We start from the raw sequence: 52,691 nt of genomic DNA on the forward strand, positions 1-52,691 counted from the left end.
GCCTGAAACGGAACATGGGCAACCTGTTTGTGTTTGAAGAGCATCCCGATTTGAGCATCCCAAACACCACCAATCTGCTTGATGGCGCATTTGCCGGATTAAAGCGGCATTTGGAGTGCCATCACGGCATGAGTAAGGCTAACAAGATAAAGTTTATTCAGGATTATTTCTCTGAAAAATAAATTTTCAGCAGTAAATTTGTTACTTAGTGCCCCGTTTCTCAGATTGAGCAGTAAATTTGTTACTTATGCCTGTTTTTCAGGCTGCTTTTGGTTGCCGTTGTGGCAAATCCGCCCTTTGCACCGCACACGGGCGGTGGGGTTTTTTCAGGCTGCTTGCCAACTCTTTCCTTTTGATTCAAATAACTAGAACAAAATCCTGCCGTTTTGCGTTTCAGACTGCCTGAAAACGGCGGCGACGCGGTTTTGGAAGGCGCGGATATTGTCGGTATAATTTCCTCATCCCTGCCGCCGCCCTGTTGGCGGCTCTGCGCCATCTTGCTTCCAGTAAACTTTATGACTTCATCTTCCCCTTCCGTTTTGCACGTTGCCGGTTTGCAGAAATCGTTTAAAAAACGCCGCGTGGTCAAAGATTTTTCTTTGGACATCGCCAGCGGCGAAGTGGTCGGCCTGCTCGGCCCCAACGGCGCGGGCAAAACCACCAGTTTTTACATGATTGTCGGCCTGATTGCCGCCGATGCCGGCAGCATCACGCTCGACGGCGTCGAGCTGCGCCACCGCCCGATTTACGAGCGCGCCCGCGCCGGTATCGGCTATCTGCCGCAGGAAGCGTCGATTTTCCGCAAGATGACGGTGGAGCAGAACATCCGCGCCATTTTGGAAATCAATCTGAAAGACAAGGCCGAAATCGACCGCCGTCTGGAAAAGCTGCTTGAAGACCTCAACATCGGCCGCCTGCGCGCCAGTCCGGCGCCCGCGCTCTCGGGCGGCGAGCGGCGGCGGGTGGAAATCGCCCGCGTGCTGGCGATGCAGCCGCGCTTTATCCTGCTGGACGAACCCTTTGCCGGCGTCGATCCGATTGCGGTGATCGACATCCAGAAAATCATCGCCTTTTTGAAAGAGCGCGGTATCGGCGTGCTGATTACCGACCACAACGTGCGCGAAACCCTACGCATCTGCGACCGTGCCTACATCATCAGCGAAGGCACGGTGCTCGCCTCGGGCAAACCGGAAGAACTGGTGGCCGACGAGCAGGTGCGCGCGGTGTATTTGGGCGAAAACTTCGATTACTGAAGCCGTTTGAAACCATGAGCGAAAACAACTTCCAACTCAAGCTGAAACAAAGCCAGCAGCTCAACCAGAGCATGCAGCAGTCTTTGCGCGTGCTGCAGATGTCGAGCCAGGAAATCGAGCGCGAAGTGGAAGACTGGCTGCTGGACAATCCGCTGCTGGAAAAGGTCGAGAGCGACGGCGAGAGCGAGCTGCCCTACGAGCCGCCGCTGGTATCGGCGGCGGTGTCGCAGCGCAATGTGAGTTTGGAAGACAGCGAAAGCGCCTGGGAAAATCTGGCCGACGAAGAAGACCTCTACGCCTATCTGCACAAGCAGGTGAGCGAGCATCCGCTCACGCAGCTGGAAGCGGCGCATGTGCATGTGCTGATCGATTTTCTCGACGAAAAAGGCTATCTGACCGAAAGCATCGAAGAAATCGTCGACAACACGCCTTTGGAATGGATGCTCAGCGAAGAAGATCTGGAAATCGCGCTCGAGCACCTGCGTAATTTCGACCCGCCCGGCATCGCCACCGAAAACCTGCAGCAGTCGCTGCTGCACCAGCTCTCCCGCCTGCCGATTACGCTGGCGCGCCGCTGCGCCTCGCATATCGTTATGCACCATTTGGACAAGCTCACGCCCAACCAGCCCAAAAACGTCATCCGCCTGGGCAAGCTGCTGCCCGAGTTCAGCGACAGCGTGCTCAAAGCCGCGCTCAAAATGATCACCGGCCTGAATCCTTATCCCGCCTACGGCTTTTCCAGCGGCGAACCGGTGTCCTACGTCAGCCCCGATATTTTCGTCCATAACGACGGCAAAGGCTGGCAGGCGTTCAGCAACCGCGAATCGGGCCCGCAAATCCGCATCAACCAGGAATTGTCCGACGCGCTTGCCGACAGCGACGGCATCGACAGCGCCTGGCGCGAAAAAATCATCGGTGCCAAGCAGAAAATCGACATGCTCGCCCAGCGCAAAAACACCGTGCTGCGCGTGGCCGAATACATCGTCGAGCGCCAGCAGGACTTTTTCCAGTTCGGCGAAATCGCGCTGGCGCCGATGCTGCTCAAAGAATGCGCCCAGCATCTGAATCTCGCCGAAAGCACCATTTCCCGCGCCGTCAGCAACAAATATTTGGCTTGCCCGCAGGGGCTGTTTGCGTTACGCTATTTCTTCAGCCACGCAGTCAGCGGCGACACCAAAGAAGGCCTGAGCGCCAACGCCATCAAATCCGTTATCAGCCAGCTTGTCGATAACGAAGACAAACGCAAACCCTACTCCGACTGCATGCTGCACAAGTTCCTCCACCAGCAGGGCATCGACATTGCCCGCCGCACCGTGGCCAAATACCGCGAACAATTGGGCATCCCGCCCGTGCAACACCGCCGACACAGTTGATTTCCCTCTGCCCTTTCAGGCAGCCTTCAACCCCGTATAGGAGTGAGCATCATGAATCTGAAAATCACCGGTTTGAACTTCGACGTTACCGAAGCCGTGCGAAACCGAGTTGCAGACAAATTGGAGCGTATCCAGCGCCACAGCGACGGCATCATTTCCGCCACCGTTACGCTGTCGCAGGAAAAAAACGGCCACAAAGCCGCCGCCCAGCTCCATTTGTCCGGCAAAGACCTTCATGTGGAAGCGCAGGAACCGGAAAACATGTACGCCGCCATTGACGTTTTGGCCGACAAACTCGACCGCGCCGTTCTCCAATACAAAGAGAAAAGCCGCAACGTAAGATAAACGCCCCCAAAGGCAGCCTGAAACGCTTTTCAGGCTGCCTTTTGCATTGCCATCTTTTTACCTAACACGAAAGAAAACCATGATTGCCCTTATCCAACGCGTAGCCCGTGCCAAAGTCGAAACCGGCGGCCAAACCGTCGGCGAAATCGGCCGCGGCCTGCTGGTTTTGCTCGGCGTCGAGCGCGGCGACGACGATGCGCGCTGCGACAAACTGCTCGACAAAGTGCTGAACTACCGCGTGTTCTCGGATGCAGACGGCAAAATGAACCTCAACGTCTGCCAGGCCGGCGGCAGCCTGCTGGTGGTTTCCCAGTTCACCCTCGCCGCCGACACTGCCAAAGGCCTGCGCCCGAGCTTTTCGTCCGCCGCCGAACCGCAGAGCGCCGAGCACCTCTATCAGCGCTTTCACCACCGCGCCGCCGAGCGCCTGCCCACCGCTACCGGCCGCTTCGGTGCCGAAATGCAGGTCAGCCTGCAAAACGACGGGCCGGTAACTTTCTGGCTGCAGGTCTGATTTTCAGGCTGCCTTGCCCGCAATGGCAGCCTGAAAGGCTTGGGAGCGCTTTTCAGGCTGCCTGCCGCCACGGTCTTTACGCTTCGGACAGCAGCCGCACTTTCCATTCCAACCGTCTCCGCTTTTCAAACACCCGCACGCCAAAGCAGCCTGAAAGCACCAACTGGGCTTTCAGGCTGCTTTTTGCCGCGCGCTTTTCAGGCTGCCGCATCAGTTGCCGATGCGTTCCAGCACCGACCATTCGGCCTGCGGGAAATGCCGGCGCAGGTAGTCGCGCAGATAGCGTTCGGTTTCGGCGGTGATGGCGGCATCGGTCTCGGGGTAGCGGTTGAAAATCAGGCGCTGCACCGGCAGGCCGGCGCTGCGGGCGGCGTGCAGGCTGAGCAGGGTGTGGTTGATGCTGCCGAGCCGGCCGTTGCTGACCAGCACCAGCGGGTAGCCGCGCTCGGCGGCAAAGTCGAGCAGAGTCAGGTTGCGGGTGAGCGGCACCATCAGGCCGCCGGCGCCTTCGAGCAGGATGGTGTCGTAGTCTTTCAGCATATGGGCGGTGGCGGCGTCGATGCGGACGGGGCTGATTTCGCGGCCTTCGCGTTCGGCGGCCAGATGCGGCGAGCAGGGGTAGGAAAAAACGTAGGGGCAGCTGGCGCCGCTGTGGTCGTGGCGGGTGAGCCCCTGGTTTTGCAGCAGGCGGTGGACGAGTATGTCTTCGGCGATGCCGCTGCAGCCGGTCTGCACCACTTTCTGGGTGCTGACGCGCCGCCCCTGCGCCGCCAGTTCGCGGGCGTAAATGCCGGTGGCGACGGTTTTGCCGACGCCGGTGTCGATGCCGCTGACAAAATAAACGCTTGGCTTGGGATTCATATTCGGGATTCCGTTTTCAGGCTGCTTTCGCCCTTTCAGGCTGCCTGAAAAAAAGCAGTCTGAAAAGATGGGGAAGCAATCAACAAAGGGATAGCAGGCGTTTTTCAGGCTGCTTGGTGTTGGGGCAGCCTGAAAACGCTGCGGATATTTTCAGGCTGCCGGCGTCCACTCTTCGCCGTATTCTTCGGCAACCGCCGCCAGCGTCTGGCGGACGAGAAACTGCAATTCGTCGGCGGAAATCACAAAGGGCGGCATCAGGTAAACCATATTGCCGAAGGGGCGCACCCACACGCCTTTATCGACCAGCCGCGGCTGCAGGGTGGCGGTTGGCACCGGCGCGTGCATTTCCAGCACGCCGATGGCGCCGAGCACGCGCACTTCGCGCACGCAGCGCCAGCCGGCGGCGGCGGCCAGCCCGTCGCGCATCATGCTTTCGATTTGCGCCACCCGCTCTTGCCACGGGCTTTCGCGCAGCATGGCCAGGCTTTCGGCGGCCACCGCGCAGGCTAACGGGTTGGCCATAAAGGTGGGGCCGTGCATCAGCCAGGGATGGTCGCTCTCGTCGATGGCTTGGGCGATGCGCTCGTGGCAGACGGCGGCGGCCAGCGTGAGATAGCCGCCGGTCAGCCCCTTGCCCAGGGTGATGATGTCGGGCACCACGCCGGCGTGTTCGAGCGCAAACATTTTGCCGCTACGGCCAAACCCGGTGGCGATTTCGTCGAATATCAGCGCCACGCCGTAATGGTCGCACAATTCGCGGGCGCGGCGCAGGTATTCGGGGTGGTAGAAATACATGCCGCCGGCGCCCTGCACGATGGGTTCGAGTATCAGGCCGGCGATTTCGTGGTGCTTTTGCGCCAGCAGATCGGCCAGCGGCGCGATGCTTTCAGGCTGCCATTCGCCGTGAAAGGGGCTGGCCGGCTGCGGCAGGAAATACTGCAGCGGCAATCCGGCGGCAAACAGGCTGTGGATGCCGGTTTCCGGGCCGCACACCGACATCGCGTGCCAGGTGTCGCCATGATAGCCGGCGCGCACGGCGGCGAAGCGGCAGCGGCTTTCAGGCTGCCCGACGGCTCTTTGGTACTGCAGCGCCATTTTCATCGCCACTTCCACCGCCACCGAGCCGCTGTCGGTATAAAACACGCGGTTCAGCGGCGCGGGCAGGATGTCGAGCAGCGCCTGCGTCAGCCGCACCGCCGGTTCGTGGGTCAGGCCGCCAAACATCACATGGCTCATGTTTTCCAGCTGGGCGGCGGCAGCGCGGTTGAGCCGCGGATGGTTGTAGCCGTGCAGCGCCGCCCACCACGAAGACATGCCGTCGATCAGGCGGCGGCCGTCGGCCAATTCGAGCGTGCAGCCCTGCGCCCGCGCAACCGGATACACCGGCAGGCGGTTGGGGATGGTGGCATACGGGTGCCAGATGTGACGGCGGTCGATTTCCGCCAGCGTGTTCCAATCCATAATGTTCTCCGTTTCAGGCAGCCTGAAAGCCGCGCAATCGTGCTAACGTTTGTTAACGCATTCCAACCCAAACCAGCAATTATAGAGTCTTTCCGCTATAATACACACCGCCGCCGCTTTCGCGGCACAACCGGCGCCCGAGCGCCTGCAAAACTTATGACCATCAGAATTTTCGCTCTCTTTGCCGCGCTGCTTCTGGCCGCCTGCGGCTTCCAACCCAAAGGCCGCCTGCTGGGCGGTTCGCTGCCGGTACGCGCCTGGCATGTTGCCGGCAACTCGCTGCAGCAGCCGCTGGAAGACGCGCTGCGCCATGCCGATGCGCTGCCGGTTGCCGCCGCCCACGCGCAGGCGGATTTGGAAATCGTCAATATCGACAGCAAAAAAGACATCTACACCATCACCCGCGCCGCCAAGCTCAACGAATACCTGCTGTCGCTGAAAGTGTCGGCGCAGGCCTACCGCAACGGCCAGCCGTGGGGCGCGCCGATTGAAGTCGAAGTGCGCCGCACCCTGCCCTACGCCGACAGCATGGTGTTGGGCAAGCAGGAAGAAGAGCAGACCGTGTGGAAAGAAATGCAGGCCGATGCCGCCGAGCAGATTGTTTACCGCCTGCGCTTTCTGAGTGCCGAATAGGGGCAAGCATGGCATTTTCAGGCAGCCTGAACGCCCCTTTGAAGCCGCTTTACCTGCTGCACGGCGAAGAAGACCTGCTGCGCATCGAAGCGCTCGACGCCCTGCGTGCCGCCGCCCGCGAACAAGGCTATCTCAACCGCGAGCGCTACAGCAGCGAAGATTCGCAGTTCAACTGGAAAGACATTCTCGGCGCCGCCGCCAGCAGCGGGCTGTTTGCCGATTTGAAGCTGCTGGAAATTCACGTTCCCAACGGCAAGCCCGGCAAAAACGGCGGTGACGTGCTGCTGGAGCTGGCGCAAAACCCGCCGCCGGACACCCTTACCCTTGTCGTGATGCCCAAGCTCGAACGCAGCCAGCAGCAGAGCAAATGGTTCGCCGCGTTTGCCAAAAACGGCACGGTTTACGAAGCCAAGCCCGTCGGCGCCGCCGAGCTGCCCGCCTGGATACGCCGCCGCCTGAACGCGCGCGATCTGGATATCGACGGCGAAGCGCTGTCGCTGTTTGCTTCGCGCGTGGAAGGCAATCTGCTGGCGGCAGCGCAGGAAATCGACAAACTCGCCCTGCTCTACCCCAAAGGCCATCTGCTGACGCTGGCCGAAGCGGAAAACGCAGTGGCCAACGTCGCCCGTTTCGACGTTTTCCAGCTTTCATCGGCCTGGATGCGCGGCGACATCCGCCGCAGCGCCCAACTGCTCGAAGGCCTGCAGGCCGAAGGCGAAGAGCCGGTTTTGCTGCTGTGGTCGCTCAGCGAAGACATCCGCACCCTGATCCGGCTCTCGGCCGCGCTCAAGCAGGGGCGCAGCGTGCAGAGCGTGCGCAACGAATTGCGCCTGTGGGGCGACAAACAGCACAGCGCCCCGCCTGCCGCCGCCCGCATCAGCCCCGCCCGCCTTACCGCCGCGCTGCAGGAATGCGCCCGCATCGACCGCCAGATCAAAGGCGCCGAAGACGGCGACGCTTGGGACGGAATCAAGCGGCTGATTACCCGTTTGGCAGCCTGAAAACCGTTTTCAGGCTGCCCTTACCATGATTTAACAAGGAACCCCATTATGGACAGAACCCGCATCTTTATCGTTTGGTTTGCCATGGCCGCCTTTATTGCCATGGTCGCCTACCTGCTCGGCGCCAGCTGGTATTGGGCGCTTTTAAGCGGCGTCGGCCTGGTTGCCGGCGCCGTCGGCGGCGCCACCGGCTTTATGTACTGGAAGCAGAAAAAACTGATCGACAGCGCCGCCCGTTTCAACATCGATCTCAAAGCCGGCAAAATCCACCCCGCCGACCTGCGCCGCATGTACTTCACCGGCGGCCAGGCGCGCAAAGACGCGGTTTTCATCGCCAGCAAAGCAATGAACTGCTCCGAACAGGAAGCCGAACGCCGCCTGAGCGAGCGCATCAGCAAACAGGCTGCCAATCAGGAAATGGCGCGCCAGAAAAACAAATCCAAACGCCGCAGCGGCCGCCCGCGCTAAGCACCGCAGCCCGTTGCCTTTCAGGCAGCCTGAAAAGCGTTTCAGGCTGCCTGAAGTTTTTTTGCCGACGGAAATGGAAATCCTTAAAATTAAAACCGAATCAAACCACCGCCGCCCTGTTGTTTTCAGGCTGCTTCAAACTATTTGTCCAGCTAAGAAAACCTGCCTGAAAGCTGCCGTATAAAGTATCCGAATCCCACATTTTCAGGCAGCCTGAAAACCCCCTAAACCGCAAAATACCATCTCCCCAAGCATCCCCGCTTGAAATCCGCCGCCTTCCGCCCTATTTAGGGCGAACCGCCGGCAGGGGCAAACGCTCTTTGCCGGCACCGAACAAACCCGAACATCACGAGACTCCGATGGCCTATACACCCCACACTCCGGAAACCCATTCCCTGCCCACCCTGCCGCTGCGCGACATGGTGGTTTACCCGCACATGGTGCTGCCGCTGTTTGTCGGCCGCGAAAAATCCGTGGCCGCGCTCAACGCCGCCATGGATGCCGACACGCCGGTGTTCCTGCTTGCCCAGCGCAACGGCAACGACGAAACGCCCAATCCCGATGATATGCACGCCACCGGCACCATCGCCAAAATCGTGCAGGTGCTGAAGCTGCCCGACGGCACGGTCAAAGTGCTGGTCGAAGGCATGTTCCGCGCCCGCGCCCTCAGCGTGTACGACAACGGCAGCCATTTCGAAAGCCAAATCCTGCCGGTGGCCGAAACCGAACACGCCGGCGCCGACAGCGAAGCGCTGCGCCGCACCCTGCTGGCGCAGTTCGACCAGTTCGCCAAGCTCAACAAACGCATTCCCGGCGAAGTGCTGTCGTCCATCCAGGAAATCAGCGACAACGGCCGCCTGGCCGACACCATCGCCGCCCATCTGCAGCTGAAACTCGAACAGCGCCAGCATCTTCTGGACACCGCCGACGCCACCGAGCGCATGGAATACCTACTCGGCCAGATCGAAGGCGAGCTGGACATCCTGCAAGTGGAAAAACGCATCCGCGGCAAAGTCAAACGCCAGATGGACAAATCCCAGCGCGAGTACTATCTGAACGAACAGATTAAGGCGATTCAGAAAGAGCTCGGCGAAGAAGACGAGCGCGGCGAGATGGAAGCACTGGAAAAACAGATCCGCGCCGCCGGCATGCCTAAGGAAGCGGAAGAAAAAGCGCTGTCCGAGTTTAAAAAGCTGAAAATGATGCCGGCGATGTCGGCCGAAGCCACCGTGGTGCGCAACTACATCGAAACGCTGGTCGAATTGCCGTGGAAAAAGAAAACCCGCGTCAGCAAAGACATCGCCAAGGCCGATTTGGTGCTGGATGCCGACCACTACGGGCTGGAAAAGGTCAAAGAGCGCATTTTGGAATATTTGGCCGTGCAAAAACGCACCGACAAAATCAAAGGCCCGATCCTGTGTCTGGTCGGTCCGCCCGGGGTCGGTAAGACTTCGCTGGGCGAGTCCATCGCCAAAGCCACCGGCCGCAAATACGTGCGCATGGCGCTGGGCGGCGTGCGCGACGAGAGCGAAATCCGCGGCCACCGCCGCACCTACATCGGCTCGATGCCCGGCAAAATCATGCAGAGCATGGTTAAAGCCGGCGTGAAAAACCCGCTGTTTCTGCTCGACGAGATCGACAAACTCGGCAACGATTTTCGCGGCGACCCCGCTGCGGCGCTGTTGGAAGTGCTCGATCCCGAGCAAAACAGCAAATTCGCCGATCACTTCATCGAAGTCGATTACGATCTGAGCGACGTGATGTTCATCGCCACGTCCAACAGCCTGAACATCCCGCCCGCCCTGCTCGACCGCATGGAAATCATCCGTCTTTCCGGCTACACCGAAGACGAAAAAGTCAGCATCGCCATGCAGTATCTGGTACCCAAACAGATGCAGCGCAACGGCGTGAAAGAAGGCGAGCTCAAAGTGGAAGAAAGCGCGGTGCGCGACATCGTGCGCTACTACACCCGTGAAGCCGGTGTGCGCTCGCTCGACCGCGAAATCGCCAAAATCTGCCGCAAAGCCGTGATCCAAACCGAACGCAAAGGCAGCCTGAAAACCGGCTCGCGCAGCAAAAAAGCGCAAACCATCACCGTTAGCGCCGCCAATCTGCACGATTTTCTCGGCGTGCGCCGTTTCGACTACGGCGTTTCCGCCAGCGAAAACCGCATCGGCCAAGTAACCGGCCTGGCGTGGACAGAAGTCGGCGGCGAACTCTTGACCATCGAAGCGGCCGCGCTCAAAGGCAAAGGCAACATCGTGCGCACCGGCAAACTGGGCGACGTGATGCAGGAATCGATCAGCGCCGCGTGGACGGTTGTGCGCTCCCGCGCCGAAAGTCTCGGCATCGCGCCCGACTTTTACGAGAAGCACGACATGCACGTCCATGTGCCCGAAGGCGCCACACCCAAAGACGGCCCCAGCGCCGGCATCGCCATGACGCTGGCGATGGTGTCCGCTCTGACCAACATCCCCGTGCGCGCCGACGTAGCCATGACCGGCGAAATCACCCTGCGCGGCGAAGTCCTGCCCATCGGCGGCTTGAAGGAAAAACTGCTGGCCGCCCTGCGCGGCGGCATCAAGCATGTGCTGATTCCCAAAGACAATGTGAAGGATTTGGAAGAAATCCCGCAAAACGTCAAAGAAGGGCTGGAAATCCATCCGGTGCAGTGGATAGACCAGGTCTTCGAGTGGGGTTTGGAACGCCAGCCCGAACCCTACCGCGCCGAAGGGCAGCCTGAAACGCCGGCCGCGCCTGTCACAGCCAAGAAGGCCAAGTCAAGCCCGAAAACGCGCCAGCACTGAAAAAACCGCGCCAGTGTTGCATAAAGCCTGCAGGCGGCTGGCAAAGCGGAAAAAAAGCCGCCGCCCTGCATTTATTGCTTGACACCGCAATTTGAGAATTGATATAACCCAGCGCAGTTTCAAAACGGTACCGGCAGCCCGCCAAAAAAGGGCGTCGGCACGCTTTTTCTCCATCTATCCTTACAGAAAGGGACTGATATGAACAAATCCGAATTGGTTGATGCCATCGCCCAGAAGGCTGGTTTGAGCAAAGCCGACGCCGGCAAAGCACTGGATGCCTTTACCGAAGTAGTGAAAGAAGCCCTGCACGGCGGCGACAGCATTTCGCTGGTCGGCTTCGGCGCTTTCAAAGTGGCCGAACGTGCAGCCCGCCAAGGCCTGAACCCCAAAACCAAAGAGCCGATCCAGATTCCGGCCGCCCGCGTGCCGAAATTTACCCCCGGCAAAGCGCTGAAAGACGCGCTCGCGCCCGCTGCCAAAAAAGCACCGGCCAAAAAAGGCAAAAAATAACCTGCCGCTTTCCCATCAGGCAGCCTGAAAACCTTTTCAGGCTGCCTGTGCATTTGAAACCAACCGTTTAGCGCCATGAAAAAAATCGAAGCCGTCATCAAACCCTTCAAACTCGACGATGTACGTGAAGCACTCACCGAAATCGGCATCACCGGCATGACCGTGAGCGAAGTCAAAGGTTTCGGCCGCCAGAAAGGCCACACCGAAGTCTATCGCGGTGCCGAATACGCCGTCGATTTCCTGCCCAAAGTCAAAATCGAGCTGGTGCTGGCCGACGATCTGGTCGAGCGGGCGGTGGAAACCATCATCGAAACCGCCCGTTCCGGCAAAATCGGCGACGGTAAAATCTTTATCCTGCCGGTAGAAGAAGTCATCCGCATCCGCACCGGCGAAACCGCGGAAGCCGCCGTATAAAGCCGGCTGCAGGCTCAAGCGCCGCCGTTTTTCAGGCTGCCCGGCCGCTGTTTGCGGCAGCCTGAAACGGCAAAAACCCGAAAAAGCGTTTGGGCATTTGCCGCTTTCACGATACAAGCAAATAAATGTAGTATTTGTACGGGATATAGTACAATTTTTGTTCCGCAATTATTAAGTTTTCTGCATTGGTTTTTGTTGAAAAATCAAGGGCAGAATTTTTTTTGTGGAACGCAAAACAAGGCGAAAAACAGGCTCGCAAGGTTTAGGAAAATATTGCGCGGTTTGGTTTGAAAACGAGTAATTTTTTAGAACCAAAAAACGGCCGCAAGCGCTTGCAATTCTACGGACGGTGCGGATTTTGCCCATGTATAAAAAAATGCGTTTTTATCTGCCATGCGCAGGCGGGAGGGAAGCCCGCGCGGCGTGCCTACAGCCATCCAGATCTGAAAATTTTTCTGTTGCCGCATGAGGGAGCACAAAAAAAACCGTCGGCAATTGCCGACGGCTCATATCTGACGCTACCGCCCCCCGCTTCCCCCGCCCGTTCCGGCGCCCCCCGCTTCTGCTGTCCCACTCTCGATCACATAACGGTCGAACGCAAACACTTCAAAGCCCAGCAGGTCGTTCACATCGAGAAAAGACTGCTGCAAGGGTGCCACTTCATTGGTGGCAAACACCCGCGCTGCCGTTTCCGCATCACCCAGGCCGCCGCCCGCCTTCGGCACAATTCCCATCAGCGACGGCGGCACCCGGTGCACCGCCAGCATATCTTCCGCCGACACCTGCTTAATGTTCAGGAACTCATCTTTGGCCGCCACTTCCGCAATCGGAATCAGCTTCAAGCCTTCGCCGTTGCCGTTGGGCGAGCGCAGCAGCACGTTTTTAAAATTGCCCGCTCCCTTAGCATTGCGCAACTGATTTTTCACATTCTCCCAGTCTTCTTCGTTGATATTTGCATCCGTCGCATACAGGATAAACCCTGCATGCGAGCCGTTGCGGTAGTAGCGCACGCGGAACTTCGTTGCCGCCGCATTCAATTCCACGCTGTCGATGGCCGCCAGATAATAGGGCAGACCATAGACTTCCTGCCGCAGATTCGGCTGCATGATGTGCACCATATCGTTGCCGCCAATTTTTTCCCAATCGTGCGCCCAGCCGTCGCGCAGATAAATGAAATCCCGCAGGTTGGCCGCGCGGCGCATATACAGTGCCAAACGGCTGCGCATCTCAATCGGCGCCCCCAAACGGTTGCGCACAATCTCAAGATAGCCGTTGCCCAGCACCAGATAGTTAAAGGCCAGCTTCTCAAACTCCGTGCGCGACAGCCACTTCGTCGGCCGGAACGTAACCTTTAAAATATTGATTTTGGCCTGTAGGGCGCTGGCATGATGCACCCCCTTGCCCAACAGCGACAGCACATCCGCCCACGACACCGGAGGCTCAAAATAGACCCCGTTGTTCACGCAGCCCAAAAAATCGAACAAACGGCGCTCGCCGTCCACATCTTCGAAACTAAATACATCGATATCCATAATAAACTCCAAGCAAAAGCGGCCGCCTGATTGCAGGCAGCCTAAATTAAAAAATCTCCACCGATCCGCGCGGCTGGCTGATACCGTCCAACGGTTCCTGATAAAACACCTGCATTGCCGCCCACGCCACATCCGCATGGCTGATTTCCCGCGATCGCGGGCTCTCGTAAGTAACATTGCGCCCGCTGGCCGTAACGACCGCCCGAATCGCCAAAAACGCCGCCGTAACGTCCTTAAAATCCGTATCCCACTGCACCCGCTTATCGCGCAGCAGCGACTGCATCTTGCCCACCATCAGCGCCTTTTCCGGCAGCGAATAGTTAATCCCCAGCACACGCGGAAAAAAGCCCTGCACCAATTGGAACACCGCCGCCCCCAGCCCCGTCTTATCAATCACGATTTTTTCCACCCGGTAGCGCGACAACATCCCCCGGACAAAATCCGCCTGCTCCTGAAAATCATTGCCCCGCAGCAGATGCCGCTCCAAAATACGGAACGCATCCCCGTTAAAGCGCGGCGGCAGCACCGCTACCAGCGCCGCAGAATCCCCCCCATCCGCCGGGTCGTAACCGATCCACACCGGCAAATCCCCCACCGGCCGCCGAGCCAGCGGCTTATAGAAATCCGCCCACACATCCCACGAACTCACCGTGCAGCGCATCAGCGAAGCCAAATCAAACACCCCGTCGCCCGTCTCCACAAACTCACACATAAACAGCTGGCGGAACTCCGAGGGCGAGTTCTCCCGCATCAGCTGCGCACGGTCAAACAGCGTGCAGCCCATTCTCTCCGCATCATCCAGCGTAACAATTTGCCGAAACTGCCCATCTTCACACAGCCGCCCCGGAGCCAGCGCCGCATGATCCACCGCAAACTTCACCTGCTCCGATACCGGCCGCCCTTCATTAAACTGCTCGCCCGACCAAAACGGATAAGCCGGATGCGACAGCGCCGAAGGCGTCGAAAAATAAGTAATCCGATACTGCTTTTGCGCCGCCATCGGCTTGGCCAGCCGCGTCAACTCCTTAAAGTCCGGAATCCAAAAATACTCGTCCACATACAAATCCCCGTGGCGCCCCTGCGCCGTACGGCTGTTCGTACCGAGAAAATACAGCGTCGCCCCATTGTTCAGGCGGATAGCATCCCCGCGCAGCTCCACCCCCACCATCTCGGCCAAGTCAATCATGTACTGCTTAAACTGAAATGCCTGCGCCCGAGATGCCGATAGAAAAATCTTGTTTTTCCCCGAAACCAGCGCATCCATCAGCGCTTCGCGCGCAAAGAAAAACGTCGCCCCGATTTGGCGCGATTTCAAAAGATTACGGAAACGCTCGCGGCACTCCAGCCAAAAGCGCTGATAGTCGAACATCTGCTCCCTAAAAATCTCCTGCACCCGTTTGACCTGCTCCGGAGAAAAACAGTTGTATTCCGTCTTGCGGTTAGACGGCACCCGCTCCCGCCGCTCCCTAGGCGCACGCGGCGGATGGTCGATATCCGGCACCCGATAATCCGCTGCCGCACCGTTCAGGCTGCCCTTTTCGTTTTCAGGCTGCCCCGTCTCGCGGGGAGAGCGCACACTGCCCGCCACCACATTCGACAGCTGGCGGATTTCCTTATAGTCCGCATCCGACTTTTTCGGCTGGTGCATCAGCTGGTGCAGCCGCATCTCCGCGCTTGCCTGCACCCGCTGTATCGGCGTACCGCCGTCCCAATTCTCCCGGCTTTTCCACGAATAAATCACGCCCGCCTTCATGCCCAGCGAGCGCGCAATATCCGAAATCCGCCAACCCTGCCAATACAACAACCGCGCCTGAATGCGCGGATCAAGATTACTGTTTAGCGCAGCCATCGCCGCAAACTCCAAAAAATTCACACAGCACGCAATCTAACCGCCTTTTCAGGCAGCCTGAAAGCCGCCCCGTCCTAAAAAATCCCCCCAAAATCCCCGCCGGTTTACCCAAAGCGCCCGACTTGCCAAGATTCCCGCATTTCCCGCAACCACGGACAAGGCACCCCCATCATGGGCAGCAAAACCCCTACTACCGACTGGCGCATCATCGGCGTATCCGGCGACACCATAGACGGCCGCACCATCGAAGCCGACACGCTCAAACAAATGGCCGAAAGCTACGACCCCGACGTTTACGGCGCCCGCATCAATCTCGAACACATGAATTTCCTGTTTCCCGAGTACGCAGGCGGCTACGGCGACGTAGTCGAACTCAAAGCCCAAGCATGGCACAAAGACCCCGAGAAAACCGCCCTGCTTGCCCGTTTCGCCGTCCAGCCCGCCCTGCAAAACCTGTGGCAGAGCGGCCAAAAAATCTATACCAGCATGGAAATCGCCGCCAACTTTGCCAACACCGGCAAAGCCTATCTCGTCGGCGTCGCCATTACCGACACCCCCGCCAGTCTCGGCACCACCGCCAACTACAGCCGCGCCCAAGCACTGGCCGGACAACAGGACACCACCTTTTCCCAATACCGACCCATCGAAGAAAGCACCGCCATGACCCCGACCGAAACCCCGCAGCAAACCGACGACACCCAAGCCAGGGCACAGACCGAACAAATCGCCGAAGGCATCTTCGCCCGCCTGCTTGCCCTGTTCAAAAAAAACGAACGGCCCCAGCCCGAAATCATCGTCGAAGAGCAGCCTGAAAAACCCACAGAAACGCAGACCGACTACCGCGCCGAATACCAAGCCGCCGCAGAGCTGGTTCAAAAGCTGGCCGCCAAAGTCGAAACCGTCGAAAAACAGTACAGCGAGCTGCTGCAAAAACTCGAAACCGAACCCGCCACACCCGAGCGCCAACCGCACACCGGCCACACCCCGCCCACTGTCGGCTGGTAAAGACAGCACCCCACACCAAACACACCCATCAAAGGAAAAACCATGACCCAGATGACCCGCATCGCCGCCGCAATGGCCGCCGTCTACAGCGCCGTCGCCCACGCCAACCACATCAGCGAAGCCCAAGTGCGCGAAGGTTTCGCCGTCGCCCCTGCCGCCGTCCAGCACATGTACGACGAAATCGCACTCGATTCCGAGTTCCTGCAAAAAATCAACCTGGTCGGAAAAACCGAAAAACTCGGTGAACTCATCGGCCTCTCTACCGGCCTGATCGGCAGCAACACCGATACCTCCGACGGCAGAAAAACCCGCAAGCCCAAATCCATCCACAGCCTGACCGGCCGCCGCTACACCTTGGAAAAAACCAACTTCGACGTATTCCTGCGCTACGACGAAATCGACCAATGGGCACACATCGCCGCCGACTTCCCCGCCCGCATCAACAAAAAAGTCGCCCAGTCCATCGCCATCAGCCTGATCACCATCGGCATGAACGGCAAAACCCGCGCCGCAGACAGCGACGCCCAAGCCAACCCCCTGCTGCAAGACGTTGCCAAAGGCTGGCTGCAAAAAATGCGCGAAGAAAACCCCACCCGCGTCTTAGGCTGGCAGACCGGACAAGTCGGCACCGCCAAAAAAGAAGTCGAATACGGTGCAGGTGCCGCCGACTACAAAAATCTCGACGCCGTAGTAACCGACGCCCTGAACGAACTGATGGACGAGCGCCACGCCGACCGCAACGACTTTGTCGTCATCGCCAACCGCCAAACCGTCGGCGACAAATACCTGCGCATCATCAACGCAGGCGGCGAAAAAGCCACCGAACTCGAAGCAGGCGGCCGCCTGAGCGAAAAACGCACACTCGGTGGCCTGCCCGTGCTGCACGTCCCCAACATGCCCAAAGACACCCTGCTGATCACCCCGCTCAAAAACCTGTCGATCTACTACCAAACCGGCGGCGAGCGGCGGCTCATCCGCGATGAACCCGAAGCCGACCGCATCGTCAGCTTCCAAAGCAAAAACATTGATTTCATCGTCGAAGAGTACGGCGCCGCCGCCCTGATCGAAAACTTGAAACACACCGCATAACGCAAAAAGGCAGCCTGAAAACCCTTCAGGCTGCCTTGTAAAGAAAGGACGAAGCCATGACCAGCCCCGCCCGCGCCCACCGCGAAGCACAAGCCGCCATCCAGTCACAGGATGCCGACCTGAGCGAAATGACCGAATACCGGCGCCTGCTCCAATCGCTGCAGGCCGATAAAGCCATCATCAAAGGCTTAAACGGCGTATCCGACAAAATCGCCGCCAAAACCGAAATGCTGCCGCGCTATGCCGAATGGCTCTCCGGCGTCATCGAAAGCGGCCAAGTGCAAAGCGACGACCGCATCACCCCCACCTGCCTGATTTGGCTGATCGATACCGGCCGCATCGACGAAGCCATGCCGCTGGCCGAAACTGCCATCCGCGCAGGAGTAGAGAGCAGCGACGAATACCAGCGAAGCCTGCCCGAAATCATCATCGAAGAAGCGGCAGAACGCATCGCCGCCGGGGCCGACGTCTCACCCGAACATCTCAACACACTGGTGGCGTGGGCATCCGGCAAAAACGAAAGCGGCCTGCACATCCTGAATATGGCCGACCAAATCCGCGCCAAGATGCTCAAAGCCGCAGGCGAGCGTGCCGAAGAAGCAGGCGATGTCGCCCTGGCACTGTCCCGCTACCGCGCCGCCGTCGCCTACAACGACAAAATCGGTGTCAAAAAACGTATCGCTGCCCTGGAAAAGGCAGCCTGAAAACTGCCGAAAAACAGTCTTCCCCGCCGTATGGCAGACGGCGGCCGGTCGGCAGGTATGCCCCCGGCTGCCGCACCGCCCGCGCCGCCGCACCTGCCATACCCTGACAAACCCGCCCAAAGGAAACCGCCATGCCGCTCCCGCAAAACGGCATCAGCTTTGCCGCCGCCCCCGGTATCCAACAGCCCGGACACCTGCGCCAAATCGACGGCGGCAGCTTTTGGCCGGACACCGACCTAGACCAAATGCGTCTCTCCTGCCGCATCGACAACACCGTCACCCCAGAACGCCTGTTTCAGGCCGCCGGCGAAGCCGTTGCCGAAACCCGCCGCCAGCTATCCGCACTGCCCCGCCGCCACAGCAGCCTGGCCGAAGTGCAAACGGCAGGGCAAACCGACCCCGCCGAGCGCTACCGTACCGCCGTTTACGCCTACACCAAAGCCCTGCTGCTCGAGCAGTACGCCGATTACGACGCTGCCGGCAAAGCAGGCACGCTGGCAGAAGCCAAAACCGCCCAAGCCCGCGCCGAGCGGCGCAACGGCCATTACGCCGTCGCCGACCTGCTCGGGCATTACCGCAACGACTGCGAGCTGGTATGAAAACAATCATCAGCAGCCAGGGCGACACCCTTTCGGCCATTGCCTACCGCCATTACGGCGAAAGCCGCGGCCAAGTAGAACGCATACTCGAAGCCAACCACTATTTGTGCGCCCAACCGGCCTTGTTGCCCGCAGGCATCGCCATCCGCCTGCCCGAAGCGCAGCCCAAACAAAAAACCATCCCCACTCTGAATCTATGGGACTGAACACACCATGACCGCCGCCGACAAAGAAACCACGCTGATCAACACCGCCGTCATCATCATCGGCAGCTACCACCTGCCCGCATCCGTCGCCGTCGGCGCCCTGGTCGGTAGCAGCCTGTTTATCCTAAGCCGCCAGGGCTACAGCGCCTTTTCCAAGGCATGGCTGTTTGCCATTTCCTATTTGAGCGGCCTGTTCGGCGGCAGCGGCGCCGCAGACATCGTCAACTGGTTTCTGCCCGAGCGCGCGCCGATTTCGCTCAACGAATTTACCGGCGCCGCCGTCGCATCCGCCTTTGTCGTCGTCTCCATCCAATACGCATACGCCCTGATCGACCGTTTCGGCGGCCATATGCCCCAAAAGGAGAAGCCATGACCCCAGCCCAATACACCGCCGTGCAGGTTTTGTCCGCCGCCGCCGCGCTGTCCATACTGTTTTTCGACAAACGCGGGCGCACCCACAAACCCGTGATTGCACTCACCGCCTATCTGATTTTCGTGCAAATGGCCGCGCTGTCCATCGCCGCCGTCGCCCGTGCCGAATGGCTGGTCGACTGGCTGCTGATACTCGGCCTTGCCGTCCACACCGGCAACCTGCTTTTGGCGCGCGGCAACGTCGGCAAAATCCACCCGCAGCCGCCCAAACCCGCCGCGCCGGGTACCACTACCCGCAGCAAACCCCGCATTCACCCGAAACCCGAACACAACAAGGCAGCCTGAAACTTTCAGGCTGCCCCAATCCAAGGAAAACCAAAATGCACATACTCAAATACGGCGCACGCGGCGCCGAAGTCGCCGAACTGCAAAGCGCGCTGAACCGCCACGGCGCCAACATCGCCGCCGACGGCCTGTTCGGCGAAGCCACCGAGCAGGCACTGATTCAGTTTCAGGCGGCCAACGGCCTGATGGCCGACGGCCGCTGCGGCGACGCCACCCGCGCCGCCCTGTCCGGCCGCCCCACCAAATCGCTCACCGAAGCAGACATCGCCCAAGCCGCCGCGCTGCTCGAAGTCGAACCCGCCGCCGTCAAGGCCGTTATCCAAGTGGAAAGCGCGGGCGCGGGCTATCTGAACGAACCGCAGCAGCGCGTCAAAATCCTATTCGAGCGCCACATCTTCGCCCGTCTGCTCAAAGAGCGCGACAGTACCGCCTATACCGCCGCCTGCAGCGAAGCGCCGCACATCTGCCAAAACGCCCCGGGCGGCTACAAAGGCGGTGTCGCCGAATATCCGCGCCTTGCCCGAGCCATGATGTACCACCACGAAGCCGCAATGGAATCCGCATCGTGGGGACTGTTCCAAATCATGGGCTTTAACTACAAGCAGGCCGGTTTTGACAGCATCCATACCTTTGTCGATGCCATGAAAGAAAGCGAAGGGCAGCAGCTGACTGCCTTTGCCCGCTTTGTCAAAGCCGACAAAGCCATGCACGCCGCCCTGAAAAAGCACGATTGGGCAGCCTTTGCCAAACGCTACAACGGCCCTGCCTACCAAAAAAACAACTACGACGCCAAGCTTGCCAACGCATACCGCCGCTATCAGGAGCTGGCGGATAAGGCAGCCTGAAAGGACGCACCATGTATCAGCTGATCAAAATCCTAAGCGCTCGACCGGCGCAAACCGCCATCGCCGCCGCCCTGCTGCTGGCCGTTGCCCTGATTGCCACCGCCTGCCATCAGGTACAGGCACGCCGTACCGCCGAAGACAGACTGGCACAAAGCCAAAGCGAGCTGCACAGCACACAAGCCGAGCTGGCCGCCGCCGAGCAGCGCGCCGCCGCCTACTTTGAAACCAATCAAGAGCTGGTGCGCCGTCTGGCCGCCGCCCGGTACGAAGCCGAAACCAGCCGCGAAGCATTGGCGCAGGCCAAAAGCAAACACCCGCAATGGGCCAACCAAGCCCTGCCCGAAGACATCAGAAAGGCAGTCAAATGAAACGATACGCCCTGATTGCCGCCGTACTGCTGGCCGCCTGCACCGCAAGGCAGCCTGAAAACCGTGCTGCCCGCAGCGCCCTGCTGCTGTGTCCCAACGTACCCGAATGCCGTGCGCCCGAGGCCGACATCCGCACCAACGGCGAGCTGGCCGACGCCTATCTCGCCACCGCTGCCGCGCTCGAGCAATGCCGCATTGCCCGCAACACCCTGCAACACTGCATCGACAGCCACAATGCAGGCAGCCTGAAAGGCCGCCGCCCGTGAGCCGCCAAATCGACCAAGCCTGCGAAATCGAAGAGCTGCACCGCCGATACGCGCTGGAAGCGCAGGCAGCCAAATCCGCCGCCGCATCCATCGTCTCCGCATGGTTTTGCGAAGAGTGCGGCGAAGCCATCCCCGAAGAGCGCCGCCTGGCCGTCCCCGGCTGCCGCTGCTGCACAGAATGCCAAGAAGAAATCGAACGCTATGGAAAAACCCGCATCGCTGCGCGCTGAAATCGAACGTGCCCTGCCCGAAATCGCCACCAACCCCGAAAAACTGGCGATGTTTGTTACTGACGGCCGCGTGCAGGCATACAAAAGCACCCTAAGCCACGAAACCGCCTACACCCTGACCGTCCTGATCGAAAACTACAGCGGCGGTCAGGACGAAGTGCGCGCCGTCATCATCAACTGGCTGCAAAAGCACCAGGCCGACATCCTGCACCCCGGCGCCAATGCCGACGGACGCTACACCTTTGAAGCCGACATCCTGCGCCACGATGCCGCCGACCTGCTCATCCAGCTGCAACTGACCGAGCGTACCCGTGCCATCCCCGGCAGCGACGGCCGCATCATCATCGACCACCCGAAAAACGCCGACCACAGCGACCTGCAGCGCGTACTCGGCCACAAAGTCCCCTAAACAAAGCAGCCTGAAACGGACGGACTGAATGGACGCACTCACCCAATATCTGAACCATATCGACGGCATGATCCGCCGTCTCGACACCAACGCGCGCAGGCAGCTGTCCGGACGCATCGGACGCATCCTGCGCCAACGCCGCAAAGAGAGCATCAAAGCCAACACCACGCCGGACGGTGCGGCATTCACCCCGCGCAAAACGCCTGCCGTAAATTACCGCGTGGCCGCCGTACTGCGTAAAGAGCAGCCGTTTTTCTACAACGGCCAACTGCGCCGCTTCAAAACCCTGCGCGACCGGGGCGACAGATACATCGGCTTCGAATACACATCCGGCCACCTGTTTACCGCCCGCAAAGACCGCATCGGCAAGCCCATGCACAACCAGCTGATGTTCCGCAAGCTCAACCAGTTTCGCTTTTTGCGAATGCGCGCCGATGCCAACGAAGCCGCCATCGGCTTTTTCGGCGGCCTGACCGGCTATATCGCCGCCGCCCACCAGGACGGTTTCAGCGGCCGCCCCGAGCGCCAACTGCTCGGCCTGTCTGCCGAAGACATGCGCATCATCGAAGAGATGATTGCCAGCCATCTCGGGCAGCAGTCCTAAACCATTCCCGCACCATCCGCCGCGCTGGCAGCCTGAAACCCACCCCGCAATAATCCCGCATCCGACGGAACCCGCCAACCATGAGTAAAGACCCCGCCCAATACCACCGCATGATTGCCAACCTGATCAAGCAGGGAAACATCGTCCGAACCGACCCCGCGCAAGGCCTGGTGCGCGTGCAGTGCGGCGAAATAACCAGCGACTGGCTGCCCTATTTTGTCCCGGCCGCAGGCGGCGTATCTGTCCACCGGCCGCCGTCCGCCGGCGAAAACTGCATCATCCTGTCACCCAGCGGCGAACCCGCAAACGGCCTGGTGCTGTGCGGCTTGGCATCGTCCCAGCACCCGCAGCCCGATGCCAGTGCCGACAAAACCGTGATGAAAATGCCCGACGGTGCGGTATTTGAGTATGACCACGCACAAGGCAGCCTGAAAATCAGCGGCATCAAAACCGCCGAGATTCAGGCTGCCCAAAGCATAACCGTCGATTGCCCGCAAACTACCGTAACCGGCCTGCTTACCGTGCAGGGCATGCTCACCTATCAGGCCGGCATGACCGGCAGCAGCGGCAGCAGCGGCAGCGGCAGCGCCGCCACCATTACCGGCAACATCGTCCACAGCGGCGGCAAGCTCGAATCCAACGGCATCACCCTGCACAGCCATACCCACGGCGGCGTGCAGCCGGGCGGCGGCAGCACCGGAGCACCGCAATGATGGACGCTGCCACCGGCCGTTGGATGCCGCTGGCCGGGCATGTGCGCCAAAGCATCCGCAATATCCTGTTTACCCGCATCGGCACCCGCATCGAGCGCGAAGAGTACGGCAGCCTGCTGCCGCTTTTGATCGACGCGCCGCTGAACGAAGCCACACTGTTGCAGTGCAATGCTGCCGTGATTGCCGCCATTGCCCGCTGGGAGCCGCGCTTTACCGTTGCCGCCGCCCAAACCATCGCCGACCCCGGGCATGGCGGCGTCAAAATCCGCCTTTCAGGCAGCCTGAACGGCCAAGCCTACCAGTTCGAAATCAACCAGCATGGAAATTGACCTGACCCAACTGCCCGCGCCTGCTGCCGTCGAAGAGTTCAACTTCGAGCAGATTTTCGAGCGCAAAAAAACAGCGCTGATTGCGCTGTGTCCCGAGCATATCCGCCAAGCCGTGGCCGCCACGCTCCAATTGGAAAGCGAGCCGCTGACCATCGACCTGCAGCAGCAGGCTTACTCCGAAATGCTGCTGCGCCAACGCATCAACGAAGCCACCCGCGCCGGATTTCTCGCGCTGGCCGAGGGCGCAGACTTGGAGCATATCGGCGCATCGCGCGGATTGGCGCGAAAAATCATTCAGGCTGCCGATCCGCTCGCATCGCCGCCCGTCCCTGAAATTCTGGAAAGCGATGCCGACTTCCGCCGCCGCATCCAAATGCACCCGGAAAAATTTGCCGCAGCGGGGCCGCGCGGCGCCTATATCGCCCATGCGCTGGATATCGACGACGTTGCCGATGCCAACCCGACCCGCCCGCAGCCCGGAACCGTGCGCGTCTATATCAAAAGTTATTCCGGCAGCGGCATCCCTACCCAAACGCTGATTGATACCGTGCAGCAGCATCTGTCTGCCGAAAGCCGCCGCCCGCTGTGCGACAGCGTCGAAGTGGTGGCCGCCACCGCCAAAGAAATCACCATCGACTACACCAGCGAATACGAAGCGGGGCCGGATAAAAAACCGGTGGCCGAAAAACAGCGTGCCGACCTGCAGGATTTGCTCGACAGCCACGGCAAACTCGAAGCCAGCCTTGCCCTGTCGAAAATCATTGGCGCCCTAGACGGCGTCGGCGTACGCAAAGTTACCCTGCATAGCCCCACCGAAGACATTGTCTGCGCGCCGGGCGAATTTATCCGCGTCATTGCCATCAACGACCGGAGCACGCCATGAGCATTCTGCCCGGTGTCAACAGTCCCCTGCAGCACGCGCTGGCCGAAATGACCGCCGCCGAACTGGCCGCCATCGACTGGCGCATCATTATCCGCGCCAAAGACCCGGCCGCATGCGGCGAAGAATGGCTGCCGTGGCTGGCATGGGAAAACAGCATCGCCGAAGCGGAAGGCTGGGAGTTTGCCGAAACCGTCGAATCCCGCCGCCGGCTGATTGCCGATTTTGTCAGCCGCCACCAGCACAAAGGCACGCCCGAATACATACGCCGTCTGTTTCGGGACTTGCAGCTGGGCGAAGTCGAAATCATCGAGCGCGCCGCCGGCCTGCGCTGGAACGGTGCCGCCAAATTCGACGGCAAAAACATTTTCGGCGGCGGAGCGGGCGATTGGGCGAAATACGCCGTGATTGTGAAACGGGTGGTCAGCGTCGCCCAAGCCGTCCAAATCCGCCGCATGCTTGCCGAATGCGCTCCACAGCGCTGCGAACTGCTTTATCTCGACTACCGCGCCAATCCGCTCAAGTGGAACGGCGAAATCCGTTTCGACGGCACCCACACTTTTGGAGCATTTACCTATGGCTAATCTTACCGACAAAAACGAATGGACGGAAAACTGCCGCCGCATCGAACCGGGCGACAGCGTAATCGGCGGCGAAGGCGCCCCCATCAACAAATGTTTGGAGGGCATCAACAACCGCACCGTGTATTTGAAAAACCAGCTGGAAAATCCACCGGCCGCCAACACCCAGCAGGCCGGACTGGTGCAACTCTCCAGCGCCACCAATTCCGACAGCGAATCCACCGCCGCCACCAGCAAAGCGGTCAAAGCCGCCTACGACAAAGCCGCCGCCGCGCAAGCAGCGGTGGACGGCATCAGCTTGGGTTGGGGCGGCATCACCGGCAAACCCAACTCGCTCGCCGGCTACGGCATCGGCAATTTCAAAGTCGAAGCCTACACCGGCGACCTAAACACCCTGAAAACCGACGGCATCTACGCCGTATTAAGCCCCAGCCAGTCGCGCAATCTGCCGGCCGGAAGCCGCGGCGGCAAGCTGGTGGCGGTATCGGGCGCCGACGGCCGTATCGCGCACCAATATTGGTATGAGGCCTACAGCACCAATGTCTGGGAGCGGCATAAAACCAGTATGAATAACGAGGACTGGTCGCCGTGGGTGCAGGTGCAGGGTGGAACGCCGGCCGTGGCCGCCGGCTCGGTGATGTGGTTTGCCGCCACGCGCCCGCCCGAGGGCTGGCTGGTGGCCGATGGCTCGCGCCTGTTGCGCACGGCCTATCCGGCGCTGTTTGCCGCCATCGGCACGGCGTTTAACCAAAGCGGCGACGGCGCCCAGTATTTCAGGCTGCCCGATTTGCGCGGCGAGTTTGTGCGCGGCTGGGATGGCAGCCGCGGCATCGATAGCGGCCGCGCGTTTGGCTCGGCGCAAGGCGACGAGTTTAGATCGCATAAACACGCGCTACCGATATCCGGTAATGCAGATGAAATGTTCGAGAATCTGTCGGATACCAAAAGGATTAGGGTCACGCTGGTTAACGACAGCGATTGGAATAACGTTTTTGGTTATCACAAGGACGACTACACCGCCAGCGGCGGCACCGAAACCCGACCGCGCAATATCGCGCTGCTGCCGATTATCAAATACTGATGCAGCCTGAAAGGAAACCGCCATGCACAACCAAGACACCCTAGCCCAATGGCGCGAGCGCGCCCAGCCCAAAACCGTCTGCCAACTGGATACGGACGGCGTGTTTGTAATCACCACACCCGCCTGGCCTGACCCGATGCAGCCTGAAAGCTGGTTAATCCCCGCCCGCTGCGTCGATACCGAACCGCCCGCCGCTAAAGCCGGTCAGGCGGCGCAGTGGCAGCCGGACAGCCAAACATGGCACTACATCACCGACCACCGCGGTCAAACCGCCTACCGCACCGATACCGGCGAAGAAGACATCGTAATCCATGCCGGCGAGTTGCCGCCCGAGCTTACCCTTACACCGCCCCCGTCCGAATACCACGTTTGGGACGGTAAAGCATGGGTGTTGTCCGAATCCGCTGCCGCCCAAGCGCTTGCTGACGCGCAGGCGCAGGGGGCAGCACAGATTAACGACGCAGTGAAGGAGGTGCTGCAGCCGCTGACCCGTTTCGAGGTCGAGTACAAACGCCGCGAAGCCCAAGCCCGCGCCTACCGCGATGCCGGCTACAAAGGCGATGTACCCTGCCAAGTGGACGCCTTTGCCAAACCCACAGGCAAAACGCCCAAAGAAGCGGCCGACATTATCTTGGCGCAGGCCGAGATGCTGTATGCCGCGCTCGACAGACTGGGCGAGATGCGGATGCGCAAGTTTGAGCTGCAATCGCTCGCAACCCCCGATGATGTGTTCGAGCGTACCACCGAGATTCTGGGTGGTATTGCACTGATTGCTGAAAAACTGGCTGGAGGCGGGGTATGAAACACAGCCCGCTGATACTTGCCTTGCTGGCGGCTGCGGCCTTGCAGACGCCGATGCCGGCAAGGCAGCCTGAAAATCCGGCACGGCACAAAAAACCAACGAAAAGGAAACGGAAATGAGATGTTACGAAGGATGGGATTTTGCCGTTTGTAACGGCAGGGTCGTCAAACGATGGGGGAGCAAAAAATGAGCCAAGCCAAAATCTGTCTCGCCCTGTACAAAGGCCGACGCGACGGCACCGGCACCCAAGTATGGGCGGCACGTTTTACCGACTGGCTGACGCGCAAACTCACGCGCGGGCAGTACAGCCATTGCGAAATCGCCGTCGATACCGGCGGCGGGCAGTTTGAGTGTTACTCGTCCAGCATCCGCGACGGCGGCGTGCGCATGAAAACCATGCCGCTGCCGTCCGAAAAATGGGACTTGATTGCGCTGCCCGATGTTGCAGGCAGCCTGAAAGCCAATCTCGCCGCCGTATTTGCCCAAACGCAGGGGCAGCGCTACGACCTGGCCGGCGCGCTGGGCGTGGTGTTCAAAACCCGCCAGCGGCACGAGCGCTGGTTTTGCAGCGAGTGGTGCGGCCAAGTGCTGGGCTTGTCCGAGCCGTGGCGCTTTTCGCCTAATGATTTGGCTGTGGTTGCCCGCTCCTTGCAGATTTCAGGCAGCCTGAACGAACCGGAAACCGGGAGCAGGGCATGATCACATCAGACCCCATTGAGTTTTACCGCCGCCACATCGCCGAAGCCCGCGAGCGGATGGAATCTGCCCGCGCCGCCGGCGACGTCGACCACTACCTTGCCGCCGAGCAGGATTATCAAAATTACACCGAAATGTTGGAAAAACATGAGAAAAAATTTGACAGTAAAAACTAAGGAATCACAATGTTACAGACAGACAGACAGACAGACAGACAGACAGACGCCAAACCTGCACCGATAATCAGATGGATAGGCGGCAAGCGGCGGCTGGCCAAACACCTGCTGCCGCTGTTCCCCGATCACAGTTGCTATGTTGAGCCGTTTTGCGGAGGCGCAGCCTTATTTTTCCTGCGCTCCGAACGGGCAAAGGTTGAAGTGCTCAACGACATCAACGGCAATATCACCAATCTTTACCGCGTGGTGCAGCATCATTTTGACGAGTTTGTCCGCCAGTTCGACCACATCCTGACCGCCCGCGAAACCTTTGAGCGCCTGCAGGCCGTCCCGCCTGAATGCCTGACCGACATCCAGCGCGCCGCCCGCTTTTACTATCTGCAAAACAATGCCTTCGGCGGCAGGGTAAGGGAGCAGAATTTCGGCACCACCACCACTTCGGCCGTATGGCGTGCCGACCGGATTGCCCAAAGGCTCGCCGCCGCCCGCCGCAGGCTCTCGGGCGTGATTATCGAGAACGGGGCATGGCACAAATGTTTTGAGCGCTACGACCGCCCCCACACCTTTTTTTATCTCGACCCGCCGTACTGGCAAACGGAAGGCTACGGCTACGATTTCGCGTGGGAGCAGTACCAAAAACTGGCTGAAATGATGAGCCGCTCGCAAGGCAAAGCCATGTTGTCCATCAACGACCACCCCGATATCCGCGCGCTGTTTAAGGATTTCAGGCTGCATGAGCTGCAAATCTCTTACAACTTATCCCGCGACAAAACGCCCAAAGCCAGCGGCGAGCTGGTGATCTGCAACTGGTAAGGCGGCCGGCCGGCACAAGAAAGGCAGCCTGAAAACCGTTTATCCGGTTTTCAGGCTGCCTTTGCGTCGGACGGAAGGTGGAATCAGACAAAGCTGATGTTCAAGTTTTTGCCGAGTTTTCCGGCTGCTTTTTCCAAAAAATCGATTTTGGTGTTGTGGCGCAAGTCCAAAAGGCGGTCGACTTGCGGCATATGCACATCCAGCCGCCGTGCCATTTCGGCTTTTTTGACGCCCTGCGCCACCATCTCGTTTAACAGCAGCACTTTGGCGGTTTCCAGCGCGGGCAGCACCACGGTATCCTGCCCGTTTTGCGCGGCAGATGGCAGCGGCACGCTGCGGCGGTCGGCAAAATAGCCGTCCAATGCGCACAGCAAACCGTCCAGCGCTTCAACGCGGGCGCTGTCTGCATCTTCGCCTACCGCTGCCGCTTCCGGTATATCCGGGAAGCTGACCAAAAAAGTACCGTTGTCGTCGGGTGTCAGTTCGTATGGGTATGCCAACATAATAATTTCCTTTTCGTAATATTCGATTATTTCAAACAAGCCCTTTCGGGCTTGCCTTTACTTGAGTCCCAAATCCCTTTTTATTTTGTTTACCAGCCCTGTTCCGATTTCCTTGCTGCCGTGGTTTGGGAAGACTGATGTTTTGCCTTCAAACCTAATCAGCTGGTGGCTGCCGCGCTTTTGATTGGTAAACTCGACACCCTGCGAAAGCAGCCACCGTTTGAATTCGCTGTATTTCATTTGATCTCCGTCCGTTCAACATGTAATGAATAATACAACAAATTTGTTGCATTTGCAATAGTAACGCAACAAATTTGTTTATTATTTTTCCGACCCGTCCTAAAAAATCCCCCCAAAACCGCCGCCGGTTTCTTTCGCACGGCGGCATCTGCAATATAACGGCCACCCTTACCGAACAAAGGACAGCAACATGGCCGCATCCCGCCACCACGGCGTTACCACCCGCGAATTTACCGAAGGCGTGCGCAGCATTGCCGATATTGCCACCGCCGTTATCGGCATGGTGTGCACCGCCGACGACGCCGACGACAAAACCTTTCCGCTCAATACCCCCGTTTTCCACACATCCGCCTACGACGTGCTGGGCAAGGCCGGCGAAAAAGGCACGCTCGCCCGCGCGCTCGACGGCATTGTCGATCAGGCTGACGCGCAGATTGTGATTGTGCGCGTGCCGCAGAGCGACGACGAAGCCACCCAAACCGCAAATGTTGTCGGCACCGCAACCGGCGGCGAATACACCGGACTCAAAGCCCTACGCCGCGCCCGTGCCGTAACCGGCCAGACGCCGAAAATCTTAGGCGTGCCGGAACTCGACACCCAAGCCGTGCTCACCGAGCTGGTGGGCGTGGCGCAAAACACCCGTGCATTTGCCTACGGCCGCGCCGGTGGCGCCGCCGACATTGCCGAAGTGGCCAGCTACCGCGAAAACTTCGGCGCCCGCGAGCTGATGCTGGTGGACAACGACTTTTTAGGCTTCGACCCTGTTGCCAAAAAAGACATCAGTGCCTGCACCATCGCCCGCATTCTCGGCGCCCGCGCCAAACTCGACAGCCAAATCGGCTGGCACAAATCCATCTCCAACACCGCCATCAACGGCGTAACCGGCCTGAAATATGCCCGCAGCTTTGATTTGCTCGATAAAAACTGCGATGCCAACACACTCAACAATGCCGACGTAACCACCCTGATCCGCGAAGACGGCTTCCGCGTATGGGGCAACCGCACCTGCGCATCCGACCCGATGATGGCCTTTGAAGTCGCCACCCGCAGCGCCCAAATCATTCAGGAAACCATCGCTTCGGCCTTTTTGTGGGCGATGGACAAACCCATGCATCCGAGCCTGATCGAAGACATCGTGATGGGCATCAATGCCAAGCTGGCCGAGTACGTCCACAAAGGCTACATCTTGGGCGCCCGCGTGTTTATCGACCGCACCAAAAACACTTCGCAAACCGTGCAGGCCGGACAGTTCACGTTTTCCTACGAGTGGACGTATGTGCCGCCTTTGGAAAACATGGTTTTCGAGCAGCACAACACCGACACCTTCTTTGTCAATCTGGTGGACAAGGTCATCAGCTTTGCCAGCAGCCTGAAAGCCACCACCGTATAAGGACGCCAAACCATGAAAATGCCCAAGCAGTTAAAAGGCTTTACCGTCTATGTGGACGGCGAAGACCAGTACGGCGTGGTGGTGGACATCACCCGCCCCAAAATCGCCCGTAAAACCGAAGACTACACCCCGGGCGGCGCCATGATGGAAATGACCGTCGTCCACGGCTTTGAAAAAATGGAGCTGGAAATCACCAGCAAAGGATACGACGCCGACATGCTGCGTTCGATGACATCCAGCATCGGCGGCAAGCTCATCCGCTACCAAGGCGCTTTGCAGGAAGAAGACGGCGGCGACTACCGCGAACTCAAAGGCGAAGCGCGCGGCCGCATCATCGAAGCCGACCCCGGCAGCGACAAGCAGGGCGAAGGCGGCGAGCATAAATTCAAAATCGCGCTGGTTTACTGGAAAGAAACGCTGGACGGCGAGCCCATTGTCGAAATCGACGTATTGGGCAACAAAGCCGCATTCGGCGGAAAAGACGAACGCGCCGGCCTGCGCCGCGCCTTAGGCCAGATGTAGCCAAGGCAGCCTGAAAACCTTTCAGGCTGCCTGATTGGAAAGTTACCGATTGGCTCAAAAGGTACTTTCAAAAACTTTTAACAATCAATCGAAAGCAGCAAGATGACCCAATCCATCAAAATCAACCCCGACAACACCCTAACCGCCACCCTGTCCGACGGCAAAAGCTACACCCTGCGCGAGCCGCGTGCCAAAGACCTGGACGGTTTGTCCCAAGACCTAATCAAAATCAAGCACACCGATCAGGTGCAAAAACTGCTGGAGCGCACCAGCACCCCGCGCCTGAGCCGTGCCGACTACGGCAAATTGAGTATTTCCGATGCCGACGTACTCAATGCCTGCCTGAATTTTTTTTCAGCGCCGCCTACTGCCAAAGCCGAGATGCAGGCTGCCTTTGCCGAGCTGGGCTACCTGTCGGAGTCCGAATCCGAGCCTTTGACGCCGTCCGCATCCTAGCTGCCGAGCCGGACATCTATGCGGCGGCCGCCGGGCAGGATTGGCAGTTTTTCAACCAAGCCGACGACTGCGCCGCCCAGTGCGCCCTGGTATTTGGCGGCGGTATCGCCCAATGGGCGGACTATCCGCTCTACGAGCTTTTGCGCTGGACAGACCGCGCCGTGCGGGCGGTAAAAGACACGCAACAAGAGTAAACGCAAGGCAGCCTGAAAACCGTTTCAGGCTGCCTGAAATTTTGGAAAGGCCGATATGGCAAACAATCTAGTGATGCGCATCATCATGGCCGCCAGCGACCGTGCCAGCGCCGCATTCAACCGTGTGCGGCAGGCCGGCGGCAGCCTGACCGCTGCCCTGCAGCGCAACCAACAGGCACTGCAGCAGACTGAGCGCGCCCAGCGCGACCTTGCCCGCTCCGGCCAACTGCGCGCCCAACTCTCGCAAACATCGCGCGAGCTGCTGGAAAACAGCCGCCGCCAGCGCGAACTGCGGCAAGCCATCCGTGCCAGCGGACAGGCCACCCGCGAGCAGGAGCGCGAACTGCAAAACTTGGAGCGCCGCAGCCGCACCCTGCGGCAAACCCAAGAGCGGCAGACGCAGGAACTGGAGCAGCTGCGCCGCCGCCTGCGCGAAGCCGGCGTTTCCACCCGCGACTTGGCCGCCGCCGAAGAAGAGCTGCGCCGCCGCCACGAACGCGCCACCCGCGAAATCGAGCGCCAACGCAATGCGCTCAACCGACTTAACCGCGCTCAAGCAAGCGTCAGCCGCGCCCGCCAGATACAGGGCACCGCATCCGGCATCGCCGTCGCCAGCACCGCCACAGCCTACGGCATCGCACGCGGCATCGGCGCGCCGGTAAAAGCGGCAATCGAAGAAGAAGACGCCATGCTCGGCATCATCAAGCAGGTGCAAGGGCTGAAAAATGCCGACAACAGCCTAAACCACGCCGAAATCGCCAAAGTGCGCGCCGAAATCCGCGGCCTGTCCAGAGACCTGCCGGTTGCCACCACCGAAATCATGGCCATGTACGAAGCGGGCGCCCGCATGGACGTGCCGCGCGAAGAGCTGGGCGCCTACGTTAAAACCGCTGCTGTTGCCGCAACCGCCTTTGATGCCGAAGACATGGGGCAGCTGGCGGAGAATCTCGGCCGCATCAATAAAAACTTCAAGCTCTCTGCCGAGCAGGGTCGCGCTTTGGCCGACGTGATCAACTACCTGGACGACAACTCGCTCTCAAAAGGCGCGGACATCATCGAGTACATGAACCGCGTTTCCGGCAGCATGGGGCTGGCGAAAATCAGCGATAAAAACACCGCCGCGCTCGGCTCTACCCTGCTGACGGCCGGCGTGGACGCATCCACATCCGCCAATGCCGTCTCGTCGCTGTTTACCCGCCTTTCCACCGCCCCCGATATGAAACCGGTGCGCGAAGCACTAAAAGGGCTGGGGCTGGATGCCAAAGCCATCCAAAAGGGCATGGTGGAAGACGCCAATGCCACCGTGCTCAAAGTGATGGAAGCGGTGAAAAAAATGCCCAAAGAGCAGCAGGCGGGCTTTCTGAAAGGCTTGGCGGGCGGCGAATACAACAAAGTTTTTGCTGCGCTGATTTCCAACACCGAAGAGTGGCGGCGCCAGCTCGAACTGGCCAACAGCGAAGAAGCCAAAGGCAGCATGATGCGCGAGTTTGAGACCCGCGCCGGTGCCTTGTCGAGCAAATGGCAGATTTTCAAAAACCAGCTTTTCGGCACCGCCGCACTCATGGGGCAAACCCTGTTTCCCGCCATCCAAGACCTGCTGCAGATTGGCGAGCGCTGGCTGAACAATATCAGCAAATGGGTACAGGAAAATCCCAAGCTCGCCGGCACGCTGATGAAAGTGGCTGCCGTCATCGGCATACTCGCCGCCGCCCTGGCCGTGGTCGCTACCATAGTCGCCGCCGTGGTGGTGCCGCTGGCAATGCTCAAACTCTCTTGGGTAACGCTGGCCACCAGCGCCGCCACCGGCGCAGGCAGCCTGGCAAAAGTCGGCACGGCGCTGAAAATCATCGGTCAGGGCTTGATGTGGCTCGGCCGCCTGTTTCTTGCCAATCCGATAGGCTTGGCCATTACCCTAATTGTTGCCGGCCTGTATCTGCTGTGGCGGCATTGGGATACTGTCAAAGCCGCGCTGATAGCCGGTTGGAATTGGATTAACCAGGTGTTTTCCGAGAATCCGATTCTGAATTTTGTCTTTGCCCCCATTGGCATCATGCGGTTATTGGTAAACAACTGGAGCAGTATTGTTGCCTATCTCAAAAGCACTTGGGAAATGCTCAAAGGACTGTTGGGCGACAACCCCATCGTACAGGCCATTATCCGTCCGATTACATCACTGGCCAGTCTGAAAGAGCGCTGGGAATCGTTTAAAACCGCATTCGGCCAAAACTGGGAGTGGCTCAAAGGCATTCTGCGAGACAACCCCCTGCTCGGCGCATTTATGGGGCCGATCGGTTTGATCACCACGCTGATTGCCAATATCGACAGGCTGATTGCCAAAGCCGGCCAAGTCAAAAAAGCATTTGAAAATATCAACATCGCCGACAAAATCAATGCGCCGTTCCGCCGTATCGGCAATCTGTTCGACGGCAAAGGATTCTCGCGCGGCGGCTATACCGGCGCGGGCGGCGTAAACGAATCGGCAGGCATTGTCCACCGTGGCGAAGTGGTGTTTTCGCAGGCCGACGTGCGCCGCTTCGGCGGCTGGCAGGCGGTGGAAGCGCTGCGCCGTGGCGGTACGTCCGCCCTAGCCGGCATCAAAGGCATACTGCCCGCATCCGAGCGCCGCGCCCCGTCGGGATTTGCAGGCAGCCTGAAAGCCGCAGCGCCCGGCGGCGACCATATCGTTATCAACATCAACGGCAGCGGCATGGACGCGCAGGCCGTCGCCCGCGAAGTCGCCCGCCAACTCGACACCCGCAGCCGCGAGCGCCAAAGCCGCGCGCGCAGCAGTTATTACGACCAAGATTGAGAGACAGCACATGGCATTAGCTATTTTGGGCATGTTTGTTTTTTCCACCCGAACCGTGCCGTTTTCCGGACTCGGCCGCAGCCAAAGCTGGAACCATCCCAGCCAGCAGGTAGTAGGCGATATGCCGCCGTCCCAATACACCGGCAAATCACCTGAAGAAATCAGCATCAGCGCCGAGCTGCGCCCCGAAGTAACCGGCGGCATCGGCAGCATCGGCGAGCTGCGCAAAATGGCCGACAGCGGCAAACCCTACCAGCTGATACTGGGCAACGGCCAACTGATGGGCAGCTACGTCATCACCGAGCTGCGCGAAGAGCGCAGCGAGCTGATGTACGACAGCACGCCCCGCGCCATCGCCTTTTCCATGAGCCTGAAAAAAATCTCCGATCATGCTTTCGGCCTGGAAGGGCAGGCACTCGCCCAAGCTGCCGGCATGATTCGCGCCCTGACAGGATTCTGATATGGATTTTTCTAAAGCTGCCCAAGCCGCCCGCAAACTCTTTGACAAACTCACCGACAGCGGCGGCCGCCATCTGACGCCCGCCGCCGAGCTGACCATCAACGGCCGCTTTTTCGGCACCCAGACCATCGCCCGCATTACTCGCATCCAGCTGACCGACAAACGCGGATTTGAAGCCGACGAGCTGTCCGTCGATTTGGACGACCACGACGGCAGCATTGCCATTCCCACCCCGGGCGATCTGCTCACGCTCGCGCTCGGCTACGCGGAAACCGGCATCGTCGATAAGGGCGAATATCTGTTTTCGGATTTTTCCTGCTCCGGCGCACCGGATACCATGAACATCACCGCCCGCAGCGCCAACCTTGCCGAAACGCTCGCCCAGCAGAAAGAGCGCAGCTGGCACGGCAAAACACTCGCCGCCATTGTCGAAGCCATTGCCGACGAACACGGCTACACCCCGAAAATCGCCGAACAGTACAAACAGGAAACCATTAAACACATCGACCAGACCAACGAATCGGATGCTGCCTTTTTAAGCCGGCTGGCCGAGCAATACGGCGCCATTGCCACCGTTAAGCAAAACCATCTGCTGTTTATTCCCGAGGGCGGCATGCAAACCGCATCAGGCAAACCGGTACCGGCTTTGGAAATCGTGCGGCAGGCCGGTGATTCCCACCGCTTCAGCTATTCGGCCACCCAAAGCTACGAAGCCGTGCGCGCCTACTACACCGACAAAAAAACCGGACAAAAAAAAGAAGTGATCATCAACGAAGAAAACCTGCAGCCGGAAAAGAAAAAAGTAACGACGACCAAAGTGCACAAATACAAGCGGCCGCGCCGCGACAAAAAGACCGGAAAAATCAGAACCCAAAGCAGCAAAACCACCACCAAAACCGTTAATGTGGTGCGCAAGGTGGATACACAGGGCAAAAAAATCAAAACCCTGCGCCACCTGTATGCCACCGAGCACAGCGCGGCCAGCGGCGCGCGTGCGGCATTCAAACGCTTAAAGCGCGGTGCGGCAAAGTTCGAAATCACGCTGGCTGTCGGCCGCCCCGACATTACGCCGGAAACCCCGGTCAAAGTGTCCGGTTTCAAGCCTGAAATTGATGCCCAGGCATGGCTGATTACCGAAGTGGCTCACAGTCTCGACAACAGCGGCTACACCTGCCGCGTACAGCTCGAAGCGCAGCCTGATTTTGAAGGGAACGAAGAAGACAAAGACGACGCTGCAGACAGCAGCGATCAAGAGCAAAACCAACCCAAAGCAGGCGCAGGCCGCAAACGGCAGCAGCGCCACCAACGGCAATCAGCCAAACGACGCAAAAAAGCAGCCTGAAACCGGATAAAGGTTTCAGGCTGCCTTTTGCAGTGTATGCTTAGCAGGGTGAGTCTTTAATCTGCTCATCAATCAGTTTCTTAAATTCATACAGCTTGTCGTCTGCTTGAATCAGCCGCATCAATTCGTTATTGGTGAGCAGCAGGATTTTGCCGTCTTCGCGCGAATCGCGCAGCATCTGCAGGCGCACGGTGGAAGCAACATTATGGGCAACGGCAAGAATACCCAGTTGCGCCAAATGATTGCTTGAATTGAGCTTGTCGCGGAAAGCAACCAGGTCGTTTTTGTTTACCGGCTCAGACGGGCGATTTTTGGCCTCCACAAAAACATATTTGCCGAATTTGGAAATAAAGGCGTCGTTCAAATCATTGCGCAGTACCAAGTCCACTTCGGAAGTGACATCCTTTACCCGTTTTTGGATAAAGCCAAATCCGATTTGACTAAACAGGCTGACCAAAAACTCCTCAAACAAAGCTCCTTTTTCCTGCGAATTGACGGTATTTTTTGCCCGTTCGTAAGCAGCCATCAGTACCTTGCTGTTTTCTGACTGCCCGTCGCTCTGCCGGGTAAAAAAGCGGCGGAGGGAATGGGCAATTTCCCGGGCAAAAACATCAAATGATTTTTCTGCTTTCGGCTGGACTGCCAACACATTGCCGGTTGCCATCGCCTCATTAAGCTGGGTGTTAAATTCGGCAAGATAGGCGGAAACAAACACTACTCGTGCCATGCTGTTCTGTTCTATGATTTTATCGAACAGTTTCATGCCGTCAAACGGCATGCCGTCCATGCGGATATCCAGCACCGCCACTGAAAAAGCCCGGTCGTTTACGGCATTTTCAATTTCAGCCTCTTCCCACAGTGGCTCAAAAGAAAAACCCGCGCCCATTTCTTTTTCAAGAAGTTTGGCCAGGCTTTCGGCCTGTTCGCGTTCGTCGTCGATAATCAGGATGTGCTTGCTCATCATCCGGGCTCCTTGTCCAAGTTTCTTATCGGCAGGCTGGCCAAAAAGCATTTGGTATAGCCTCCGATATCGGAAAGGGTGTAGTCTAAACTGCCGCCGTTTAGCTGGCAAACATAGCGGGCATGAAACAGGCCGATGCCGGAGCCGCCTGTGGTGGATACCCCAAACTCAAAAATCTTTTCCTGCATTTTTTCTTCAACTACCGCACCGTTATCGTATATTGAAAAATGCAGCATACCGCCGGTTTCTTCCTCGTCTGCCCAATCCAAACGGACTTTCAGCAAAACAGCCGCATCAGGTCGACCGCGCAGGTGCGCGACTGCATTGATCATCAGGTTGTGCAGCATTTGCAGCAGGGAATGATAGTCCATGCTGACGGAAAGTTCTTGGTCGGACGGCAGATCTTTGACAAAGCGCACCTCATTTTGCTTCAAAAGATCGCGGGTCAGCGATTCCAGCATGCCGACGACCGTATGCACTTTGAAAATATTCTGCGCCGCATCGGAGGGCATCATTTTCGAAAAGTTGGCAATCGTCTGGCGGATAATTTCTATTTGCTGGCGCAGGCTGGCCACGTGCCGTTCGGTCAGCTCGTCCGCCGTGTTAGCGGTCAATACCGCATCCATGCTTTGAACACAGTTTTTAATATCGTGTCCCATAAAATTGGCAAGCGCAGCAATATAGATGCCGCGCGAAGCTTCCGATGCCTCCAATATTTCGCCGAATCTTTGGATTTCATCCTGCTGCCGTCGTCTTTCGTCGTGCAGATGGCCGATTTGCTTTTGGATTTGCGGCCGAAATTTCCTATTGCGTTTGCGCATGCATTCTCCTAAAAAAACAGCCTGAAACTTTCAGGCTGCCTGAAAACATTTCAGCCCAGCAGGCGTTTCAGCCGTGCCAGGGCGTCTATTTCGTTTTGATGGATAAGCGCATCGGCCATCATTACCTGCGCCGCCTGAAGCAGCAAGGCTTCTTTCAATTCGGGAAACAGCATTGCCGCCCGGCCGGCGGAATAGTCGAAATCAGACAAATCCGGCACCGGCCATTGCTCGATAACGGCCAAGGCAGACGGCAGGTAGTGGCTGCCTAATTGTGATTGTTCCAGCAGCCAGCGGGCAATGCTTTCCCGTTCGGCGATATCTGATTCCCCGTCGCAGTGCGACATATAAACCAAAACATCAACGATACAGCGGTACTCTTCCACAAAGCGCTGCAAATCGCGCGCACCATGCACCTGATGGCGTGCCAGCAACCATTGGTACAAATCGGGCAGCACTTCCCCGGTGGCGGCATCTACCGCTTCGGATACCGAAGAAAATTTAAAGGTTTTTACCCGCATGCTCTGCAAGCAATAGGCGGAAAAATTGCCGCCGTCGGCATCAAACCGTTTAATTTCCACCTGCCGCCGACTGTGTTCGGCATTGCTGTTGGTGTACTCGATAATCACGCTGGCGGCAGCGGGCAGTTTTTCTTTTGCCATTACCTTATTCCCCATATTCTCTGCATTTCCCGCAATAAATCCCGCTCTTCTTCGCTGACATACAGCGGTTTGGAATTGCTGGTTTCAGGTGTTCCGTAAACCAGTATGGAACCGCCGGTAGCCAACAGATCGGATAAAAACCGTTCGGATTCCGACTGCCCGACCGATACCGTCGTTTCCAACACGGAACATGCTTGCGGCAGTGAGACAAATGCCAAATGCGAATCTCGAAACGCCGCGACAAAAGCCCTTCTCTTTTTCGCCAACGAACCCAGCCTGTTTGCGTTCTGCCCCGCATCAGCTAATCGTTTGCGCTGCCATTCGATTTTTTCTTCATCTTCCAAATTGGCAACGGCTTCTTTAATTTCCTTTTCCAGTTTCCGGCACAAAGCCATCGCTTGGCGGTTTTCCGTTTCCACCTGTTCGGCCTTTTGCTGGTCGGCAAGCGTTTCATAGCCGCAAGCCCTAAGCACCCACTTTGCCACTTCATTGCGGCGTTTGTTGATCGCGGTGGTATCCGGCATTTTGAAATCGGCCAAATACAACATCAACGATACCGCCTGATAATGGCTGCGGATAAACTGTATCGCCTCATCCGGGATTTGCGGTTGGCGGGTTTTCGTCATAATCGATACCATGGAAAAAAGGCAGCCTGAAACATTCAGGCTGCCTGAAAACAATCATCCCACCCGTGAAATCCGGGTGTGGCAGGCGCCGAGAATGGCGAACTGATCGCCCAAGTCATCGGGATTGACCTGCTCCGGCTCGTAAATGGCGTTGTCCGAGCTGATGCGCAAATCGCCGTTTGCCAGCCATTGCAGGCGTTTGACGCGCAGGGCGTTGCCCATGCGGATAACAAACACGCCGTCGCCACGGGTTTTTTCGTGGTTGACCAGCACAATGTCGCCGTGCTGCAGAGTCGGCTCCATGCTGTCGCCATGCACCGGCAGGCAGGCCAGATGCCGTGCGTACAAGCCTTCACTATGTAGCCAGCTTTTGGCAAAGGGCACGCGCTGGATAATCCGCTCGCCGTACACCTCGATGCCGCTGCCGGCACTCACTTCCACATCATACAGCGGCACCCATACCGCATCGGCATCGTCAAATTCCGCAGCGCCGCCGGTGCTGCCCTGCATCTCTCCCTTGCCCAAAATCAGCCAGTCAAGCGAAACCCCCGTCCGTTCGGCAATCTTGATGCACTGCTCGAGCGGGACGGTATTGCGGCGGTTGTAACCGCCTATAACTGATTGCGCAACGCCTAAGGCTTTTGCCAAAGCGGTATCGGTTTCAACGCCTAAGGCTTCTTTTGCGCGAACGACGGGAGAAGACACAAAAACTTTCCATTAAGAAACAAAAAGTAAACTCCTAAGGCTGTAGAAAATACAGCCTTAGGCTTTACTAAATCTCTTTAGGCGTTTAATATACGACTTACCACAGCAATATACAAACAACCACGAGAGAAAGGGCATTATATTATGTCTTCTGAAAATATCAATACCGCCGCCGTTATTCCGGGGCGTCCCAATATCATCAATGTGCGTTTCAGCGCGGCAGAAAAGGCAGCCATTGTCGAAGCCGCCAACAAACAGCACCTGCACATTTCGACCTTTATCCGTCAGGCGGCCATGAAAACCGCCGAGCGGACAAGCACCGAAACCGTGCAGCCATCTTAAGCCCTTTGGTGTTTTTCCATAACCAAGAGTGAAAGGGCGAATCCATGAAATCCGAAATCAACCAGGCCATCCGCACGATGGCCAATCAGATCGACGGCGGCCATGCCGCAGCGGCAGCCACTCTGGGCTATACGCTGCCGGCGTTTGAAAACCGTCTCTACCAGGTCAAAGGCCAGCGCTTGAGCATCGACGAAGCGATGCTGCTGCAGCGCCTGTGCGGCACGCCGCATTTTGCCGATGCGGTGGCCTGCCAGTCGGGCGGTGTGTTTGTGCCACTGCCGGAAGAAGCCAGCTCGGGCACCGATATTGCCGAGAACTTTGTATCGGCGGTGGCCAAGCTCGGGCAGTTTGCCGATACATGGCGGCAGGCTACTGCCGACGGCCGAATCAGCCGCCGCGAAAAAGCGGCGCTGTGGCAGCGCTGCCATGCGGCGGTGTCGGAGCTGATGGGCATTGTGGTCGAAACCGACCGGGTGTTCGGCAATGGCGCTCAAGAATAGAAACCAGAATATCGCCGGGCGCTTTCGCGTTTCGGTTGTCTGCCCTGCCTGCGGTTCGGCCTGCATCACGCTGACCAGCGAGCGCGTTACGCGGCTAACCCGTCAGCACTATCTGCAATGCACCAATATGCTGTGCGGCTGGACGGGCGTGGGGATGTTTGAGATTACCCGCACCACGTCGCCGCCATCGAAAAAATATGCCGACGCTGCGCTGCCGCCGGAAGTGGATGCCGAGTTTCTCGCCGAGCCGGCCAATATCGACGGACAACTGTTTTAAAGCAGCCTGAAAAAACGCCCTGCAAACATGCAGGCGGGACTTTTTGCATCCCGAATTTGGCGAAAGGAAATAAAAATGATTGAAAAACAACAAAATGAAATGCAGGTCAAAAAGAGCAAATACAGCAAAGCCTATCTGGCCGCCCGCTCCCAAATCGATAAAAAACTGCAGGAGAGCAGCGGCAGATGGCGCGAGTTTTGCCGCAGTGTAAACCAAGGCGACTGCCGAGACCGCACCGCCATACGGGCAGCGCCAAACGGAAAACGCCTGCTGACACCCAGCCAAACCGAAGCCATCCGCACCATGCAGATGCAGTGCCGGGCAATTATCAAGATGGCGCAGCAGGCCAATACCGTGGCGCTGAATGCCGAGTTGGATTTGCCCCGCCTGCTGCTGCCGGAAATCGCCCTGCTGCTGGCCAAGATAGACGACCGCATCGTCGAAGCCAAAACCACCGCCCGCCGCTTGGGCGTGGCAGCGGTGCAGCCGGAAGTCAAACTCAACTTTTTACAGAAACTCCAACGGGAGATGGGAAATGTACGAAATGCACGCCAATCCAACCGCGCAGCGTCTCAAAGTCCGCGCCAATAAAACCTACCGCGAAGCGCTGGATGCCGCCGAAAACGCCCACGACGGAATCAGCGGCCAGCGTGCCGAACGCGCAGGCTGGCGGCTCGCCGGTATGCACGTTGCCTTGAGCGAAATGGGCGAAGACAAACTGGCCGCCTATGTTGCCGGACTTTTGGACAAACTTTCACGCAATGGGGAGTGGAGAAATGAAATTTAAATTATTCAGCCTGCTGGCCGCCGCGCTGGCACTTGCCGCCCTGCTGGTTTTCAGGCTGCCTGAAAGCCAAGCGGCTACCCAAACGGATGCCGCACACCAGCCGAGCGCCGTGGCGCTTGAAACCGCTATGCCGCAAGGCTGCAGCAATCTCGTGCTGCCCAATCCGGAAGCCGAACCCGACCGCTGGATTGCCGTGCGGCAGCGGCAGGAAGACTGCGCTTTTGCCGAGCTTGAGCGGCAGCGGCAGGCCGCATGGGAAGAAGACCCGACGGTCAATATGGTTTGGGAGTAGGCATGGAAAAAATCAAATACGACCCGCCGCGCCCGCGTTTAAGCGCTGAAAGCGCCCGCCGCGCCGCTGAAAAATTTGCCGAAATCTATGCGTTTTCATGGCTTATCCGTGGCGCTTCAGAGCGGCCGGATAGGATTGTCGATGACTTGGCCGATGCCGTTGTCAGATTAGACAGCACCATACCGGACGGCTACCGCCTGGCGCTTGAATTGGACAAGCTGCCGCATTGGCATCTGTATTTCGATGACGTGGAAACGCTCCACTACATGAGACTTTTTGTCTGCGAAGAAGTGGAACAGGCGCAAAGGATATGGGCGCAGGAAAACGATATCCGGCCGCCTTACCCGCTGGGCACCAAAGTCGTTTACCGCTTCGGCAGCCTGAAAAAATCAGGAACGATAGTCGGCTTGTCCGAGCGCGTCGCTGCCAGCTATCTGGTGGCAGCCGACGGCGAACATCGGCCGGAATTTTTAATCAGCGTCGCATACGAACAAATCGAGCTGATCCATTAAACCCAAACCAAAGGACAAAATAAATGACCCAAACATTCCGATTCGGCGACATGGTTAAAAGCCGAATGCACCCGAACAAGACATTAGGCTTGGTGGTCGACGCTGGAAGCAACCAATACAGCTACATCATCCGTTGGGAGCATACAAAAGGCGTTTCGCAGGAACATACCGAGAGTCTCGAACTTATCCCTCACCCCGACACCGTGCGGCTGGACTGGCTGGTGAAAAACGACTGCGCCCTGACCGAAAGACTGTGCGACGAAGACGGCGACCTCCTCGACACACCGTTTGCCGTCATCCAAAAGCAGGAAGAACACTTTGAGGTATTGGCCGCCGCCTGCGACATCCGCCAAGCCATCGACGCCGCCATGCAAATAGATAAAGAGCAAAAGGAGCAGACAAAATGACCCCCGAACAAATCGAACAAGAGAGAGCCGCGTTTGAAGCATGGTGGTGCGAAACCATCGGCGTGCAAGAAAGGCTCAGGGAGAGATTTATCAAGAGTTCCAGCCCCTGCCTAGAGATGTTTAAAGATACAGCAGAAGGAATGATCTGGGAGGCATGGCTTGCCCGCGCCCAACAAGGCGGCTGGATAAGCGTGGAAGAAGACCTCCCTGATTATGGTATTACGGTTTTAACCGCAACCGAGGAGGGATTTGTTACTACCAACCACCTTGTGGAAGCGAGAGGGTCTGCTTGGGATTGTATATGGAGATTTGACTTTACCTCATCTCCAATCACCCACTGGCAACACCTCCCCCAACCGCCCGCAGGAGACCCCGCATGAAAACCATCGCCGAATTTATCTGGTATCTGGCCAGTGCGGCCGCCGGCTCCGCCGTGCTGCTGCTGGCTGCACTAAGCATCTATTCGACCCTGCTTGCCGCATTCGGCAAAGACGATTACACGCTGCGCTGATTCAGGCTGCCTGAAATGTATCTATCCGACCGATCCGCCGATATCGACGCCGCCTATCAGTACTGGGTGGCGCCGCGTCTTGCCCAGCTGCCGCCGAAAATGGGTGCGGCAGCGGGCAGACGCTGGCAGCGGATTGCGCAAACGGAAAAATACGACTGGCGGGAAAAGGCCGACGGCTGGTTATCGTCTGCGCTTAGACGTATCCGGCACGAAACCGCCAAGCTCAATGACGGCTGGGATTTGTCTGTGGGCGACGGCGAAATTTGCGCCGAAGCCGAACGGCTGGCAGCAAAGTTCCGCGAGCGCGCCATGCGCGGCTGGAATACCGAGCAAATGATGCGCGCCGCCCATCAGCACGGTGTGGACTGTGAAGCGGTGTTTGCCGAACAAATCAAACGTAAATGGCTGCACGGCATCAGCAACCGCCTGCAGGCGGAGAAATGGTGGCGCGGCTTTCTGCGCCGCAATGTGCGGCGCAGCCTGGAAGCGGTTGCCCGCCGCGATCTGAATCTGGTCAACAGTCGCCGAGACCTGTATGTGAGCGACGACGGCTTTGCCCGCTGGCAGAGCCAGCGCCGCCGTAATCAGGCACTGCTGGCCACCTTGAAGATGATTAACGAGATGGGGCAGGAATTTGCCCTAAGCGAGCTGGTGGAAAAGTCGCTGGCCAATCCGAAAATCCGCAAGGCCGAACTGATGACGCGCATTGCGGGCTTTGAGTTTTGCGCCCAGGTCAACGGCGACGTCGGCGAATTTATCACCATTACCTGCCCCAGCCGTTTCCACCGCGCCCACCGCAAAAACGGCGCAGAAAACAGCAAATACGACGGCAGCAGTCCGCGCGATGCTGCCGAATACCTGCAAAAGGTATGGGCGCAAATCCGCGCGGCACTCAAGCGCGAAGGGGTGGAGATTTACGGCTTCCGCGTGGCCGAACCGCATCACGACGGATGCCCGCACTGGCACGGGCTGTTTTTTATGCCCGAGTGCCTCCGCCGCACGTTCCGCCGCATCGTCGCCCGCTATGCCGTGCGCGATGACCGCGCCGAATTGGGGCTGGACTATTTTGTCAGCAAAAAAGCGGCGCAGCAGCACGCCCGCGCCGTTCAGGCTGCCTGCTTAGCGCGCGGCGACGCCGTGCCGACGCTCAAATCGCTGCTCTCGGATGCGGTGATGGAAGCGGATTTTTGGCGGGAGCCGGATTGGAAAACCTATCACAAGGTCAGCGCCCGCGTGCTGTTTAAGAAAATCAACTGGAACATCGGCAGCGCGGCAGGCTACATCGCCAAATACATATCGAAAAACATCGACGGCGAAAACGCTTTCGGCGAGAGCATCGGCGATACCGACGAAGCATGGGGCACGGCCGCCACCGACGCCGCCCAGCGGGTGATGGCGTGGGCATCCATCCACGGCATCCGCCAGTTTCAGCAGGTGGGTGGGCCGCCGGTGAGCGTGTGGCGCGAACTGCGCCGCGAAGGCATGACTGAAGACGCCGAAGAAAACCTGATTTTGGCCGCGCAGGCCGCAGACCGTGGCGACTGGGCGAAGTTTGTCGTGCTGATGGGCGGCGTGCTGGCCAAGCGCGACGAAATGGCCATCCGTCTATACAAAGAAGACGGCGGCCACGCCAATGCCTACGGCGAACCGCGCGGCGCGGAAATACGCGGCGTGCTGGATGCCGAAACCGGTACCGTCAAAATCAGCCGCATACACGAGTGGGTAATCGCCTATGCCGCAGGGCAGCAGGCAACGGATGGAGCTTCGGCAAACGGCCGCACAGCGGCCGCTTGGACTGGTGTCAATAACTGTACGGAATCGACGCGGCAGCCTGAAAACGGCGCAAATAGTGAAGAAACGTTAAGAAAAACAGAGCCGGCAGCCATATCGAATGAAGAAAGCAAACGCCGCCGCCAGCATGATTTGCTGAAACAAGTGAATGAACTCGAGCAGGAACTGGCGCTGGCAGAAAGTCCGGCGCTCATTAAAGTGCTGGAGATGGAGTTGGAACTGTGCCGCCACACGCTGCACGGACTGGACAGGCCGCTATCGCCGCTGGCCGATCCGGCTTTGCGCTGGGACATCATGGTGCAGGCGCAAGAAGAAAGCGAAAAACAGCGGTTGCAAAGCGACGCCCGCATTGCCGTGCGCGATTACATCGCCCTGCTCGACGACATGATGCCGCCGGTATGGCAGCGCCACGACGAACCCGGCCCGTATGTGGCGATTCCCACCACACGGGCGAGCCGCTGGCCGCAACCTAAAACATACGACAGCGCCTACAGCGTACTGGCCGACGCCTGCGATTTGGTCAAACAGACCGATGCCCTGCTCGCATCATGGGCAGCGCAGGATTTGGACAATAACGGATGGGATGCCTGATGCAGGCAGCCTGAAACCACAATCGGAGAAGCAAAACATGGATACTGAACCGTTTTTTCTGACCGAAAATGAAGTCTGCCAGCTGACCGGATACAAGCAGCCGGCCAAGCAGCGCGAGCATCTGCGGCGCATCGGTATTGCGTTTACGCCGTCGGCCAGCGGCAGGCCGGTTGTCTGCCGCAGCACGGTGGAAGGAATCAGAAGTAAAAAACAGCCGGCGGCCAAACCGCAAGCGCAATGGCGGCCGGCAATTATGAAAGGATAAGAGCATGGGCCGACGCCCTACAGTCAATCTCAATCTGCCAAAAGGAATGCGGGCGCGAAAACGCACCCGCAAAAACGGAACGGTGGTTACCTACTATTTTTACGACGGCCGCGATGAAAACGGCCGTCGTAAAGAATATCCGCTGGGCACGGATTATGTACTGGCGGTGCAGGAGTGGGGCCGGCTGGAGCAAGAGGGCAGTCAGGCAGCGGCAGCCGCAACGTTTACCGCTGCGGCTGCGCGCTATACCGCTGACGTGTTGGTACATCGGGCGGAGAATACGCAGAGAAACAGCCGCCTGCTGCTGAAAAACCTGATCTGCTTTTTTGGCAATCCGGACGCGCCGCTAGACCAAATCCAACCGCAGCACATCCGCCAGTATCTCGATTGGAGAAAAGACAGCCCTGCGGCGGCAAATATCGAAATCGGGCTGTTTGTAACCATCTTCAACCACGCTCGCAACATAGGTTATACCTCGGCAGCCAATCCGGCATCAGGCGTGAAACGGTTTCCCAAGAGCCGCCGCGACCACTATGTCGAAGACCGGATTTTCCGGATGGTTTACCAACATGCAGACCAGCAGATGCGCGACTTGATGGATATTGCCTATCTGACCGGGCAGCGACCGGTGGATATTGTCGGCATCAACAGCAGCCAGATCGTGGACGGTATCCTGCACATTACGCAACAGAAAACGGGAAAGAAGCTGCGGTTTGAGATTTCAGGCAGCCTGAAAACCATCTTTGACCGCATCTGCCCGCCCGAAACACAAGGCAACTTGTTCCGCAACGCACGCGGCGGTGCACTGACAAGGAGTTTGCTGGCAAAAAACTTTCTCGCATTGCGCAGAAAGCTGATTGCCCAGTACCCCCAAATGAGTGAAGAGCTGGAAGCATTTCAGTTCCGCGATCTGCGTGCAAAGAGCGGCACAGACCTATACCTTGCCGCCGACCGTAATGCTGCTAAAGAACAACTGGGACATTCGTCGGAACAGATGACAAACACCTATATCCGAAAAGGGAAAATTATCAAACCAATTATCCAGCCGGTAGGTTAGTTTGCGGAACATTCGCGGATTTGCGGAAAAACAAATAGGAAAGATTTAATTAAAATCCTATTTCATTTCAAAATATTAAATACTTTGATTGTCCTTTAAGAGCATTCCACGATACAATCGCCCTGTTTTTCAGGCGTTCGCGCCTTTTTTAACGCATCATAACAATAATCGGAGTCCCAACATGACAGCCAAAGGCCAATTACTGCAAGACCCTTTCCTGAATGCCCTGCGCCGCGAACACGTTCCGGTGTCCATCTATCTGGTAAACGGCATCAAACTACAAGGCCAGGTTGAATCTTTCGACCAATACGTTGTGCTGCTGCGCAACACTTCCGTTACCCAGATGGTTTACAAACACGCCATTTCCACCATCGTTCCCGCCCGTGCCGTCAGCCTGCAGCACGATGTGCCCAAAGCATCCACCCGTCCGGCCATGCAGCAGGTGGAAACCGCGCCCGACGCCGGCCAGTAAGCCGCAACACGCCGCCGCCCGCCTTTTACGGCGGGCGTTTTTTATCGCGGCGCATTTGCCGCTGCCGACGGCTTGATTTTCAGGCTGCCCAAACCCATATCGCCGGCTCTGCACACATTGGAACCATCATGCACACTCCCGAAAACGACATCCGAACCCGTTTTATTTTCGACAATATGCCGGTGCGCGGCGCCCATGTCCGGCTCGACAGCGTTTGGCAGCACATTGTCGGGCGCAAGCACTATCCGGCCGCCATCCGCCGCGCGCTGGGCGAACTCTTGGCCGCCGGCGCCCTGCTCTCGGGCAATCTGAAAGAAGCCGGCACGCTGATTCTGCAGGTGCAGGGTCAGGGCGTGCTGAAAATGCTGGTGGTCGAAGCCACCTACGGCCGCACCTGCCGCGCCACCGCCCGCTGGGACGAAGACGCCGCCATCGCCAACGACGCCGGCCTGGCCGAACTGCTGGGCAGCGGCGGCGTGTTCGTCATTACCCTGCAGCCTGAAAACGGCGAAACCTGGCAGGGCATGGTGCCGCTCGAAGGCGGCAGCATCGCCGCCATGCTCGACAGCTATATGCTGCGCTCCGAGCAGCTCAACAGCCGCTTTGTGCTCGCCGCCGACGACAACAACGCCGCCGGCCTGCTGCTGCAGCGCCTGCCCGGCCACGACAGCGGGCAAGATAACGCCGATTGGCAGCATCTGGATACGCTGGCGCAAACCGCCACTGCCAAAGAACTGCTTGAGCTGGATGGACAAAACCTGCTGTACCGCCTGTTTCACGAAACCCCGCCGCGCGTTTTCCCCGAAGAAAATATGGAATTTGCCTGCAGCTGCTCGCGCGCCAAAGTGAGCGATATGCTGCTGCTTCTGGGTGCCAAAGAAGTCGGCGACGTAGTGGCCGAAGAAGGCAGCATCACCGTAGGCTGCGATTTTTGCAACGAAAAATACACTTTCGACGAAGAAGAAGTACAAAACCTGTTCGGCGACGCCGCACTCAGCCGCGCCACCATCCAGTAGCGCCGGCCGGCTGTGATAAGATTGGGCAGCCTGAAAGCACCGCGTTTTACGTTTTCAGGCTGCCTTTTATCCAGCCCGGCCTAATCTTTCAGGCAGCCTGAAAAAACCGACCACTTCCAAGGATTCATCATGTGCCAACTTCTGGGCATGAACTGCAACGTGCCCACCGACATCGCATTCTCGTTCGAAGGCTTCCGCATGCGCGGCGGCCTGACCGACCGCCACACCGACGGCTTCGGCATCGGCTTTTTCGAAGGCAAAGGCCTGCGCCTGTTTCTCGACGACAAACCCTGTGCCCACTCCCCCGTGGCCGATCTGGTCAACAGCTACCGCATCAAATCCACCAACGTCGTCGCCCACATCCGCAAAGCCACCCAGGGCCACACCACGCTGGAAAACACCCACCCCTTCCAGCGCGAGCTGTGGGGCGAATACTGGCTGTTTGCCCACAACGGCAACCTGAAATCCTTCAACCCGCCCGCCGGCAAGTTTTACCACACTGTCGGCAACACCGATTCCGAGCGCGCCTTCTGCCACATTCTCGAATCGCTGCGCAACCGCTTCGACACCAAACCCGCCACCGACGTGCTCTTTGATGCCGTGCGCGAGCTGACCGAAGAAATCCGCGCACACGGCATGTTCAATTTCATTATGTCCAACGGCGAAATGATGTTCGCCCACGCCAGCACGCTTTTGTTTTACATCGTGCGCAAAGCCCCCTTCGGCCAAGCGCAGCTGGTGGACGACGATCTGGCCATCGACTTTTCCCAAGTGACTACCCCTGACGACCGCGTCGCCGTTATCGCCACCCTGCCCTTGACCGCCAACGAACACTGGCACCAGCTTGCCTGCGACGAACTGGCGCTGTTTCAGCACGGCGACGTTATCCTGCGCAGCCTGCCGGAAAACCCCGTTTATCTCAGCCGCGAAAAAGGGCTGGAAATCGCCCGAAGCCAGGGCGTGGGCTATTGATTCAGCCTTTTCAGGCAGCCTGAAAAGCCTTGCGCCATACTTTTCAGGCTGCCTGTTTTAAACCACCCCAAGCAGCCTGAAAACCCAAACCACGGAAAACCACACCATGACCGACATCCCCCAACAGCCCGATAACGCTGCCGACAGCGGACAACGGCGCGGCATCAAATCCTTCGTCCTGCGCCAGGGCCATATGACCGCCGCCCAGCAGCGCGCTATCGACGAAAACTGGCCGCAGTTCGGCCTGGATTTTCAGGCTGCCCCCGTCGATCTGAACGCCGCTTTCGGCCGTGATAATCCGAAAGTCCTGGAAATCGGCTTCGGTATGGGCACCGCCACCGCCGAAATCGCCCAAAGACTGCCGGAAAAAGACTTTCTCGCCATCGACGTCCACGGCCCGGGCGTCGGCAACCTGCTCAAACTCATCGCCGAAAACCAAATCACCAACATCCGCGTGATGCGCCACGATGCTGTGGAAGTCGTCGAATCCATGCTCGGCGAGAGCAGCTTGGACGGCATCCACATCTTCTTCCCCGACCCCTGGCACAAAAAACGCCACAACAAACGCCGCCTGATCCAAGCCCCGTTTGTTGCCAAGCTGCTGCCCAAACTCAAAAGCGGCGGCTACATCCACCTGGCCACCGACTGGCAGGAATACGCCGAGCAGATGCTGGAAGTCTTGAGCAGCTTTGCCGAACTGCAAAACACCGCCGCCGACTACGCGCCTACCCCGTCTTACCGCCCCGAAACCAAATTTGAAGCGCGCGGCAAACGGCTGGGACACGGCGTGTGGGATTTGGTGTTTGAGAAACGCTAAGCAGCCTGAAAGTTCATACAAAAGGCAGCCTGAAAGCCAAAATCCGGCTTTCAGGCTGCCTTTGGCTTTGTCCGCACCAAGATATACGGAACGCCCATCACCGCCTGCGGTAAAACCAAAAAAAGCAGCCTGAAAAACCTTTCAGGCTGCTTTTGGGCGCTTTGCCGCAATCAATTAAGCGCTGCGTTCGGGTGCATCCTGTTTGCTCAGGGTTACGCCGGTAAAGCCGAACAGCAGAGTCAGCAGCAGGCTCAGATAGCAGAAAAAGGCAAACGGCAGATAAGCGAGCACCGGCACGTTCAGCACTTTGGCGATAAACACACCGCACACGCTCCAGGGTACCAGCGGGTTGATCACCGTGCCGGCGTCTTCCAGCGTGCGCGACAGGTTGCGCAGGTGCAGGCCGAGTTTGCGGTAGATGGGTTTGAAGGTTTCGCCGGCCAGCAGCAGGCTCAGATACTGCTCGCCGATCAGCACGTTCACGCCCACGCCGGTCAGGGCGACGGTAAAGGTGGCGCGGCCGGCGCTGATAAGAAAGCGCTGCATGGCGGCCAGCAGTGCCGGCACCACGCCGAGAGCAAACAGCAGTCCGCCCAAACTCAATGCCAATATCACCACGGTTTGGGTGAAAAACATGCTTTCCAAGCCGCCGCGCGATACCAGCTTGGCAATGTCTTCGGGAATGCCGTCGATCGTGAAGCCGGAGAAGAACCAGCCGCCCAGCTGCTCGAGTGACGGCGCGGAATAAACGTAGGTCAATCCGACAGACAGCAAAACAACGGCAATCATGGTTGCCACGGCATCAATCTTGCGCATCGCCATCAGCACCAAGAGCGCAAAGGGCAACAGCGACCACAAATGCACCAGCCCGCTTTGCGCCAGATGCTGCTGCAGGCGCAGCACCTGATCAAGGCTGCCCGAATGCAGGCCGGGCACCAGAAAGGCAAAGGCAAGAGCCGAAAGCAGCATCGCCGGAATGGTGGTGTAGCCCATGTTTTTAATGTGCTCGAACAAATCAACGCCCACGGTGGCCGCGGCGATGGTGGTGGTATCGGAAAGCGGCGACATTTTGTCGCCGAAAAAGGCGCCGGAAACCACCGCCCCCGCCGTTATCGCCGGCGAAGCGCCGAAGGCTTCGCCCATGCCCATAAAGGCCACGCCGACGGTGGCGCAGGTGGTCAGGCTGCTGCCGATGGCCACGCCCACCAGCGAGCACAGCAAAAAGGCCGACAGATAAAAATACTGCGGCGAAATCAGGTTGAAGCCGTAATACATCAGCGTGGGAATCGCGCCGCTCATCATCAGCGCCGACACCAGCAGACCGATGAAGAAAAACAGATACACCGCGCCCATGCCCTGCTCCACCGAAGCGGCCATGCGTTTGGACATAGGCTGCCACATCACACCGCGCACGCGGCCGTAAAGCAGCAGCAGCACAATGGAAAGCAGAATCGCCAGATGCGGCACCCAGCCCAAAGCGATGATGCCGACGCCCATCACGGCAATCTGCACCGCCATCACGGTAAAGGCTTCGCCCAGAGACAGGCTGAGTAAGGATTGTTTGGATAGCATATTGGTTCGTTGTGTGTAAGGAAGCATTAAGTCTAACATTTCCGCCGCAGCAATGGCGCACCCGGGCAGAAATACCAATTTAAGCGAAGATTTTTAGCATTAAATCGCATGAAATGGGTTTGAATAATACTTCAAAGCAATTTCCATAAACTTTAAAACGTATAATTAGACGATTATTCCAATCGGCATGCTTTAAAACACAAAAATACGGTTTCAGGCAGCCTGAAACCGTATTGTGCCGTTTATCTGCTATCAGCCGTGAAACAGCCAGGGCTGGCTTTGGCGGCGTTGTGCTTCAAAGGCTTTGATTTCGTCGGCGTGTTGCAGGGTCAGGCCGATTTCGTCCAAGCCGTTGAGCAGGCAGTGCTTGCGGTGTTCGGTAATATCGAAAGAGAAAGACTGGCCGGAAGGGGTGGTAACGGTTTGTTTTTCCAAGTCGATATCAAGGCGGTAGCCTTCGGTAGCTTCTGTTTCTTTGAATAACTGATCAACGGCTTCTTCGCTCAAAACAATGGGCAACAGGCCGTTTTTGTAGCAGTTGTTGAAGAAGATATCGGCGAAGCTGGGGGCGATCACGGCGCGAAAACCGTAGTCGTCCAGCGCCCACGGCGCGTGTTCGCGCGAAGAGCCGCAGCCGAAGTTTTTGCGCGTGAGCAGGATTTGCGCGCCCTGATAGCGCGGCTGGTTG

General features: G+C 58.4%; 70 protein-coding genes and 1 pseudogene (1 of these 71 running past the window's edge). 56 read left to right on the plus strand and 15 right to left on the minus strand.

What is annotated here, in order from left to right; all coding sequences use genetic code 11:
- Positions 1 to 182, plus strand: a 182-nt coding sequence (locus tag OP500_RS10015; RefSeq protein ID WP_443135148.1) for a hypothetical protein, incomplete at its 5' end; no start/stop codon positions are given.
- Positions 183 to 241: 59 nt separating this feature from the next.
- Here OP500_RS10015 and OP500_RS10020 read toward each other — a convergent pair.
- Positions 242 to 607, minus strand: a complete 366-nt coding sequence (locus tag OP500_RS10020) for a hypothetical protein (protein ID WP_238745953.1) — start codon at positions 605 to 607, stop codon at positions 242 to 244.
- On the opposite strand from OP500_RS10020, the gene lptB reads away from it, so the two are divergent.
- The 4 genes from lptB (at position 516) to dtd (ending at position 3,485) form a co-directional block, all read left to right on the plus strand.
- Positions 516 to 1,253 carry an LPS export ABC transporter ATP-binding protein gene (gene lptB / locus OP500_RS10025; RefSeq protein WP_238745940.1) on the plus strand — a complete coding sequence of 246 codons (738 nt, stop codon included), beginning with the start codon at positions 516 to 518 and terminating at the stop codon, positions 1,251 to 1,253. The two genes, OP500_RS10020 and lptB, sit on opposite strands and share 92 nt — an antisense overlap.
- A 14-nt stretch (positions 1,254 to 1,267) precedes the next feature.
- Positions 1,268 to 2,626 (plus strand): RNA polymerase factor sigma-54, encoded by a 1,359-nt coding sequence (gene rpoN / locus OP500_RS10030; protein ID WP_274070851.1) that lies wholly within the window; start codon positions 1,268 to 1,270, stop codon positions 2,624 to 2,626.
- A 51-nt stretch (positions 2,627 to 2,677) separates the two neighbouring features.
- A complete protein-coding gene (gene hpf, locus OP500_RS10035) occupies positions 2,678 to 2,971 on the plus strand; it encodes a ribosome hibernation-promoting factor, HPF/YfiA family (protein WP_274070852.1) in 294 nt (97 codons plus the stop codon).
- A gap of 79 nt (positions 2,972 to 3,050) precedes the next feature.
- On the plus strand, positions 3,051 to 3,485 hold the full coding sequence (gene dtd / locus OP500_RS10040) for a D-aminoacyl-tRNA deacylase (RefSeq protein ID WP_238745934.1): 435 nt from the start codon (positions 3,051 to 3,053) through the stop codon (positions 3,483 to 3,485).
- Between the two features lie 210 nt (positions 3,486 to 3,695).
- Here the strand turns inward: dtd and bioD are convergent, their stop codons facing one another.
- Positions 3,696 to 4,346 (minus strand): dethiobiotin synthase, encoded by a 651-nt coding sequence (gene bioD, locus OP500_RS10045; protein ID WP_238745933.1) that lies wholly within the window; start codon positions 4,344 to 4,346, stop codon positions 3,696 to 3,698.
- Positions 4,347 to 4,496: 150 nt separating this feature from the next.
- Entirely contained in the window at positions 4,497 to 5,807 is a 1,311-nt protein-coding gene (gene bioA / locus OP500_RS10050) for an adenosylmethionine--8-amino-7-oxononanoate transaminase (RefSeq protein WP_238745932.1), read from the minus strand.
- Positions 5,808 to 5,963: 156 nt separating this feature from the next.
- Between bioA and OP500_RS10055 the strand changes: the two genes are divergently transcribed.
- The 6 genes and pseudogenes from OP500_RS10055 (at position 5,964) to OP500_RS10080 (ending at position 11,640) form a co-directional block, all read left to right on the plus strand.
- Positions 5,964 to 6,440 (plus strand): LPS-assembly lipoprotein LptE, encoded by a 477-nt coding sequence (locus OP500_RS10055; RefSeq protein WP_274070853.1) that lies wholly within the window; start codon positions 5,964 to 5,966, stop codon positions 6,438 to 6,440.
- Positions 6,441 to 6,448: 8 nt separating this feature from the next.
- Positions 6,449 to 7,441, plus strand: coding sequence for a DNA polymerase III subunit delta (gene holA, locus OP500_RS10060; protein WP_274070854.1), 993 nt, complete (start codon positions 6,449 to 6,451; stop codon positions 7,439 to 7,441).
- Positions 7,442 to 7,489: 48 nt separating this feature from the next.
- Positions 7,490 to 7,909: an NfeD family protein gene (locus tag OP500_RS10065; protein ID WP_238745927.1), complete on the plus strand. Its 420-nt coding sequence runs from the start codon at positions 7,490 to 7,492 to the stop codon at positions 7,907 to 7,909.
- A gap of 359 nt (positions 7,910 to 8,268) precedes the next feature.
- Positions 8,269 to 10,716, plus strand: a complete 2,448-nt coding sequence (lon, locus tag OP500_RS10070; RefSeq protein ID WP_274070855.1) for an endopeptidase La — start codon at positions 8,269 to 8,271, stop codon at positions 10,714 to 10,716.
- Positions 10,717 to 10,878: 162 nt separating this feature from the next.
- A pseudogene (locus tag OP500_RS10075) lies at positions 10,879 to 11,226 on the plus strand (HU family DNA-binding protein); the annotation flags it as partial.
- 75 nt (positions 11,227 to 11,301) lie between these two features.
- A complete protein-coding gene (locus tag OP500_RS10080) occupies positions 11,302 to 11,640 on the plus strand; it encodes a P-II family nitrogen regulator (protein WP_238745921.1) in 339 nt (112 codons plus the stop codon).
- Between the two features lie 518 nt (positions 11,641 to 12,158).
- On the opposite strand, the gene OP500_RS10085 is transcribed toward OP500_RS10080, so the two are convergent.
- Positions 12,159 to 13,172 (minus strand): phage portal protein, encoded by a 1,014-nt coding sequence (locus OP500_RS10085; protein ID WP_274070856.1) that lies wholly within the window; start codon positions 13,170 to 13,172, stop codon positions 12,159 to 12,161.
- A 46-nt stretch (positions 13,173 to 13,218) separates the two neighbouring features.
- The gene (locus OP500_RS10090) at positions 13,219 to 15,045 is read right to left on the minus strand and encodes a terminase large subunit domain-containing protein (protein ID WP_443135149.1); all 1,827 of its coding nucleotides are present in this window, start codon (positions 15,043 to 15,045) and stop codon (positions 13,219 to 13,221) included.
- Between the two features lie 147 nt (positions 15,046 to 15,192).
- Here OP500_RS10090 and OP500_RS10095 point away from each other — a divergent pair, with 147 nt between their 5' ends.
- The 22 genes from OP500_RS10095 (at position 15,193) to OP500_RS10200 (ending at position 28,134) form a co-directional block, all read left to right on the plus strand.
- Positions 15,193 to 16,026: a GPO family capsid scaffolding protein gene (locus OP500_RS10095; protein WP_274070857.1), complete on the plus strand. Its 834-nt coding sequence runs from the start codon at positions 15,193 to 15,195 to the stop codon at positions 16,024 to 16,026.
- Between the two features lie 42 nt (positions 16,027 to 16,068).
- Positions 16,069 to 17,115 (plus strand): phage major capsid protein, P2 family, encoded by a 1,047-nt coding sequence (locus tag OP500_RS10100; protein WP_274070858.1) that lies wholly within the window; start codon positions 16,069 to 16,071, stop codon positions 17,113 to 17,115.
- A gap of 56 nt (positions 17,116 to 17,171) precedes the next feature.
- Positions 17,172 to 17,819: a phage terminase small subunit gene (gene gpM, locus OP500_RS10105; RefSeq protein WP_274070859.1), complete on the plus strand. Its 648-nt coding sequence runs from the start codon at positions 17,172 to 17,174 to the stop codon at positions 17,817 to 17,819.
- Between the two features lie 131 nt (positions 17,820 to 17,950).
- Positions 17,951 to 18,418, plus strand: coding sequence for a head completion/stabilization protein (locus tag OP500_RS10110; protein WP_274070860.1), 468 nt, complete (start codon positions 17,951 to 17,953; stop codon positions 18,416 to 18,418).
- Positions 18,415 to 18,624: a tail protein X gene (locus tag OP500_RS10115; RefSeq protein WP_274070861.1), complete on the plus strand. Its 210-nt coding sequence runs from the start codon at positions 18,415 to 18,417 to the stop codon at positions 18,622 to 18,624. The genes OP500_RS10110 and OP500_RS10115 overlap by 4 nt, the downstream gene beginning before the upstream one ends.
- Positions 18,625 to 18,631: 7 nt before the next feature.
- Positions 18,632 to 18,997 (plus strand): putative holin, encoded by a 366-nt coding sequence (locus OP500_RS10120; protein WP_274070862.1) that lies wholly within the window; start codon positions 18,632 to 18,634, stop codon positions 18,995 to 18,997.
- Complete coding sequence (locus OP500_RS10125; RefSeq protein ID WP_274070863.1) at positions 18,994 to 19,341, plus strand: phage holin family protein; 348 nt, start codon at positions 18,994 to 18,996, stop codon at positions 19,339 to 19,341. Before OP500_RS10120 ends, OP500_RS10125 begins: the two co-directional genes overlap by 4 nt.
- Before the next feature lie 35 nt (positions 19,342 to 19,376).
- Positions 19,377 to 20,186: an N-acetylmuramidase family protein gene (locus OP500_RS10130; RefSeq protein WP_274070864.1), complete on the plus strand. Its 810-nt coding sequence runs from the start codon at positions 19,377 to 19,379 to the stop codon at positions 20,184 to 20,186.
- A gap of 11 nt (positions 20,187 to 20,197) precedes the next feature.
- The gene (locus tag OP500_RS10135) at positions 20,198 to 20,554 is read left to right on the plus strand and encodes a hypothetical protein (protein WP_274070865.1); all 357 of its coding nucleotides are present in this window, start codon (positions 20,198 to 20,200) and stop codon (positions 20,552 to 20,554) included.
- A complete protein-coding gene (gene lysC / locus OP500_RS10140; RefSeq protein WP_238745901.1) occupies positions 20,551 to 20,820 on the plus strand; it encodes an Rz1-like lysis system protein LysC in 270 nt (89 codons plus the stop codon). The genes OP500_RS10135 and lysC overlap by 4 nt, the downstream gene beginning before the upstream one ends.
- Positions 20,817 to 21,050 (plus strand): TraR/DksA C4-type zinc finger protein, encoded by a 234-nt coding sequence (locus OP500_RS10145; RefSeq protein ID WP_238745899.1) that lies wholly within the window; start codon positions 20,817 to 20,819, stop codon positions 21,048 to 21,050. The genes lysC and OP500_RS10145 overlap by 4 nt, the downstream gene beginning before the upstream one ends.
- The gene (locus OP500_RS10150) at positions 21,022 to 21,459 is read left to right on the plus strand and encodes a phage tail protein (RefSeq protein ID WP_274070866.1); all 438 of its coding nucleotides are present in this window, start codon (positions 21,022 to 21,024) and stop codon (positions 21,457 to 21,459) included. The genes OP500_RS10145 and OP500_RS10150 overlap by 29 nt, the downstream gene beginning before the upstream one ends.
- A 28-nt stretch (positions 21,460 to 21,487) precedes the next feature.
- On the plus strand, positions 21,488 to 22,063 hold the full coding sequence (locus OP500_RS10155; protein ID WP_274070867.1) for a phage virion morphogenesis protein: 576 nt from the start codon (positions 21,488 to 21,490) through the stop codon (positions 22,061 to 22,063).
- Between the two features lie 80 nt (positions 22,064 to 22,143).
- Positions 22,144 to 22,776, plus strand: coding sequence for a phage baseplate assembly protein V (locus OP500_RS10160; RefSeq protein WP_274070868.1), 633 nt, complete (start codon positions 22,144 to 22,146; stop codon positions 22,774 to 22,776).
- Positions 22,776 to 23,105 (plus strand): GPW/gp25 family protein, encoded by a 330-nt coding sequence (locus OP500_RS10165; protein ID WP_274070869.1) that lies wholly within the window; start codon positions 22,776 to 22,778, stop codon positions 23,103 to 23,105. Before OP500_RS10160 ends, OP500_RS10165 begins: the two co-directional genes overlap by 1 nt.
- Positions 23,095 to 23,988, plus strand: a complete 894-nt coding sequence (locus OP500_RS10170; RefSeq protein WP_274070870.1) for a baseplate assembly protein — start codon at positions 23,095 to 23,097, stop codon at positions 23,986 to 23,988. Before OP500_RS10165 ends, OP500_RS10170 begins: the two co-directional genes overlap by 11 nt.
- Positions 23,985 to 24,569, plus strand: a complete 585-nt coding sequence (locus OP500_RS10175) for a phage tail protein I (protein WP_274070871.1) — start codon at positions 23,985 to 23,987, stop codon at positions 24,567 to 24,569. Before OP500_RS10170 ends, OP500_RS10175 begins: the two co-directional genes overlap by 4 nt.
- On the plus strand, positions 24,562 to 25,647 hold the full coding sequence (locus OP500_RS10180; RefSeq protein WP_274070872.1) for a phage tail protein: 1,086 nt from the start codon (positions 24,562 to 24,564) through the stop codon (positions 25,645 to 25,647). The genes OP500_RS10175 and OP500_RS10180 overlap by 8 nt, the downstream gene beginning before the upstream one ends.
- 22 nt (positions 25,648 to 25,669) lie before the next feature.
- The gene (locus OP500_RS10185) at positions 25,670 to 26,449 is read left to right on the plus strand and encodes a tail fiber assembly protein (protein WP_274070873.1); all 780 of its coding nucleotides are present in this window, start codon (positions 25,670 to 25,672) and stop codon (positions 26,447 to 26,449) included.
- Between the two features lie 186 nt (positions 26,450 to 26,635).
- Positions 26,636 to 27,148 carry a hypothetical protein gene (locus OP500_RS10190; RefSeq protein ID WP_274070874.1) on the plus strand — a complete coding sequence of 171 codons (513 nt, stop codon included), beginning with the start codon at positions 26,636 to 26,638 and terminating at the stop codon, positions 27,146 to 27,148.
- Positions 27,145 to 27,321 (plus strand): hypothetical protein, encoded by a 177-nt coding sequence (locus OP500_RS10195; RefSeq protein WP_274070875.1) that lies wholly within the window; start codon positions 27,145 to 27,147, stop codon positions 27,319 to 27,321. Before OP500_RS10190 ends, OP500_RS10195 begins: the two co-directional genes overlap by 4 nt.
- A 9-nt stretch (positions 27,322 to 27,330) precedes the next feature.
- Entirely contained in the window at positions 27,331 to 28,134 is an 804-nt protein-coding gene (locus tag OP500_RS10200; protein ID WP_274070876.1) for a DNA adenine methylase, read from the plus strand.
- 83 nt (positions 28,135 to 28,217) lie between these two features.
- Here the strand turns inward: OP500_RS10200 and OP500_RS10205 are convergent, their stop codons facing one another.
- Positions 28,218 to 28,637 carry a type II toxin-antitoxin system HicB family antitoxin gene (locus OP500_RS10205; RefSeq protein WP_274070877.1) on the minus strand — a complete coding sequence of 140 codons (420 nt, stop codon included), beginning with the start codon at positions 28,635 to 28,637 and terminating at the stop codon, positions 28,218 to 28,220.
- A gap of 57 nt (positions 28,638 to 28,694) precedes the next feature.
- Complete coding sequence (locus tag OP500_RS10210) at positions 28,695 to 28,877, minus strand: type II toxin-antitoxin system HicA family toxin (protein ID WP_274070878.1); 183 nt, start codon at positions 28,875 to 28,877, stop codon at positions 28,695 to 28,697.
- A gap of 190 nt (positions 28,878 to 29,067) precedes the next feature.
- Between OP500_RS10210 and OP500_RS10215 the strand changes: the two genes are divergently transcribed.
- The 3 genes from OP500_RS10215 to OP500_RS10225 all read left to right on the plus strand — a co-directional run bounded on the left by OP500_RS10215 (position 29,068) and on the right by OP500_RS10225 (position 31,245).
- Entirely contained in the window at positions 29,068 to 30,267 is a 1,200-nt protein-coding gene (locus OP500_RS10215; RefSeq protein WP_238745876.1) for a phage tail sheath subtilisin-like domain-containing protein, read from the plus strand.
- 12 nt (positions 30,268 to 30,279) lie between these two features.
- The gene (locus OP500_RS10220; protein ID WP_238745874.1) at positions 30,280 to 30,789 is read left to right on the plus strand and encodes a phage major tail tube protein; all 510 of its coding nucleotides are present in this window, start codon (positions 30,280 to 30,282) and stop codon (positions 30,787 to 30,789) included.
- A gap of 102 nt (positions 30,790 to 30,891) precedes the next feature.
- Complete coding sequence (locus OP500_RS10225; RefSeq protein ID WP_274070879.1) at positions 30,892 to 31,245, plus strand: hypothetical protein; 354 nt, start codon at positions 30,892 to 30,894, stop codon at positions 31,243 to 31,245.
- Here the strand turns inward: OP500_RS10225 and OP500_RS10230 are convergent.
- A complete protein-coding gene (locus OP500_RS10230) occupies positions 31,242 to 31,445 on the minus strand; it encodes a hypothetical protein (RefSeq protein ID WP_238745870.1) in 204 nt (67 codons plus the stop codon). The two genes, OP500_RS10225 and OP500_RS10230, sit on opposite strands and share 4 nt — an antisense overlap.
- A 49-nt stretch (positions 31,446 to 31,494) precedes the next feature.
- On the opposite strand from OP500_RS10230, the gene OP500_RS10235 reads away from it, so the two are divergent.
- Genes OP500_RS10235 through OP500_RS10245 form a run of 3 tightly spaced genes read left to right on the plus strand, consistent with a single transcriptional unit; the run spans position 31,495 to position 36,050 of the window.
- On the plus strand, positions 31,495 to 34,248 hold the full coding sequence (locus tag OP500_RS10235) for a phage tail tape measure protein (RefSeq protein WP_274070880.1): 2,754 nt from the start codon (positions 31,495 to 31,497) through the stop codon (positions 34,246 to 34,248).
- Positions 34,249 to 34,258: 10 nt separating this feature from the next.
- Positions 34,259 to 34,708, plus strand: a complete 450-nt coding sequence (locus tag OP500_RS10240) for a phage tail protein (RefSeq protein ID WP_238745866.1) — start codon at positions 34,259 to 34,261, stop codon at positions 34,706 to 34,708.
- Between the two features lies 1 nt (position 34,709).
- Positions 34,710 to 36,050, plus strand: a complete 1,341-nt coding sequence (locus OP500_RS10245; RefSeq protein ID WP_274070881.1) for a contractile injection system protein, VgrG/Pvc8 family — start codon at positions 34,710 to 34,712, stop codon at positions 36,048 to 36,050.
- Positions 36,051 to 36,090: 40 nt separating this feature from the next.
- Here OP500_RS10245 and OP500_RS10250 read toward each other — a convergent pair whose 3' ends face one another.
- The 5 genes from OP500_RS10250 to OP500_RS10270 are packed head-to-tail and all read right to left on the minus strand — an operon-like array spanning position 36,091 to position 39,822.
- A complete protein-coding gene (locus tag OP500_RS10250) occupies positions 36,091 to 37,011 on the minus strand; it encodes a response regulator (RefSeq protein WP_274070882.1) in 921 nt (306 codons plus the stop codon).
- Positions 37,011 to 37,832 carry a sensor histidine kinase gene (locus tag OP500_RS10255; RefSeq protein ID WP_274070883.1) on the minus strand — a complete coding sequence of 274 codons (822 nt, stop codon included), beginning with the start codon at positions 37,830 to 37,832 and terminating at the stop codon, positions 37,011 to 37,013. The genes OP500_RS10250 and OP500_RS10255 overlap by 1 nt, the downstream gene beginning before the upstream one ends.
- Positions 37,833 to 37,882: 50 nt before the next feature.
- A complete protein-coding gene (locus OP500_RS10260) occupies positions 37,883 to 38,491 on the minus strand; it encodes a tellurite resistance TerB family protein (RefSeq protein WP_274070884.1) in 609 nt (202 codons plus the stop codon).
- On the minus strand, positions 38,491 to 39,117 hold the full coding sequence (locus OP500_RS10265) for a hypothetical protein (RefSeq protein ID WP_274070885.1): 627 nt from the start codon (positions 39,115 to 39,117) through the stop codon (positions 38,491 to 38,493). The genes OP500_RS10260 and OP500_RS10265 overlap by 1 nt, the downstream gene beginning before the upstream one ends.
- 54 nt (positions 39,118 to 39,171) lie before the next feature.
- Positions 39,172 to 39,822 carry a LexA family transcriptional regulator gene (locus tag OP500_RS10270; RefSeq protein WP_274070886.1) on the minus strand — a complete coding sequence of 217 codons (651 nt, stop codon included), beginning with the start codon at positions 39,820 to 39,822 and terminating at the stop codon, positions 39,172 to 39,174.
- A 144-nt stretch (positions 39,823 to 39,966) separates the two neighbouring features.
- On the opposite strand from OP500_RS10270, the gene OP500_RS10275 reads away from it, so the two are divergent.
- The 17 genes from OP500_RS10275 to trmB all read left to right on the plus strand — a co-directional run bounded on the left by OP500_RS10275 (position 39,967) and on the right by trmB (position 50,431).
- Complete coding sequence (locus OP500_RS10275; RefSeq protein ID WP_274070887.1) at positions 39,967 to 40,164, plus strand: plasmid mobilization protein; 198 nt, start codon at positions 39,967 to 39,969, stop codon at positions 40,162 to 40,164.
- Positions 40,165 to 40,208: 44 nt separating this feature from the next.
- The gene (locus tag OP500_RS10280; protein ID WP_274070888.1) at positions 40,209 to 40,664 is read left to right on the plus strand and encodes a YmfL family putative regulatory protein; all 456 of its coding nucleotides are present in this window, start codon (positions 40,209 to 40,211) and stop codon (positions 40,662 to 40,664) included.
- Positions 40,648 to 40,941, plus strand: coding sequence for an ogr/Delta-like zinc finger family protein (locus OP500_RS10285; RefSeq protein WP_274070889.1), 294 nt, complete (start codon positions 40,648 to 40,650; stop codon positions 40,939 to 40,941). Before OP500_RS10280 ends, OP500_RS10285 begins: the two co-directional genes overlap by 17 nt.
- 75 nt (positions 40,942 to 41,016) lie before the next feature.
- The gene (locus OP500_RS10290) at positions 41,017 to 41,532 is read left to right on the plus strand and encodes a hypothetical protein (protein ID WP_274070890.1); all 516 of its coding nucleotides are present in this window, start codon (positions 41,017 to 41,019) and stop codon (positions 41,530 to 41,532) included.
- A complete protein-coding gene (locus OP500_RS10295; protein ID WP_238745852.1) occupies positions 41,486 to 41,728 on the plus strand; it encodes a hypothetical protein in 243 nt (80 codons plus the stop codon). Before OP500_RS10290 ends, OP500_RS10295 begins: the two co-directional genes overlap by 47 nt.
- Positions 41,718 to 42,020, plus strand: coding sequence for a hypothetical protein (locus OP500_RS10300; RefSeq protein ID WP_274070891.1), 303 nt, complete (start codon positions 41,718 to 41,720; stop codon positions 42,018 to 42,020). The genes OP500_RS10295 and OP500_RS10300 overlap by 11 nt, the downstream gene beginning before the upstream one ends.
- A gap of 2 nt (positions 42,021 to 42,022) precedes the next feature.
- Positions 42,023 to 42,532 carry a hypothetical protein gene (locus OP500_RS10305; RefSeq protein WP_274070892.1) on the plus strand — a complete coding sequence of 170 codons (510 nt, stop codon included), beginning with the start codon at positions 42,023 to 42,025 and terminating at the stop codon, positions 42,530 to 42,532.
- Positions 42,533 to 42,555: 23 nt separating this feature from the next.
- On the plus strand, positions 42,556 to 42,939 hold the full coding sequence (locus OP500_RS10310) for a hypothetical protein (protein ID WP_274070893.1): 384 nt from the start codon (positions 42,556 to 42,558) through the stop codon (positions 42,937 to 42,939).
- On the plus strand, positions 42,936 to 43,319 hold the full coding sequence (locus OP500_RS10315; RefSeq protein ID WP_274070894.1) for a DUF551 domain-containing protein: 384 nt from the start codon (positions 42,936 to 42,938) through the stop codon (positions 43,317 to 43,319). The genes OP500_RS10310 and OP500_RS10315 overlap by 4 nt, the downstream gene beginning before the upstream one ends.
- Positions 43,316 to 43,450, plus strand: a complete 135-nt coding sequence (locus tag OP500_RS10320; RefSeq protein WP_274070895.1) for a hypothetical protein — start codon at positions 43,316 to 43,318, stop codon at positions 43,448 to 43,450. The genes OP500_RS10315 and OP500_RS10320 overlap by 4 nt, the downstream gene beginning before the upstream one ends.
- A 15-nt stretch (positions 43,451 to 43,465) precedes the next feature.
- Positions 43,466 to 45,832 carry a replication endonuclease gene (locus OP500_RS10325; RefSeq protein ID WP_274070896.1) on the plus strand — a complete coding sequence of 789 codons (2,367 nt, stop codon included), beginning with the start codon at positions 43,466 to 43,468 and terminating at the stop codon, positions 45,830 to 45,832.
- A 37-nt stretch (positions 45,833 to 45,869) separates the two neighbouring features.
- Positions 45,870 to 46,097, plus strand: coding sequence for a DUF4224 domain-containing protein (locus OP500_RS10330; protein WP_274070897.1), 228 nt, complete (start codon positions 45,870 to 45,872; stop codon positions 46,095 to 46,097).
- Positions 46,098 to 46,101: 4 nt separating this feature from the next.
- Positions 46,102 to 47,154 carry a tyrosine-type recombinase/integrase gene (locus OP500_RS10335; protein ID WP_274070898.1) on the plus strand — a complete coding sequence of 351 codons (1,053 nt, stop codon included), beginning with the start codon at positions 46,102 to 46,104 and terminating at the stop codon, positions 47,152 to 47,154.
- Positions 47,155 to 47,335: 181 nt separating this feature from the next.
- Entirely contained in the window at positions 47,336 to 47,626 is a 291-nt protein-coding gene (gene hfq / locus OP500_RS10340; protein ID WP_238745841.1) for an RNA chaperone Hfq, read from the plus strand.
- Positions 47,627 to 47,754: 128 nt separating this feature from the next.
- A complete protein-coding gene (gene hslO / locus OP500_RS10345) occupies positions 47,755 to 48,642 on the plus strand; it encodes an Hsp33 family molecular chaperone HslO (protein WP_238745839.1) in 888 nt (295 codons plus the stop codon).
- A gap of 129 nt (positions 48,643 to 48,771) precedes the next feature.
- The gene (locus OP500_RS10350; protein ID WP_274070899.1) at positions 48,772 to 49,614 is read left to right on the plus strand and encodes a class II glutamine amidotransferase; all 843 of its coding nucleotides are present in this window, start codon (positions 48,772 to 48,774) and stop codon (positions 49,612 to 49,614) included.
- 106 nt (positions 49,615 to 49,720) lie between these two features.
- Positions 49,721 to 50,431, plus strand: a complete 711-nt coding sequence (gene trmB / locus OP500_RS10355) for a tRNA (guanosine(46)-N7)-methyltransferase TrmB (RefSeq protein WP_238745834.1) — start codon at positions 49,721 to 49,723, stop codon at positions 50,429 to 50,431.
- 174 nt (positions 50,432 to 50,605) lie between these two features.
- On the opposite strand, the gene nhaC is transcribed toward trmB, so the two are convergent.
- The gene (gene nhaC, locus OP500_RS10360; RefSeq protein WP_274070900.1) at positions 50,606 to 52,003 is read right to left on the minus strand and encodes a Na+/H+ antiporter NhaC; all 1,398 of its coding nucleotides are present in this window, start codon (positions 52,001 to 52,003) and stop codon (positions 50,606 to 50,608) included.
- Between the two features lie 252 nt (positions 52,004 to 52,255).
- Positions 52,256 to 52,691, minus strand: the 3' portion of a protein-coding gene (gene leuD / locus OP500_RS10365) for a 3-isopropylmalate dehydratase small subunit (RefSeq protein ID WP_274070901.1). Its footprint extends 206 nt past the window's final position; the window shows 436 of its 642 coding nt (coding positions 207-642); its start codon lies beyond the right edge, outside the window; its stop codon occupies positions 52,256 to 52,258.

This window comes from Kingella sp. SNUBH-2017, from assembly GCF_028680565.1.
Classification (GTDB): Bacteria; Pseudomonadota; Gammaproteobacteria; order Burkholderiales; family Neisseriaceae; genus Kingella_D; species Kingella_D pumchi.

What these genes read in the sequence shown, in the direction of transcription:
- OP500_RS10125 (WP_274070863.1), top strand. Translation starts at nt 18,994, where the DNA reads ATGACCCCAGCCCAATACACCGCCGTGCAGGTTTTGTCCGCCGCCGCC.
- OP500_RS10320 (WP_274070895.1), top strand. Translation starts at nt 43,316, where the DNA reads ATGAAAACCATCGCCGAATTTATCTGGTATCTGGCCAGTGCGGCCGCC.
- OP500_RS10225 (WP_274070879.1), top strand. Translation starts at nt 30,892, where the DNA reads ATGACCCAATCCATCAAAATCAACCCCGACAACACCCTAACCGCCACC.
- OP500_RS10175 (WP_274070871.1), top strand. Translation starts at nt 23,985, where the DNA reads ATGAGCATTCTGCCCGGTGTCAACAGTCCCCTGCAGCACGCGCTGGCC.
- OP500_RS10170 (WP_274070870.1), top strand. Translation starts at nt 23,095, where the DNA reads ATGGAAATTGACCTGACCCAACTGCCCGCGCCTGCTGCCGTCGAAGAG.
- hpf (WP_274070852.1), top strand. Translation starts at nt 2,678, where the DNA reads ATGAATCTGAAAATCACCGGTTTGAACTTCGACGTTACCGAAGCCGTG.
- OP500_RS10290 (WP_274070890.1), top strand. Translation starts at nt 41,017, where the DNA reads ATGATTGAAAAACAACAAAATGAAATGCAGGTCAAAAAGAGCAAATAC.
- OP500_RS10065 (WP_238745927.1), top strand. Translation starts at nt 7,490, where the DNA reads ATGGACAGAACCCGCATCTTTATCGTTTGGTTTGCCATGGCCGCCTTT.
- OP500_RS10250 (WP_274070882.1), bottom strand. Translation starts at nt 37,011, where the DNA reads ATGAGCAAGCACATCCTGATTATCGACGACGAACGCGAACAGGCCGAA.
- OP500_RS10325 (WP_274070896.1), top strand. Translation starts at nt 43,466, where the DNA reads ATGTATCTATCCGACCGATCCGCCGATATCGACGCCGCCTATCAGTAC.
- OP500_RS10300 (WP_274070891.1), top strand. Translation starts at nt 41,718, where the DNA reads ATGAAATTTAAATTATTCAGCCTGCTGGCCGCCGCGCTGGCACTTGCC.
- OP500_RS10265 (WP_274070885.1), bottom strand. Translation starts at nt 39,117, where the DNA reads ATGACGAAAACCCGCCAACCGCAAATCCCGGATGAGGCGATACAGTTT.
- trmB (WP_238745834.1), top strand. Translation starts at nt 49,721, where the DNA reads ATGACCGACATCCCCCAACAGCCCGATAACGCTGCCGACAGCGGACAA.
- OP500_RS10245 (WP_274070881.1), top strand. Translation starts at nt 34,710, where the DNA reads ATGGATTTTTCTAAAGCTGCCCAAGCCGCCCGCAAACTCTTTGACAAA.
- gpM (WP_274070859.1), top strand. Translation starts at nt 17,172, where the DNA reads ATGACCAGCCCCGCCCGCGCCCACCGCGAAGCACAAGCCGCCATCCAG.
- OP500_RS10255 (WP_274070883.1), bottom strand. Translation starts at nt 37,832, where the DNA reads ATGCGCAAACGCAATAGGAAATTTCGGCCGCAAATCCAAAAGCAAATC.
- OP500_RS10210 (WP_274070878.1), bottom strand. Translation starts at nt 28,877, where the DNA reads ATGAAATACAGCGAATTCAAACGGTGGCTGCTTTCGCAGGGTGTCGAG.
- OP500_RS10220 (WP_238745874.1), top strand. Translation starts at nt 30,280, where the DNA reads ATGAAAATGCCCAAGCAGTTAAAAGGCTTTACCGTCTATGTGGACGGC.
- OP500_RS10155 (WP_274070867.1), top strand. Translation starts at nt 21,488, where the DNA reads ATGGACGCACTCACCCAATATCTGAACCATATCGACGGCATGATCCGC.
- OP500_RS10150 (WP_274070866.1), top strand. Translation starts at nt 21,022, where the DNA reads ATGGAAAAACCCGCATCGCTGCGCGCTGAAATCGAACGTGCCCTGCCC.
- OP500_RS10215 (WP_238745876.1), top strand. Translation starts at nt 29,068, where the DNA reads ATGGCCGCATCCCGCCACCACGGCGTTACCACCCGCGAATTTACCGAA.
- OP500_RS10110 (WP_274070860.1), top strand. Translation starts at nt 17,951, where the DNA reads ATGCCGCTCCCGCAAAACGGCATCAGCTTTGCCGCCGCCCCCGGTATC.
- rpoN (WP_274070851.1), top strand. Translation starts at nt 1,268, where the DNA reads ATGAGCGAAAACAACTTCCAACTCAAGCTGAAACAAAGCCAGCAGCTC.
- hslO (WP_238745839.1), top strand. Translation starts at nt 47,755, where the DNA reads ATGCACACTCCCGAAAACGACATCCGAACCCGTTTTATTTTCGACAAT.
- OP500_RS10180 (WP_274070872.1), top strand. Translation starts at nt 24,562, where the DNA reads ATGGCTAATCTTACCGACAAAAACGAATGGACGGAAAACTGCCGCCGC.
- OP500_RS10310 (WP_274070893.1), top strand. Translation starts at nt 42,556, where the DNA reads ATGACCCAAACATTCCGATTCGGCGACATGGTTAAAAGCCGAATGCAC.
- OP500_RS10085 (WP_274070856.1), bottom strand. Translation starts at nt 13,172, where the DNA reads ATGGATATCGATGTATTTAGTTTCGAAGATGTGGACGGCGAGCGCCGT.
- bioA (WP_238745932.1), bottom strand. Translation starts at nt 5,807, where the DNA reads ATGGATTGGAACACGCTGGCGGAAATCGACCGCCGTCACATCTGGCAC.
- lysC (WP_238745901.1), top strand. Translation starts at nt 20,551, where the DNA reads ATGAAACGATACGCCCTGATTGCCGCCGTACTGCTGGCCGCCTGCACC.
- holA (WP_274070854.1), top strand. Translation starts at nt 6,449, where the DNA reads ATGGCATTTTCAGGCAGCCTGAACGCCCCTTTGAAGCCGCTTTACCTG.
- OP500_RS10200 (WP_274070876.1), top strand. Translation starts at nt 27,331, where the DNA reads ATGTTACAGACAGACAGACAGACAGACAGACAGACAGACGCCAAACCT.
- OP500_RS10160 (WP_274070868.1), top strand. Translation starts at nt 22,144, where the DNA reads ATGAGTAAAGACCCCGCCCAATACCACCGCATGATTGCCAACCTGATC.
- OP500_RS10055 (WP_274070853.1), top strand. Translation starts at nt 5,964, where the DNA reads ATGACCATCAGAATTTTCGCTCTCTTTGCCGCGCTGCTTCTGGCCGCC.
- OP500_RS10095 (WP_274070857.1), top strand. Translation starts at nt 15,193, where the DNA reads ATGGGCAGCAAAACCCCTACTACCGACTGGCGCATCATCGGCGTATCC.
- OP500_RS10185 (WP_274070873.1), top strand. Translation starts at nt 25,670, where the DNA reads ATGCACAACCAAGACACCCTAGCCCAATGGCGCGAGCGCGCCCAGCCC.
- OP500_RS10135 (WP_274070865.1), top strand. Translation starts at nt 20,198, where the DNA reads ATGTATCAGCTGATCAAAATCCTAAGCGCTCGACCGGCGCAAACCGCC.
- nhaC (WP_274070900.1), bottom strand. Translation starts at nt 52,003, where the DNA reads ATGCTATCCAAACAATCCTTACTCAGCCTGTCTCTGGGCGAAGCCTTT.
- OP500_RS10330 (WP_274070897.1), top strand. Translation starts at nt 45,870, where the DNA reads ATGGATACTGAACCGTTTTTTCTGACCGAAAATGAAGTCTGCCAGCTG.
- bioD (WP_238745933.1), bottom strand. Translation starts at nt 4,346, where the DNA reads ATGAATCCCAAGCCAAGCGTTTATTTTGTCAGCGGCATCGACACCGGC.
- OP500_RS10100 (WP_274070858.1), top strand. Translation starts at nt 16,069, where the DNA reads ATGACCCAGATGACCCGCATCGCCGCCGCAATGGCCGCCGTCTACAGC.
- OP500_RS10235 (WP_274070880.1), top strand. Translation starts at nt 31,495, where the DNA reads ATGGCAAACAATCTAGTGATGCGCATCATCATGGCCGCCAGCGACCGT.
- OP500_RS10305 (WP_274070892.1), top strand. Translation starts at nt 42,023, where the DNA reads ATGGAAAAAATCAAATACGACCCGCCGCGCCCGCGTTTAAGCGCTGAA.
- OP500_RS10115 (WP_274070861.1), top strand. Translation starts at nt 18,415, where the DNA reads ATGAAAACAATCATCAGCAGCCAGGGCGACACCCTTTCGGCCATTGCC.
- OP500_RS10130 (WP_274070864.1), top strand. Translation starts at nt 19,377, where the DNA reads ATGCACATACTCAAATACGGCGCACGCGGCGCCGAAGTCGCCGAACTG.
- OP500_RS10020 (WP_238745953.1), bottom strand. Translation starts at nt 607, where the DNA reads ATGTCCAAAGAAAAATCTTTGACCACGCGGCGTTTTTTAAACGATTTC.
- OP500_RS10190 (WP_274070874.1), top strand. Translation starts at nt 26,636, where the DNA reads ATGAGCCAAGCCAAAATCTGTCTCGCCCTGTACAAAGGCCGACGCGAC.
- OP500_RS10315 (WP_274070894.1), top strand. Translation starts at nt 42,936, where the DNA reads ATGACCCCCGAACAAATCGAACAAGAGAGAGCCGCGTTTGAAGCATGG.
- OP500_RS10275 (WP_274070887.1), top strand. Translation starts at nt 39,967, where the DNA reads ATGTCTTCTGAAAATATCAATACCGCCGCCGTTATTCCGGGGCGTCCC.
- OP500_RS10295 (WP_238745852.1), top strand. Translation starts at nt 41,486, where the DNA reads ATGCACGCCAATCCAACCGCGCAGCGTCTCAAAGTCCGCGCCAATAAA.
- OP500_RS10080 (WP_238745921.1), top strand. Translation starts at nt 11,302, where the DNA reads ATGAAAAAAATCGAAGCCGTCATCAAACCCTTCAAACTCGACGATGTA.
- OP500_RS10285 (WP_274070889.1), top strand. Translation starts at nt 40,648, where the DNA reads ATGGCGCTCAAGAATAGAAACCAGAATATCGCCGGGCGCTTTCGCGTT.
- OP500_RS10120 (WP_274070862.1), top strand. Translation starts at nt 18,632, where the DNA reads ATGACCGCCGCCGACAAAGAAACCACGCTGATCAACACCGCCGTCATC.
- OP500_RS10165 (WP_274070869.1), top strand. Translation starts at nt 22,776, where the DNA reads ATGGACGCTGCCACCGGCCGTTGGATGCCGCTGGCCGGGCATGTGCGC.
- OP500_RS10280 (WP_274070888.1), top strand. Translation starts at nt 40,209, where the DNA reads ATGAAATCCGAAATCAACCAGGCCATCCGCACGATGGCCAATCAGATC.
- OP500_RS10205 (WP_274070877.1), bottom strand. Translation starts at nt 28,637, where the DNA reads ATGTTGGCATACCCATACGAACTGACACCCGACGACAACGGTACTTTT.
- lptB (WP_238745940.1), top strand. Translation starts at nt 516, where the DNA reads ATGACTTCATCTTCCCCTTCCGTTTTGCACGTTGCCGGTTTGCAGAAA.
- dtd (WP_238745934.1), top strand. Translation starts at nt 3,051, where the DNA reads ATGATTGCCCTTATCCAACGCGTAGCCCGTGCCAAAGTCGAAACCGGC.
- OP500_RS10350 (WP_274070899.1), top strand. Translation starts at nt 48,772, where the DNA reads ATGTGCCAACTTCTGGGCATGAACTGCAACGTGCCCACCGACATCGCA.
- OP500_RS10260 (WP_274070884.1), bottom strand. Translation starts at nt 38,491, where the DNA reads ATGGCAAAAGAAAAACTGCCCGCTGCCGCCAGCGTGATTATCGAGTAC.
- lon (WP_274070855.1), top strand. Translation starts at nt 8,269, where the DNA reads ATGGCCTATACACCCCACACTCCGGAAACCCATTCCCTGCCCACCCTG.
- OP500_RS10195 (WP_274070875.1), top strand. Translation starts at nt 27,145, where the DNA reads ATGATCACATCAGACCCCATTGAGTTTTACCGCCGCCACATCGCCGAA.
- OP500_RS10240 (WP_238745866.1), top strand. Translation starts at nt 34,259, where the DNA reads ATGGCATTAGCTATTTTGGGCATGTTTGTTTTTTCCACCCGAACCGTG.
- hfq (WP_238745841.1), top strand. Translation starts at nt 47,336, where the DNA reads ATGACAGCCAAAGGCCAATTACTGCAAGACCCTTTCCTGAATGCCCTG.
- OP500_RS10335 (WP_274070898.1), top strand. Translation starts at nt 46,102, where the DNA reads ATGGGCCGACGCCCTACAGTCAATCTCAATCTGCCAAAAGGAATGCGG.